The sequence below is a fragment of the Coprobacter fastidiosus genome (assembly GCF_030296935.1).
Lineage (GTDB): Bacteria > Bacteroidota > Bacteroidia > Bacteroidales > Coprobacteraceae > Coprobacter > Coprobacter fastidiosus.
This window is the reverse complement of record NZ_AP028032.1, coordinates 1,038,086-1,095,756: the sequence shown is the minus strand read 5'-3', so window position 1 is coordinate 1,095,756 and position 57,671 is coordinate 1,038,086. Positions and strand designations below refer to the sequence as shown.

Below are 57,671 nucleotides of genomic sequence, written 5' to 3'. Positions count from 1 at the left end.
GTCTGGAGCTGCGGCCATCCAATGTTCGGCCAGTTTCATTCGTTCATCTTCCGTCAGCATATAGCCTTCTCCTGAGGAACCGTTGATGAATACACCCTGTAATCCGTTTTTTTTGAGCATTTTTGCATATGCATCGATCGGTTCGTAGTTTACCTCTCCATTTTCATAGAATGGAGTAAACGGAGCATCTATAAGACCTTTAATTTTTTCCATAGTAGTTATGTTTTAATGTATGATTTATTCCATATTATCTGTCTTGGGACGAAGAAAATAAACTTGCAAGAGCAATGCTGCAAGAACGACGATACTGAGTAAGGCAAAACCTATGCCTAAATTCCCTCCATCGGTCCATTTGCCTAATTGTTCTGTTACGGCTGCACCGGCAAATACACCGGTCATATTCATGATACCGTAGGCAGTTCCGCGATATTTTGCGGATATAAATTGACATAAGATAGGCATATTATTGGCATCGAAAATACCGAACCCTATTCCGAAAAGTAACCCTGCACCGACAACAGCCATAAAACTTTCTCCAAAGCCGAGTAACATTAGAGCCGGAATTGTCATCCCTAAACCGATAGCTCCTGTGTAAACCCTTCCGCGAATGTTTTTCTGTACCCAACGATCCGATAAAATACCACCGACAATAACTCCTATAAATGAAGAGACGGCAATGGTAATCGTAGATATAGGACCGGCTTCGGACATGGGAATATTCAGTGTCTCGGAAAATAATGTGGGTAACCAGTTTTTTGTTGCCCATCCGGGAAGACTGGGTGCGGCAAAATAGAAAAGAATGATCCAAAAAGCCCATGTTGAGAAAAGAACAGATAATCCGCTAAACAAAGAGATTTTCTTTTCTGTATTATTAATTGGGATATTTGTCTTTTTAATATTATGAGCCGGATTTTCTCTTAATGCGAACATGAGAATCAGAGAGTAGGCGATACCTATGATTCCGAACCAATGAAAAGTGGAATGCCATGAAAATGTCGCTGCGATTGTAGCTCCGAAACCACCGACTGCCTGTCCTACATATAATCCCGTCATGTGTATGCCTATGGCCAATGATCTGGATTTTCCTTGATGCCAGTCTGCGATAAGCGATAACGCTGATGGAATGTAAAGAGCCTCGCTTATTCCCATTAAAGCTCTTAACCAATATAGCTCCTGAAAACTGTCTGCATATCCCATTAGATAGGTGACTGTTGACCAGACAAACAAGCTTCCGACTATCAGCCATTTTCTGTTCAGACGATCGGCGATCATCCCCGAAATGGGGCTCATAAAGCCGTAAATCCATAAAAAAACGGCCATTAAAGCACCGAAAGCTTCGGCTTTGTTTAGCTCAGAAATGTCGATTTTCATTGCTTCTTGCATGGTGGAGAGCATTTGACGATCCATATAATTGAGTAGGGCAACGACCCATAGCAAACCGACTACCACCCAGGGATACCAATTGTTGTTTTTCATAAGTATTACTGTTTTTTCAAGTATTATAAATAATGAGACAAATATAAATGATTTTTCGTTAATACAAAAAGCTATTTTTTAATAAAAAGCAATAAGTAGCAGAACCTTTATGAATTATTGTATTGGCAGTAAACGAGTAAAATACCTAAAAAAATATACTTTGGGGTAGAATTATCTGTTTGGATATAGATTTTCAGAGTATTTCTGAAAATCTATATCTTGGATTTGAGTTTTTTGATTTATATCTTATTGTCTCCGATATAGGAATCTTTGAAACCTAAGAAATAAAGTACACCATCGAGACCTATTGTTGAGATAGACTGGGAAGCGTTTTCTTTTACTTTCGGTTTGGCATGATAAGCTATTCCCAAGCCAGCTATATTGAGCATGGGCAGGTCATTGGCACCGTCACCGACAGCGATGGTCTGAGCAATATCCACGTTTTCTACTTGTGCGATGAGACGTAATAGTTCAGCTTTACGTTTTCCGTCAACAATATCGCCGATGTGTTTTCCTGTTAACTTACCGTTCTCTATTTCCAATTCGTTTGCATACACATAATCTATTCCGTATTTCTTTTTCAGGTAATTTCCGAAATAGGTGAATCCTCCCGAAAGGATCGCAATTTTGAATCCTGCTGTTTTAAGAACCTGCATCATACGATCTACGCCTTCCGTTATAGGAAGATTTTGAGCAATATCTTCCATTACAGAAACATCGAGTCCCTTTAATAAAGCCACTCTTCGTTCAAAACTTTCGGAAAAATCGATTTCTCCACGCATGGCAGATTCGGTAATTGCTTTTACTTCATCACCGACTCCGGCACGTATTGCCAATTCGTCGATTACTTCTGTTTCGATGAGAGTAGAATCCATATCAAAACATATAAGGCGGCGGCAACGGCGAAACATATCGTCTTGTTGAAAAGATATGTCCATACCTAATTCCGAAGATAATTGCATAAAATTCGATTGCATTGAAGATTTATCTCTCGGAGTTCCTCTGACCGAAAGTTCTATACATGATTTTGGCTTACGGGCCGATTCGTCCAGAGGAATTCTTCCGGTAAGCCGTTGAATGGCATCGATGTTTAATCCCTGTTCTGCGACGACACGAGTCACTTCTCCGATTTGTCGGGCAGTAATTTGTCGGCTTAGGATCGTGATGATATATCGGTTTTTTCCTTGGAGGCTTACCCAACTGTTATATTCACTTTCACTAATCGGAGAAAATTTGATATTTATTTCTAATTCATAAGCCTTGAATAACAGATCTTTCATTATTTCTCCTGAATTATCATCAGTCGTTTTAAAGAGAATACCCAAGGATAAGGTGTGGTGAATGTCTGCTTGTCCGATGTCGAGAATCGTAGCGTTATAACGTGCTAATATTCGTGTTAGAGCTGATGTTACTCCCGGTTTATCACCTCCGGAGATATTGATCAATATGATTTCGGTCTTTTGGCTCATAAAATTGTATCTTATAAATATGGGCTGCAAAGATAATTAAAATACTGTTATGTATTTTTTGTAGCTTAAAAAGATATGCATATTTCAGTAATGAAGAAAATAAAACAATGTTATAATACTATTTTGTTTAGGTTGTATCGTTAAAAAATATAAATATTTTTGGGCTGTTTTTCAGAAAAAATGCATCTTTGCACTCGTTTTCTAAATCTCTGTCGAAGAAAAGGCGTTTTCGAGATAGTAGATTTACCGCTGAAAATCAGTGGGGCTTGCAGAATTCTGACGAGATGTCGCAACTGCAGGTTTAGTATGAATTATAAAACTTCAGTATGAAGAAAGTAAAGTCAATCTTTGCGTTATTTGTATTGTTTTTGATGTTTTCAGCTAGTAATAATCGGTTTCCTAAAACCGGATTGTTTGTCGGAGAAAAAGCTCCGAACTTTCAAATGACTGATTCCACCGCCGGGACTTTCGATTTGAGAGATCTGAAGGGCAAATATGTTGTGCTTAATTTTTGGGCTAGCTATGATGCTTCGTCGCGCATTTCAAATGTAAGAATGCGTCAGGAGATCGAAAAATTGAATCATCAGAATCTTTCGTTTGTTTCGGTTTCGTATGACCCGAGCAGAGTCATTTTTGAAGAAACCGTCAAATTAGACGAGTTGGATAGAAATACGCAATTCTATGACAAGGAAGGGGAGTCTTCAGATGTTTATAAGGCTTTCCGTCTTAAAAAAGGTTTTGGAAATTATCTATTGGATCAAAACGGGGTAATTATAGCCAAAAACTTTAGTCCTGAGAAGTTGACGGAATTGATAGGTCAATAATCCTTTATAAAAGAGATCGGATATTATTATCCGGTCTTTTTTCTTTACTAATCGGTATTTATCCTTTTTTCTGTTCCCTGTATTTGCTTGGTGACATTCCCATGACTTGTGTAAAAATCCGGGTAAAATAGAATGCATCCTCAAATCCGAATTTGTGACATATTTGATTTATTTTCATATCTGTGAAGTCGAGATAGTGACATGCTTCTTGAATACGTAAATGTGTGAAATATCGAAGTGGCGAATATCCGGTCTTTTTTTGGAATATAGATGATAAATGAGAAGATGATAATCCGGCATGAGTTGCTAAGTCTGATAATGTAATCTTTTTTTCTATATTTTCTCTCATATAGTGAATAATATCTTCGATAATGTCCATTTGTTTGTTTTGGGGTTGTGCACTTTCTCTGTATTCTCCCAAAAACTTCATAAATCCGAGAAAATAGAATAAGCTTGTAATTGCATAATAGAAATTATTTTTGCTATATCCTTTGCTTAATGTATAAAATATTTCTTCGAAAAGACGGAGACGCTCTTCAATACGAGAGTCGGAATTGGGAGTGATGTTTGTCGGTTTGTCAAATCCGTTTGCAAAGAATGATGCTTTTTCTCCATTGAAATGTATCCAATAAATAGTCCATGGGTCTTTGGAGTCGCTCCCGTATGAATGTGCTGTATTTTTAGGTAAGATAAAAAATTGGTTCGATTGTACCGAGTATTTATTCCCGTTTATGCTGAACCATCCGTGACCTTCAACACAATAAATCAATATAAATTGTTCCGCTTCTTCTTTTGTGCGTTCACGGTAATGATATGACGCTTGTGGATAATAACCTATGTCGGTAATATGCAGCTCTTTCCCTAAAACATCTTGAGCGATGCTATCGACAACTGCGGAAGGCAGAACTATAGCTCTTTCTCCTTTGAATCCGCTTTTTATTTTAGCCATAAGTTATGTGATTTAAGATACACTTTCGCAAATATATTGATAATTTTAATTTGTAACAAGCATGTATTCATTCTTTTAAGAGCTGTAATGTTATATAGTATATATTCATATAAAATTGATAAACAGAATAAAATTATCCATGTAAATAACATTTTTCTCTATGTTGTAGATAAAAAAAAAGCGTTCTCTTTGTATTGTTGAAATTTAATACTGAAAACCGATGAATGCACACAGTAAATTTTTTCTGTTTTTTATAGCCCTGGCTTCCGCAATGGGAGGATTTCTGTTCGGATATGATTGGGTTGTTATCGGAGGTGCTAAACCTTTTTATGAACAATTTTTCGAGATTGCCGATAATCCGTATATGCAGGGGTGGGCAATGAGCAGTGCCTTGATAGGCTGTCTTGTCGGAGCTTTAATAGCGGGGAAATTTAGTGACCGTTTCGGTCGTAAACCGATTTTGATTTTAGCCGCAGCTCTTTTTATTTGTACTTCTTTGGGTACAGGCTTGTGTAATAGTTTTACTATGTTTAATGTATTCAGGCTTATCGGAGGTTTTGCCATAGGAATTGCGTCCAGCCTTTCTCCTATGTATATAGCAGAAATTTCTCCGTCAGACGTGAGGGGACGTTTTGTATCGATAAATCAGTTGACAATAGTGTTGGGTATATTAGCCTCTCAAGTGGTAAATTGGTTGATTGCCGAACCTGTTGCCGAAGATGCTACGGGTGAAATGATTCGGTTGTCATGGAATGGCCAATGGGGGTGGCGTTGGATGTTTTTAGCCATGATTGTTCCGGCAGCTTTGTTTTTTATAGTTGGGTTCTTTTTACCCGAAAGTCCTCGTTGGTTAGCTACGGTAGGGCGCAGAGATGCAGCTTTACAGGTTTTCGATAGGATTGGAGGGCGAGAGTATGCTCTTGCGGAGATGCGTGAGATAGAACATACTGTACCGGCAGAACCACAGGGCGGATTTAAGACATTGCTGTCTCCGTCTTTACGTAATGTATTGGTAATAGGTATTGTATTGGCTATGTTTCAGCAATGGTGCGGTATAAATGTGATATTTAATTATGCGCAAGAGATATTTATGGCTGCCGGATACGGAGTTTCTGATGTATTGATGAATATCGTAATAACAGGAATAACAAATGTCGTCTTTACCGTTTTAGCCATGTTTGTAGTTGATAAATGGGGACGGAAAAAACTGATGATGCTGGGAGCATTTGCACTGACCGTAATTTATGCGTTTATGGGTGCTGCATACTATTTTCATGTATCTGGACTTCCGCTGCTGATTATCGTTGTGCTGGCAATTGCATGTTATGCAATGACATTAGCTCCCGTTATGTGGGTTATCATTTCTGAAATATTCCCCAACAGAGTGAGAGGTGTTGCTATGTCTGTCGCTACATTCGCTTTATGGGCAGCATGTTTTATTCTTACTTATACATTCCCTATTTTGAATCATAGTTTAGGCGCTTACGGGACATTTTGGTTTTATGGTTTGATTTGTTTGGCTGGAGGAATTTTTGTTACGATAAAACTACCAGAAACAAAAGGCAAAAGTTTAGAAGATATAGAAAAAGAATTGGTTAAAAAATAACACTATAAAGTATGGAAAAAATTACAGAATACCTGACCCGTTGTGAGGTTGGGGAAGGACAGGTACGTGCTTGGGAAGAAGATATTATGCTTCCTACGTATGGTATAGGAAAAGAAGAAAAAAATCCTATTTTTTTAGAAAAAAGAGTATATCAAGGGAGTTGCGGGTCTGTGTATCCATATCCCGTAGTTGAGAAAATAGAGGATGTAAAGTTTGAGAAAAAATACAAGGCTCTATTCCTTGAAAACGAATATATCAAGATGATGGTTTTACCAGAGCTCGGAGGTCGTGTGCAAATGGCCTACGATAAAATCAAGAAACGTCATTTTGTATATTATAATCAGGTTATAAAACCTGCTCTTGTGGGACTTACCGGTCCTTGGATTTCAGGTGGTATAGAATTTAATTGGCCACAACATCATCGTCCTTCGACATTTTTGCCTACAGATTATTCTATCGAAGAAAACCCTGATGGAAGTAAAACCATTTGGTGTAATGAAGTAGAACGGATGTTTCGAACGAAAGGGATGCATGGTTTTACTCTTTATCCCGGAAAGGCATATATCGAAATAAAAGCTAAAGTTTATAATCGGACATCTTTCCCCCAAACATTTCTTTGGTGGGCTAATCCGGCAGTTGTGGTGAATGAACACTATCATTCGGTTTTCCCGCCTGATGTAAACGCTGTTTTCGATCATGGAAAGAGAGCCGTCTCGAGTTTCCCTATTGCTACCGGTGTGTATTATAAACAAGATTATTCTTCTGGTGTAGATATTTCGAAATATAAAAATATTCCGGTTCCGACTTCATATATGGCGATTCGGTCGAAGTTTGACTTTGTCGGAGGATATGAGGAAGATAAAAAAGGAGGATTGCTGCATGTTGCCGATCATCATGTTTCTCCTGGGAAAAAACAATGGACATGGGGAAATGGAGATTTCGGTGTTGCATGGGATCGTAATCTCACAGATGAAGATGGTCCTTATATTGAATTGATGACGGGCGTATATACCGATAATCAGCCTGATTTTACATGGTTGCAACCGTATGAAGAAAAATCTTGGGTTCAATATTTTATGCCTTATGCAGAGGTCGGATATGTCAAGAATGCAACAAAAGATATGATTTTGAATGTTGACGTACAAGGGAATAATACTAAATTGATATTGTATGCTACGGGAAAACAACCGAAAGTGCGTGTTTTGGTGAAGGATGTAAGCGATAAAATATTGTTCGACAATACAGTGAATATATCACCGGCAGAGCCTTTCTGTGTCGAATTTCCGTCAAACGGGGTGCTTGCAGAAAATATGATTACGGATATATACGGTCAGGATGGAAAATTATTGCTTACCTATAAAGCCGATAAGGAAGAAATAAAGCCATTGCCGAATCCGGCAGAGGCAGCAAAAGACCCTAAAGAAATAGCTTCTATCGAGCAACTTTTCTTGACTGGGTTACATTTGGAACAATACCGTCATGCTACCTATAATCCGATGGATTATTATGAAGAAGCGTTAAGTCGGGAACCTGGAGATGTCCGTTGTAATAATGCTATGGGACTTTTATGGATGAGAAAGGGTGAATTTGCTAAAGCCGAAGTTCATTTTCGTACTGCAATAAAAACTCTTACACAACGTAATCCTAATCCGTATGATGGAGAGCCTTATTTCAATTTAGGTTGGAGTTGCCGTATGCAGGGAAAGATAGACGAGGCTTATGATGCGTTTTATAAGGCTGCATGGAATGCCGCATGGCAAGATGCTTCTTACTTTGAAATAGCCCGAATAGAAACCATTCGGGGAGAATATGAGAAAGCTCTCGAATCTGTTGAAAAGTCATTAACACGCAATTGGCATCATCACAAAGCTCGTCAGTTAAAGTGTTCACTTCTCCGTAAGATGAAATACAATGAAAAAGCAGTAGCTTTTGCTGACGCTTCTTTAGAAATCGATTCTTTCAATATGGGATGTCGCTATGAACGTTATTTGGCATCCGGAGAAAATTCTGATTTGGAAAAATTGAAAGAGTTGATGCGAGACTGGTCTCACGGGTACATTGAATATGCTTTGGATTTTGTTGCAGGAGGGTTATATGAGGAGGCTGCAGGTTTACTCGGATTATATCTTCAGGATGTCGAAAAAGTATATCCTATCATTTATTACTTATTGGGTTATATATGCATGAAACAAAGTAATCCTTCTTTGGCACAAGAATATTTTGTTAAAGCAGAAAAATGCGATTCGGCATATTGTTTCCCTAACAGAATAGAAGAAGTCTTGATTTTGCAAGAAGCCGTCCGGCAAAATCCTTCCGATGCAAAATCCTTTTATTATTTAGGAAATTTTTGGTATGCTTCCCGGCGTTATGAGAATGCTGTATCTTGTTGGGAGCAGTCGGCAACAATTGATCCTGAATTTCCGACAGTATGGAGGAATCTTTCGTTAGCATATTATAATAAATGTAATAATCGAGAAAAGGCGGTTGCTGCTTTAGAAAAAGCTTTTGCTTTAGACAATACGGATGCACGTATATTGATGGAACTCGACCAGCTTTATAAGAAACTGGGACGTTCATATGCCGAACGGTTGACTTTCCTTGAGAAACATGTCGCGTTGGTCGAATCCCGTGATGATTTGGCTTTGGAACGCATCACTTTATATAATCAGTTAGGACGTTATTCCGAAGCAAAAGCTTTGCTTGCGGCTCGTAAGTTCCACCCGTGGGAAGGCGGTGAGGGAAAAGTGACAGGACAATATGTTTTGTGTCACGTAGAACTGGCAAAAGAAGCAATTTCTGCAGGACGGTTTGAAGAGGCTTTGGATTTGTTGAATAAAACAGAATCGTATCCGTACAATTTGGGAGAAGGAAAACTCGCCGGAGCAGAGGAAAATGATATCTATTATTATAAAGGATTGTGTTATCGTGAGCTCGGTAAAGAGAGCGAAGCTTTAAGTTGTTTTCATAAGGCGACAGTCGGATCTTCTGAACCTGCACAAGCATTCTTCTATAATGATCAACAACCTGATAAAATATTCTATCAAGGATTGGCATGGCGAGCTTTAGGTGATGAGAAAAAGGCTCGAAGCCGCTTTAATAAGCTGATCAAACATGGTGAGAAGCATCTTTTCGATAATTGTAAGATAGATTATTTTGCTGTTTCATTACCTGATTTGGCAATTTGGGAAGAAGATCTGAATAAGCGAAATCTCCTTCATTGCAACTATGTAATGGGATTAGGACATTTAGGTTTAGGGAACTTGGTGAAAGCAAGATCATTCTTGGAGGAAGTTCGGAAATTAGATGTAAATCACCAAGGAGGACAAATACATTTGAATATGTGCAATAGGTAGAAAGATTGTTTGATAAAATTATATCCTTGTGTTAAAGGTGGAAACAAAAAGATTGATATTATCTTTTTTTGTTTATTTTTCCTCTCAAATATTTGTCTTTATTTGAAGGAGAATCCACCTTTGGCAAGATATAATAGATAGGCGTGTTTTATATAATAAAGTATATTATATTTATAAATACCGGATTTGTACCATTTTAGGCTTATTTTATGAAAAGAAATATTTTGTTTTTGCTTCTGATATTATTCGGGCTTGTTCCGGAGGGTTTTTCTCAGGAATATGTATTGGATTTAAGTGGGACATGGCAATTCGCTATGGACAGTAAGGATGTCGGTGAACAGGAGTGCTGGTTTGAAAGATCTTTGGAAGATGTTATTCTGTTGCCCGGTACGACCGATTTGGCAGGGAAGGGTATTCCGAATGAACTCTCTCCGGCTTTGGAAAAGCCTCAAATGTTACACTTGACTCGTCGTCATTCTTATGTAGGTCCGGCGTGGTATAGCCGGGAGATTGAGATTCCTGCATCGTGGAAAGGTCGGAACGTTTCTCTCTATTTGGAACGTGTTATGTGGCAATCTAAAGTTTGGATAGATGGGGTTGCTTTGGAGGGGGTACAAGAGAGCCTGACTACACCGCATCGTTTCGATTTACCATCAGATATTCGTCCTGGGAAACACCGGTTGACGATCAGGATTGATAATCGCAAACAGTATGATATTTCGGTTAAAGATTTGGCGCATGCTTATACCAATGATACTCAGATTATGTGGAATGGTGTATTGGGACGTCTGGAACTTCGTGCGGAAAATCAAATCTCTGTTGAGGATGTTCAGCTTTATCCGAATGTATCTCAGAAAAAAGTGCGATGTGTGGTAACTGTGTCGAATTTTGGAAAGAAAGAAAAAAAAGGAACTCTTTCATTTAATCCGAAAATATTAACAGATGGAAGAGCATTGTCGTCACAGTTATTGACTACATCTTTTCGTCCCGGAAAAAATACTATAACGTATGATTATGATATGGGCGAAAATACTGTTTTATGGAATGAATTTTCTCCGGTTTGTTATCAGATGGATGTTATTTTGACACAAGGGAAAAAAACTTCTGCTTTTTCAGCCCGGTTCGGAATGCGTAATTTATCGACGTCGGGTTCTGTATTGATGAATAACGGCGACCGCATTTATTTAAGAGGAACATTGGAATGTTGTATTTTCCCTTTAACAGGTACACCTCCTACTGATAAGGAAGGCTGGAACAAAGTATTTAGTGTTGCAAAAGCATACGGTTTGAATCATTTGCGTTTCCATTCGTGGTGTCCTCCTCAGGCAGCGTTTGAGGTAGCAGATGATATGGGATTTTATTTGCAGGTAGAGTTGCCTTTATGGTCTTTGACCGTTGGTAAGGATACGACAACCAACAGATTTCTTTATGAAGAGGCTGATAGAATATTAAAGGAATATGGTAACCATCCTTCGTTTTGTTTAATGAGCGTCGGAAATGAATTGCAACCGGACTTTGACTTTTTGAATAGTTTACGTTCTTATATGAAATCAAAAGACAATCGCCACTTATATACGACTACTACGTTTACTTTTGAAAAAGGTCATGGTGATTGGCCGGAAACCGGTGATGATTTTTTTGTGACGCAATGGACGAAAAAAGGTTGGGTTAGAGGACAGGGTGTTTTTAACGACGAATCTCCTTGTTTTAATAAAGATTATACTTCTTCCGTTGACGGGATGAATGTTCCTCTTATTTCTCATGAGATAGGACAGTATGCCGTGTATCCTAATTTGAGAGAGATTGAAAAATATAAAGGTGTACTTGACCCTTTGAATTTTAAGGCGGTAAGGGCTGATTTGCAAGAAAAAGGATTGTTGTCTAAAGCCGATGATTATTTGAACGCTTCGGGAAAATTGGCTGCTATATTGTATAAAGAGGAGATTGAACGGGCTCTGAAAACACCCGGATTCTCAGGTTTTCAATTGCTCGATTTGCACGATTTCCCCGGACAAGGAACTGCTTTAGTCGGTTTGTTAGATGCATTTTGGGATTCTAAGGGGATTGTTGCTGCTGAAGATTTTCGTAATTTTTGTTCTCCAGTTGTTCCTTTAACTCGTTTCCCGAAAGCGATTTATACGAATAACGAGTTATTCGAGGCGACAGTGGAAATTGCTAATTATGCTGCTTCAGATATTGAAAATAAAAAAATTTCGTGGAATTTATTTGGTCCGGGTAGAAAATCTGTTGCATCAGGATATTTTGATGCAGCACACATTGAAAAGGGTAAAAATTCTGTTATAGGAAAGATTTCAGCGTCTTTAAATCAGGTTACGGTTGCGACTTGTCTTACTTTGGAAGTGGCTGTAGCGGAAACGCCTTACAAGAATAGCTGGTCGGTATGGGTGTATCCCGAAAATGTAGCTATAAATGCGGGAGATGTTTGCGTGACAGATAATTTGGAAAAAGCTCTTTCAGAGTTGTCAAAGGGTCGGAAAGTGCTGCTTTCACCTCCTGTTGGCGCATTAAAGGGTATAGAAGGCAAGTTTGTTCCGGTTTTTTGGAGTCCGATTCATTTTCCGAAACAAGCGGGAAGTATGGGGATTTTGTGTGATTCCGGACATTCGGCTTTGTCGGATTTTCCAACCGAAAATCATACCGACTGGCAATGGTGGCATTTGCTGAAAAACTCTAAAACGTTAGTCGTCGATTCTATAGCTCCGGTGTCTGCGATAGTAGAACATGTCGATAATTTTGCGAACAACAGGCGATTGGTTTCGGTCTTTGAGGCTACTTGCAATGGCGGTAAGTTGTTGTTTTCTTCTATGGACATTCTTTCGGAAAAAAATCGGAAATATCCGGAAATCCGTCAGTTGCTTTACAGCCTTTTGAATTATATGAATTCAGAAACTTTCAAACCTTGTTCAGAACTTCCTAAAGAAGATCTTAATAAGTTGGTAGATAGTGAAATACATGAAGTGAAATCGAGTAGTGCGACTTCTATATATTGAAAACATTTTTGATAAAACCTGAAGAAATGGATAGACCGAAAATTTGTCCATGTGCTTTGTGAAATTGTCCATTTTTTTATGCTTTTTATAGTCGTATTTTCGTGATGTAAACTTAAAAATCGGTAGTTATTTATCTTTAAATAATCATTGCCGATCTTATCAGATATTTTTTAATTATAAATTTTTGAGCCATGAAACATTGTTATCTAAAACGAAATCTGAAATTTTTTACAGGATGTCTGTGTGCTTGGGCAATGTTCGCCCCTATGACAGCACAAGTTTTGCCGGATGGAATGACCCGTTTGACACCGGAAGGTTTAGAGTTGGGTAGTGTTATGTCTGTTGCCAATCCATTGGGTCCTAAAGAACATGCCGTGAGAACAGAGAATTTTCTCTTTTTTGCCGGCAAGGATGCTGATCATGGCAGCGAGTTGTGGTACACAGACTTGACACCGGAAGGTACGAAGTTATTTATGGATATTATTCCGGGATCTGAGAGTTCCGAACCGAGTGGTTTGAAATGGGTGAACGGAAAATTGTTCTTTACGGCAGAAACTGCTGAATACGGACGGGAACTTTGGGTCTCAGACGGAACAGTAGAGGGGACGAAAATGGTAAAAGATATTTATCCGGGAAATATCGGTTCTCAACCGGGAAATATGGTTATTCTCGGGGATAAAGTTCTTTTTACAGCGAGGGATGAAGAAAGTGAAATGATGCCTGTTGTAGATCCTGAAACTCCTGAGAGTTGGATTTGGATATCCGATGGTACAGAAGAAGGAACAGTGCGTATCGCAAGCATTCCGATGAGGAGTTATTTTGAGGTAATGGGCGATAAGGCTTTTTTCGCAGGAGTTGATCTTGAGCATAACGAAGAATTGTGGATTACCGATGGAACACCTGAAGGAACAAAGTTACTGAAAGATATTAATAACAGACCGAGTGATGATGGTACATTCGGAACCGGTCCGGCAGGGATTGGAGCATTGCGTAATATCAATGATAAGATGGTGGTTTTTCGTGCTGAAACGGTAGCGGAACAAGTCGGTCAGGATTACGGGAGTGAAATTTGGTATAGCGATGGAACTCCTGAGGGGACTAAGTGGTTGGGATTCGATTTCGCCAAGGGAGAAGTTGGAGGTCTACCTGCGGCTACGGAATTTGCTTACCCGATAGCAATTGGTGATACGATTTATTTCCGAGCAAAGGACGGTATTCATGGTTGTGAGCCTTGTTTCTGGGATTTGACCAAGCCTATCGAAGATGGAGTAAATCCTCGTATGATTTATGATATTAATCATTGGGGTGGAAATGTTGCTTTGGATTCTTGGGGGTCGAATGCTGATTTCTTTGTATATCAAGGATATTTGATGATTCAGGCCAACGGAGGATATTATATGCCGGAAGATGTTAACCAATATGCTTCGGGATATAGTTTGTGGTTGGCTCCTACCGCTACTTTGGATACTTGTATTTATCAGCGTCAGTTCTGGGGTACAGAGATTGCTGCCGGAAGTTTGGCTGATAATTGCTCAAACTTCAGAGAAGTAAGCGGCAAACTGTTTTTTAAAGCACAAGATGAGAACAACAATAATGAATTATGGGTGATCGACGGTATTGAAAATGCCCCTGTTAAAGTTGTCGATTTACCGGATAACGGTTCTCCTACGGGATTTTATAATATTAATAATAATCTGTATTTCGGCTCTTCATCGACAAAAGCTCTTTACAAATATGATTTGGGAGGAACCAGTGCTATAGAAGATCCTGCAACGGTGGCTGTTAAGGTGACGGTTTACCCTAATCCTGCAACCGAAAGAATTTTCATCACGACACATCAGGATATAAAAACCGTACAAATTTATGATCTTTCGGGTGCACAGGTGTTGGAGACGGCAGCCGATAATATTGATGTTTCGGCTCTTAACGGAATCTATTTTGTAAAAATTGTATTAGCTGACGGACATCAAGTTGTTGAAAAGATTGTAGTTAAATAAATTATAAGATATGGGACTATGGTTCTTTACATAGTCCCATGTTTCTTAAAATAAGATTAGAAAAAGGTTTTCGAAAGGTACAAATGATTATTTGATGTGAAAAACCTGTTTCTACAGGTTTTTCTTTAGACCATTTTATTTTATAACTTAAATAGTTTTAACCATGCTAAGCCATAGAAAAATAAAGGCTTTGTTGTTATTGTTCATGATTATGCTTGTTATGCCTGTTTATTCTCAGGTGATTACGGGTAAAGTGATAGATGCGAACAACAAAGAGCCGATTATCGGCGCTTCGATACAGGTGAAAGGAACAAGTATCGGAACAATGAGTGATCTGGACGGTCAATTTAAAATTACCGTGAAGGATAAAAATGCTTCTTTGCAGGTCTCTTATGTTGGGTATAAGACCGTTGTACAGCCTTTGAACGGGAAGACTTCTATTACGATTACTTTACAGGAATCGACTCAAGAGTTGGATCAGGTCGTGGTTATCGGTTATGGAGTACAGAAAAAAAGCGATTTGACAGGGGCTATTGCTTCTGTGGACGCAGATGAGATAGCTAAATTACCGGCAACGAATGTCATGCATGCTATTCAGGGAAAGGCTGCAGGAGTTGAGATTGTACAGAATTCCGGAGCTCCGGGTGCCAGTTCTACGGTTCGTATTCGAGGTATGGGTACGATCAATAATTCCGACCCTTTATATGTGGTTGACGGAATACCGATGGATAATATCGATTATTTGTCTCCGGATGATATAGAATCTATCGAAATTTTAAAAGATGCATCTTCTGCGGCTATTTACGGTTCTCGTGCTGCGAACGGTGTAGTGCTCGTTGTTACTAAATCGGGTAAAAACAGCCAGAAAATCTTAAATGTGAATTTTAATGCTTATCTGGGATGGCAGGAGTCATGGAAAGATCCCGGACTAATGGACAAACAGGATTTTGCTTATTATTCCGACTTTGTGAATAATCTGAATATTGTTACGGATTATGATGCGGCTACAGGCCAGATGAAGGTAAAGCCGGAAACTCAAGAGTTGATAGATAAAGGGGTTGATTGGTGGGATGAATTGTCTCGTAGTGCATTAATGCAGAAATACAATATCTCATTGTATGGAGGCAATGATAAATTGAATTATTATGTCAGTGGTAATTTTCAGAATACGGACGGTATTATAAAAGAGTCGAATTATGAACGCAAATCTTTTAACGGAAAGATGAATGCTAAGTTGCTGAAGAATTTGTCTCTTGGTACGAATCTTACTTATGCGCGTGAAGATCGCAGAGTTGTCGGAGAGGGAACTTGGGGTGTAATTAAGACAGCCATTAACTATAATCCGCTCACACCTATTTATGATCAGAATGAAAGTTATAATTGGACTACTCCGATCGAAAATCTTCGTCGTACGACTTATGATACCTATGTTAATACTTTTATCGGGCAAATAACATTGGATTGGGATATTGTGAAAGGATTAAAATATTCAACTCGTGCCAGTTATTCGAATTATGCTTCCGATCAAGAACAGTTTAACCGTTATAACGTAAATCCTGAAATTGTAGGAACTATAAAATATGATGTAAAACGTTATCCGACGACTACCGATAATATAAGTTGGGACAATATTTTGAATTATACGGCAAAATGGGGCGATCACGATTTTTCTGTGATGGTCGGTCAAACGCTGGAAACCTCGACAATGAAGCGTACATGGGCACAAGGTACAGGATATGGAGGGTATGATGATGAATTTAATGCATTGAACTTTGCTCAATTTTCTCAATCGACGTCTGGATATACAACTTCTTGGACTGCTTTAGGTCTTTTGGGACGTATTAGTTATGACTATAAAGACCGTTATTTATTACAAGCGAATTTCCGTGCGGACGCTTCATCCAGATTTTCGAAAAAAAATCGTTGGGGATATTTTCCGAGTGTATCTGCCGGATGGAAGATTAATTCGGAGTCATTTATGCAGAATGTAGATTGGATAAGTCTTTTGAAATTGCGTGCCGGTTGGGGACAGTTGGGTAATAATCGTATTGGAAATAATGCTTATGCAACTTATGTCGGACAGCAATCGGCTACTTATATATATGGAGTGGGAATGCCTACAATTCAACCGGGTATGAGTATATCTTCATACGGAAATTCCGATATTCTTTGGGAACGTACTCAATCGACCAGTGTCGGACTTGATTTTAATGTTTTGGATAATCGTATCTCTACATCGGTCGATTATTTTATTAAGGATACACACGATATGTTGGTTGCTGTCCCTATTGTCTATTCGTCAGGGTACACTTCTACTCCGATGCAGAATGCCGGAAGCGTGAGAAATAAAGGGTGGGAAGTTCAGCTTTCTTATAAAGATCGTATAGGAGATTTTAATTTTGAATTGTCGGGAAATTTTACGAAAGTAAAAAATGAAGTGACTGCTTTAGGCGGAAATAATGATGCCATATATGGTGGAAATTTAGGCAGTCCTAATAATTTGGGTTATGTAAATAAAACGGTAGTCGGAGCTCCTATTGCTTGTTTTTATGGTTGGAAAACAGCCGGAATCATGACCGAAGCAGATTTCAATGAAGACGGTTCTCCTAAAGTTCCGGTATTTTCTTCTGGATCAACTTATACACCCGGAGATATGAAATTTGTAGATGTAAACGGCGATGGTGTAATCGATGACAGCGATCGTACATTCATCGGGAATCCTAATCCGGATTTTTATTACGGATTTAATATCAACATGGAATATAAGGGATTTGATTTGTCGATGTTTTTCCAAGGTGTTGCCGGAAATGAGATTTATGATGTGACAAAATATTTCCGTTATTCAAATGTGGCTTACAATGGAGTATGGGAAAACTTAAATTATTTGAGTTATTCAAATGTGGCGAAAGATTATTTCGATAAAGTTTGGAGGCCAGTTCCCGATCCTGCTAATCCTTCTTATCGGGATCATTGGGGTGCTAATTTGAATGGGACAGTGCCGTTACCCAGTTCGGACGGAACTAAAAATGAAATGAATTTCAGAAATTCTGATTTTTATATACAAGACGGTTCATATTTGAGGTTAAAGAATATTCAATTAGGATATACTTTCCCTAAAAAATGGGTAAATAAATTGTCTGTGAGTAATTTAAGAGTTTATGCTTCTGCTACGAACCTATTTACTATCACTAGTTATGATGGTTTGGATCCGGAGGTCGGTAAAACTTCAGGTCAAGAAAGTAATAATCTTTATTTGGGTATCGATCAAGGAGTATATCCTCAAGCGCGCTCTTATATGTTTGGCGTAATTATTGATTTTTAAATAATTTCGAATATGAAAAAGTTGATATATATTCTTTTAGCAATGTACCCGTTGTTTTTTTCGTCGTGTGAGGACTATTTTGAGCCTGAACAGACCGGATTGGTAGAAGGGGACGTTTTTTATAAAGATTTGAATAATCTGCGTATCGGATTAAATTCGGTTTATAATCTGATGCAATCGCAACAGTATCAGTTGAGTGAAATTATTTTCGGTGAGGCCATGAGCGATAATTCTTGGAATAAGCAAGATGTCGAAATTAATGAAATGGGGCAATTGGTTAATTTCCAGTTTAATACAGAAAATACGTATATCTTGCAACGTTATCAAATAAATTATCAGGGTATCAATAAAGCTAATCAGGTAATCAGATCGGCTCCCTATGTCGATTATCGGGCAAATGGTACGAGCGAAAAAGAGATACGTGAAGTTTTGGGACAGGCCAAATTGTTGAGAGCCCTTTTTTATTTTAATTTGGTGAAAACTTATGGCGGTGTATCGATACAGCCTGAAGATGTAGATTTGGGAAATATGGTAGTGCCCCGATCTTCTTTAGATGAGGTGTATGCTTATATCGAAAAGGATTTGCGTGAAGCAATTCTGATTTTGCGTAGAGGTCGTTATCAGTTAACTGAGGCCGGACAGATTGGAGTCGGCGGAGCTTTAGGATTGCTGATGAAAGTATTGGTATATGAAGCATCGCCGGGCGTAAAGTTGACATTGGTGGATAAGGAGCAAAAATGGCAAGAGGCACGGGAGATTGGAGAATTTTTTATTGAAGGTAAAAATTTGACTTATAATCAAATACTGAAATTCGATGAAAATTATCCTAATGAGTCGTGGGAGTCTTTGGCAAAACGTTTGGTATTAGATCCTTCGGCTACCAAAGAGACTGTTTTTGCAGGACAAGATGTAGTAAGTATTCATCAATTGGATGAGTTCGATAAAATATTCCGGCTTGAGGGTGAGTTTTCTCCTGAATCGTTGATAGAAATAAATCATTATGATTATTCCGGCTCGGGAGTTTCGACAAATGAAAGTTGGCCGTGTGGAGGTTCTTTGATAAATTCGTTAGGAGGAACTTCTTCAACAATAGCTATTACACCGACAAATGATTTGAATAATCAATTTCAGAATGATCCTCGGAAATTGTTTACCATTACAGGACGTACGATCAGTGAATATTATAAACAAGAGGAGACATCTCCTCAAATCGGATGGTTTAATTATGGAGATGGGATGATTTTTGTTAAATATTATATATTCCGTAGCGAGGGTTCTACAAACGGACGAAATTATCGTGTAATGCGTTATCCGGAAGCATTATTGTTATTTGCCGAAGCATTAAATGAGACCGGCGATTCTCGTAAAGCGGTCGATTATGTGAATAAAATTCGTCAACGTGCTCGTAAATTGTTAGATCCGGATAATCCTAATTCTCAATATATATCGATTCCGGCAGCTAATTTTCAAGATGTCGCTTATGCTCCTTATGATGTTACGCAGGATGCTATCTTAAAAGAAAAACGAATAGAGATGGCAGGAGAATTTGACCGTTGGTTTGAAATTGCACGTTTGGGTATTTTAAGCGAGAGAATGGCGTCTGTATATAAAAATGCTCCGGTAGAACAACCGTCTGGAAAAATCAGAGAGCGAGGAAAATATTTCAGAAAAGGAGTAAACGAAATATTTCCTATTCCTCAGGAAGAAATATCTATTTCCAATGGGGTAATCGAACAGAATTTTGGATATTAAAATGGAGAGTAGTGTTATGAAAAAGATAAGAGTTTTATTATATAGCTTATTGGCTGTTCTGATGCTCGTTTCGTGCGATGAAAACGGTTATCTCCGGGATTTATATGTAGCGCCTAAGGCTGCTTTTGAAATAGAAAAAGATACTTATGATGTCTTTGAATCGGTTCATTTTGTGAATAAGGGTTCCGGACAGTATTATGTCGTTTATCCGGGAGATGCAAATCATGTATATGGAAAGGAGGGAGATACCGGTTTTGCCGCAGCTTCGGATGGTACGTTTTCTTATTCTTATCAAGAGCCGGGAACTTTTAATGCTGTATGGGTCGCTTCTTCGATTAATGAAAATGGAGAGCGGGAATTTCAGGTTGACTCGGTAACTGTTAAAGTAGTTGCCTTAGACGGGGGATTGGATAATTTGAGAATAAATAATATATACCGAATGTCGGAATATGCAGGAACGGTATATTATAGTTCGTATGGAGAATTTATCTCTTCGGATTCGTTGATCTGTCCGATATTGTTCGATGCGTGGAGAGATGCGACGTTTAATTCGATTAAGGCAAAACAATTGGTTAATTTTGAGTTATCGTCGAGCTTGGCGGAAATGTATTGGATTGATCCTGTAGGGGAAGAAAAGAAAATCGTTTCTGGTTCTACAGCTTCGCGAATTGTAGAATTTGTTCAGGATGGTAAACTGAAAATACAAAATTTTAGAGTTATTACGGCATCCGGAGTCATTTCTAATTATTATGTAGCTCCGGTTATGATTCCTAAAATGACGAAATTTTCTATTAATGGGGTAGAGGGGACTGTAACTCGTGATATTGCATATTATGACCGGTATAATATTACATTGCAATTAGCCGATGATATTGATTTAAGTAATGTGATTCCGGTTTTTGAGACGATGAACAATGATCCGAATTTGTTGGATGGAACAAATTGCCGTGTTACGATCGATGGTGTTGAACAAATATCGGGAGTTACTCCGGTCGATTTTTCGCAAGGAGACGTTACTTATACGATCGATTATAATTTTATGGGGAATAGTAATCCCAAGCTGACTCAACAAGCTCTGGTGACTGTTTCTGTTTCGCATTAAATGATATTGTTGAGAAATAATGTCTTCGTTGTCTTCTGATAGAAGCTCGGAGACATTATTGTTTAATCTTAATATTAAAAAAAAGAGCCATGAGAAGAATGTCTTTATTTGTTTGTCTATGTTTTCTTTTGCCTATATATGCATGGTCGGTTAGCGATAATAAAGCAAAACAGATTGCAGATATAAATTTTGAGGACGGTACAGCATCGGATAATTTAGGAAATGTTATTGCCGAAACATTAAATGGGGCTTCTGTAATATCTGATGATATACGGCAGGGAAAAGTGCTGAGTTTTGATGCTGATTTGAAAGGCTGCTTACAGTTGAAAGGGGATATATTATCGGATGAAATGACCATCTCTTTTTTTGGTAAAAGAGAAGATATCGATCCCAATGCAAATTGGCGGATGTTTTTAGCACTGTATGCCGATGACGGAAGCAATATCTATTTAACTCCTAAAACATCATGGGGGGACGATAGTTATATCGTTATCGATAATAAGCCTTATTCAACTTATCGTTCGATCGCAGGAGAACCTTTAGAAAATAACCAGTGGTATCATTTTGCTCTTGTTTTCAAAGGAATTCAAGTAAAATATTATGTAAATGGAAAGTTGTCGGGAGAGCTTGAAACGTTGCTGAATCTTTCAGATTTTAATATTTCAAAAATCTTTTTAGGATGTAATCCCGAGACAAGTTATTCGATGAGTGGGCGTATCGATAATATAAAAATATATCATACGGCTCTTGCCGTTAACCAGATTGCAGCACTTGCTGAAGATAAAGAGTTGCCAGAGCCTTCTGTTTCTGAGGACGGGGAAATAGCTTATGCGCGGTTTTCTTTTGAAACAGGATTGGAAGATGACATGAAGAATATTGAAAGTTCGTCTTTAAACGTGGAACGAACAAAAAATAATGTAAGAGGATATGTAGCCGACATTAAAAGTGATAGCCGAATGTCTTTGCAAATTGGCGATTTAATGAAAGAAGAGTTATCTTTTAGTTTTGTATATTTTAAAGATTTGTTTAAAGAGGAGGATGTCGGTAAGGTGTTAGTCCGTTTCCAAGGTCAAAATAATGATGAAGCTTTATTGCTTGTTTCACAAATTACTTCGGGGCAAGCCGTGTTTGAATTTAAGATTAGAGAAGACGGGATTGTCCGAACTACTGGGAAAATGGCAACTGTTCCATTATATTCCGGCAAATGGAACAGCATATCTTTGGTACAGGTTTTTAGTGCAGGAGGTAGTCCTTATTACCGAATATATTTGAATGGGGCTCTGGGAAAACAGATCGCAGGATATACGAATAAAGAAAACCCTTTTTCTCAGATCGATTTTGGTTGTGGAGAAAATACGTGTACCGGTCTTTTTGATGAGATAACTTTAGAAAAAAGTTCTCTTACTTCGGACGAAATTCGGGACTGGGATGCTGAATTCTGTGATTTTTCAGAATTTACGGTTTGTGTAGATCAGAAAAAGCAAACTATACGCAATTTTGGGGCATCAGATGGTTGGAGTACTCAATTTATAGGAAAATATTTTCCGGAAAATAAAAAAGAGCATTTAGCGGAGTTATTATTCAGTTGTGATACTTTATCGAATGGTACGCCTAAAGGTATAGGATTGTCTGCGTGGCGTTTTAATATAGGGGCAGGGACATCTGAGCAAGGAGCAGCCAGCCGTATTTCGGATGAAACACGTCGTACCGAATGTTTCTTGAATCCGGATATGACTACATATGATTGGACAAAACAAGCCGGACAGCAGTGGTTTTTGGAGAAAGCGGTAAAAACGTATAATGTGCCGGATATTATAGGTTGGCAAAATTCTCCCCCTGTCTATTATACAGTGAGAGGTTTGGGATTTCGGGAATACGGTGATGCGAAATCGACTATTTTGAAGAGAGAGCATTTCAATGATTTCGGGAAATTTTTAGCCGATGTTGTCTCCCATTTTAAAGAACAAGGAATTAATTTTAAATATATTAGTCCTTTGAATGAACCTCAATGGGAGTGGAATGCAACTTCTGACGGAGGAGTCGTATCGCAAGAGGGAACTCCTTGGACAAATCAAGAAGTTTCGGATGTAGTTAAAGCGATCGATGCAGAATTTGTAAAAAGGGGTATTGATACCAAGTTGTTTATTACAGAAGCTGGCTCTATAAATTATTTATTGAAAGAAAGTACGGGAGATTATGCAAATCAATTATATAATTTTTGGGATGATCGGTCTGATCTTAAGATAAAAGATCTTCCTTCGGTTTCATCTTATGTATCTTCTCATAGTTATTGGACAGATGCTTCTGCTACGGATATTGTAGAGAAGAGAAATGCGTTGCGAGATCAAATAGAAGAGACCGATCCTGAATTAGAGTATTGGCAAACTGAATATTCGTTGTTGGGAAATGGCTATAAGGCCATTCATAGCGGAGGCTCTTCCCGTACGTTATCTCCGATGGAATGCGGAATATCATTGGCTCGGATTATTCATAATGATTTAGTAGAGGCTGATTGTTCCGGTTGGCAATGGTGGACGACATTCGAAAAAGATGCAAGTAGTGGCAATGAAGAACGTTTTGCTCTAATTCGATATATTTTGAATAACCAGCAAACAGATGGTGTATACCGTCCTACAAAATTACTTTATGCTTTGGGAAATTTTTCTCGGTTTATCCGTCCGGGCATGAAACGGGTCGATGTAATGCGGTTGGATGGTCTCTCTGCCGCAGATGCAATTGCAAACCAAATGGTTTCGGCATATATCGATGAAATCAACCAGGAACTTGTAATTGTTGTGATAAATGCTTCGACACAATCCCGTTCGATACGTATGAATATATCCGGATTAAGTAATAATATGGGAATAACACACTTTACTCCCTATATTACGACTAATAATCTGAATGATGCTTTAAGACGAGGATCGGATATTGCTGTTACAGAGAATTATACGATGCCGGCGACATCAATTGTTACTTTTGTCGGTAAAATAAAGGATCTTTCCGATACCGGCATAATTGAATCTGTTAGCGATTCTCGGATTACTGTATATCCGAATCCTGCAAAAGATCAGGTTACCATCCGTTCAGAAGTTCCGGTCAATAAAATATCTTTAATTGATTTAAATGGTAAAATAATCTATTCTTCAAATCCGGATTCTGAGATAGCGGTATTACCATTAAATGGATTATATAAAGGTGTTTATGTATTGAAATTAAATACTGGAGAAGAAACTGAAATTCAAAAATTGATTGTCAAATAAATCGTAAGATACTCTATTTCGTTTGGATAATTGTCCATTCTATTTGAGGAAGGGTATTTTTATTTTTGCTGATAACAAAAAGAAGAATTTTGTTTATGAAAAAGGTGCTGTATTTAATTTGCTTTTTGGTTTATTGTTTTGGACTTGAAGCCCACCAAATGAAAGTTGCTTCATATAATATTCGGTTTGCGAATCGTAATGATTCGATTAATGGCAATGGGTGGGGGCAGCGCTGTCCTGTTATTGCCGATTTAATCCGTTATCACGATTTTGATATATTCGGGACGCAAGAAGGAAAGTTTCATCAGGTAGAAGAGCTGAAAAACAAGTTGCGGGGGTATGATTATATTGGAGTAGGACGTGATGACGGAATGAAAAGGGGAGAGTTTACTGCTATTTATTATAAGACAGATCGCTTTGAACTTTTAGATGAAGGAAATTTTTGGCTTTCTTCTACTCCTGATTATCCCAGTTTGGGATGGGATGCCGATCAAGTGCGTTTGTGTACTTGGGGAAAGTTCAAGGATAAGCAGACAGGTTTTGTTTTTATGTTTTTTAATTTACACGCCGATCATGTCGGAGTAAAATCCAGAGATGAAAGCGCTTCTTTAGTATTGCAGAAAATTAAGAAATCGGGAGGTAAATTGCCTGTTATCTTAACCGGTGATTTTAATGCGGATCAAAATAGTAGATGTTATATGACGATTGTGAATTCAAAAGTGTTATCGGATGCGTATGAATGTGCTGGTATACGTTATGCTGTAACGGGAACTTTTAATGCTTTTGATCCTAATAGAAAGACTACAACCCGTATCGATCATATATTTCTTACATCGCATTTTAGTGTTGATCGGTATGGAATATTGACTGATACTTATCGAATTCCTGTGAAAAACATGGAAAATGCATTTCAGGCACGTAATCCGTCAGATCATTTTCCTGTAGTTGCAATTATTGAATATAAATAGTAAGGTAAATTGATATACCTTGAAAATACACTCTTATGAAACGTTTAGTTTTTTTTCTTCCTTTTTTTCTGGTCGGACTTGCATTTCAGATGCAAGCCCAACCGGGATGTCATACAATTTCTTTAGATGGAATATGGTCATTTAAAGCAGATCCTCTCGGGATGGGTCTTCAGAGTAATGGATTGCAGATGTTTCCATCTCTTACCGAAACAATTACATTACCCGGTTCTACTGATGAGGCGGGTAAAGGGATTCGTACACAAGGACTCTCTTCTATACGACTAACAAGAATGTTTGAATATAAAGGTCCGGCATGGTATGAAAAAAAGGTCTTCATTCCGGAAGATTGGGCAGGGAAAGAGATTTCATTATTTCTTGAAAGAGTCCATTGGGAAACTAAATTATGGGTTAATGGAGCTTATGTCGGACGGGAAGAAAGTCTGTCTGTTCCCCATATTTATACATTAGGAAAATTTTTGAAACCCGGAGAGGTAAATACAATACGTTTACGTGTAAATAATGACCTGATTTATAATATTGAATATAGCCATGCCATTAGTGCCGAAACACAAACTAATTGGAACGGCATTATAGGAAAAATAGAACTAAGAGCTACGGACAAAGTATATATATCGGATGTGCAGGTCTATCCCGATATTAAGGGCAAAAAGGCTCGTTTGGAGGTGACTTTCAATAATAGCGATAAGTTATCGTTGAAAGGTGATTTGGAAATTATGGGAAAAACTGCGGATAATCTTTTTGATATTCCAAAGAAAAAAATTCCTGTGACCGGAAATGATTCGCTTATCTTTATGGAAATAGATTTACCTCTTGGAGATCAGATCAGGACATGGGATGAGTTTGATCCGAATCTTTATCTGTTAAATCTTTTTCTGAATGTTAAAGCAGATAAAGAATCTTATTTCGATACGAAACAGGTCAAATTCGGAATGCGTGAGGTGGGAGTGAAAGGTTCTCATTTTACGATGAACGGACGTGAAATATTTATACGGGGAACTGTTAACAGTGCCGAATTTCCATTGACCGGATATCCGGTTATGGATGAATCGGGATGGTTACATATCCTAAAGACCTGTAAAGATTACGGATTGAATTGTGTTCGTTTTCATTCATGGTGTCCTCCTGAAGCAGCATTCAAGGTTGCTGATAGTTTAGGAATTTATTTGCAAATAGAGAACTCTGATTGGCGGTTTACGGTAGGAGAAGATAAAACTGTTAATGATTTTTTACGTCGTGAGGCAGACCGGATATTCAAAGAATACGGAAACCATCCTTCTTTTGTCTTTTTCTGTGAGGGAAATGAACTTTGCGGTTCGGGAGTAAAAGAATTTCTTTCAGAATCGGTAACTCATTGGAAACGAGATCCCAGACATCTTTATACAGGAAGTGCTGCATATCCTTATGTCCCTGAAAATCAATATAACGTTTTATATGGAGCACGCCCTCATAGATGGAAAGAGGGTTTAAAGAGTCGTTTTAATGTTGCTCCCTTGAATACTTTGTATGATTATTCGGAGTATGTAAAAAAATATCCGATACCGATGATTACACATGAAATAGGTCAATGGTGTGTTTATCCTAATTATGACGAGATAAAAAAATATACGGGAGTTCTTAAACCATATAATTATCAGATATTCAGGGAATCGTTGCGGGATCATCATATGCTGGATTTAGCTGAGGAGTTTACACGTGCATCCGGTAAATTTCATTTAATACAAAAAAAAGAAGAATTCGAATCTTATTATCGTACACCGGGTATGGCTGGATACCATTTGTTGCAATTGAATGATTTTCCGGGTCAAGGAACTTCTCCTGTAGGTGTGGTCGATGTTTTTTGGGATCCGAAACCTTATGTTACTGCAGATGAATTTAAAAGCATGGTTTCCCCTTGTCTTCCGTTATTGTTGACTTCTTCGTTTGTTTGGACAAATGATTCGATTTTTACCGGTGAGGCACGTATTGCGAATTTCGGAAAATCGGATATAAAGAAGGCTGTACTGAAATGGACGTTGAAATATCCTGATGGCAAGATATATGCTCAAGGAAAGCTCCCGGCAAAAGATATACCGATCGGTAGTCCGCATTCATTAGGTAAAATAAAAATTTCTCTGAAAGGAATCAAAAAAGCGGAACAGATGAAACTCATTTTTGATATTTCAGGAACTTCATATCGGAATCAATGGGATATATGGGTATATCCCTCTGTATTGCCGGAGGTGAATGTCCCTTCTGAGATAAAAATCGTAAATTCATGGAATACAGAAGTGAAAGAGTACTTGAAACAAGGAGGAAAAGTACTTTTACTTGCAGATACTGCAGATGTCCGAACTACGGTTTCATCGTGTTTCTCCGGGATTTCATGGAATGCAGTCTGGTCTGGTATGCCTCCTGAATTATTAGGTATTTTGTGTAATCCTTCGCACCCGTTATATGCATATTTCCCAACAGAGTTTCATTCTAATTGGCAGTGGTGGGATTTGGTTATTCCTTCTAAATTGATGAATCTTGATCATACACCTTCGACTTATAGGCCGTTGTTGCAGATGATTCCCGATTGGAATAAAAATAATAAGCTGGGGTTAGTCGCTGAAGCCAAAGTCGGGAAAGGAGAATTGTTGATCTGTACGATCGATTTGCTCCGGAATATGGATAAAAGACCAGTCGCACGGCAATTTTTATATAGTTTGAAGAAGTATGTAAGCAGTCCTGATTTTCATCCGGAAGAAGAACTGTCCGAACAGGCTGTCGATGTATTGTTTAATTAAATAGATCTCTTTATGCTTATCAAAAGATTCGTATCGGTAGTATTTGGTGTCTGTATAGTTTGTGTTGTAAATGCCCAATCGGCAACAGGAAGCTATGCTAATAAATTGAGAAATGAGTTAGTAAAGACATGGCCGCATAACCGGACGATAAATATTGTATTTCATGGTCATAGTGTTCCGTCCGGTTATGCCAATACTCCTGTGGTGAATACTTTAGGTGCTTATCCGCATTTGACCCTTCATGCAATAAAAGAGCATTATCCTTATGCCGTAGTGAACGTGATTACGACTTCTATCGGGGGAGAACAATCGGAACAAGGTGAAAAACGATTTAAAAAAGAGGTATTGACTCACCGTCCGGATTTGTTATTTATTGATTATGCATTGAATGACAGGAGTATAGGGTTAGAACGATCATTAAAGGCTTGGGAAAAGATGATTAAACAGGCTTTGAAACAAGACATAAAGATTGTTCTGATGACCCCGACTCCGGATCTTACTGAAAATATTTTAGATGAGAATACTCCATTAGCCAAGCATGCCCGGCAAATACGTGATTTGGCATCGAAATATCATTTGGGGTTGGTCGATAGTTATGCTATGTTCAAAGATTTGGCTAAGGAAGGGAAAGATCTTCGGGAATACATGAGTCAGTCGAATCACCCTAATGCAGAAGGGCATAAGGTCGTATTAAAGGCAATTGAGAAATGGTTTGTTTCACGGTAGGAAAAGAAATATATGAGAATAGGAAATTATATTAAAATAGGAACTTTTATTATTATCGGAATATTTGTTTTCCCATACGTTTTGTGTGCACAGAACGGTTACTATTTTTTTTCGGATTCGGATAAGGTTGCCATTCGAAATTCTGCAAATACTTTATGGGGCAGTGTAATTGTAGAATCGATGAAAGAAAAAGTAAAAGAACGCCGTTCTCATAAAATGGAAGTTCCTTTGTTAGAAGGGGGGCATCTTCATGATTATTTTTGCCCGGTACATAATCTTTCTTTTAGTTTTGAATGGGATAAACCGAATGAACATTATTGCTCTGCATGTAAGAAATATTGGAAAGGAAACAAGCGCTATGATTGGGCATGGATAAATAAGGTCCACGCGGAGAATCTACAATATCTGGAGAACTGTACTTATTTGTATTTGGCGACGGGAGATACGGTCTATGCAATTTATATCCGTGATATGTTACTTGATTATGCATACAAATATCCCACTTATTTCGAGCATAATATAAATCGTGTGGCAACCGGCTTAAATAGTGGCAAACTGTTCGGACAAAGTCTCGATGAGTCAGTTTGGGCGAGTGATGCTGCCCGGGCTTATTCGGTTGCAAAGGAGATAATGTCCTCCGGTGAGATAAAGAAAATAGAAACCGGCTATCTGAGACCTTGTGCCGAGTTGTTGCTTAAACGTCGGGGTGGAGGAAATTGGCAGGTATGGCATAATAGCGGATTGATTGCTTTAGGAGTTGCTTTGGAAGATGATAAAATAGTCGATATTGCACTGAATGACAAACAATGCGGATATCATGCCTTAATGGAAAAACATGTACATGATGATGGCTGGTGGAATGAAGGTTCTCCGACATATCATTATTACCCTTTAAGAGCTATGATGCTATCTGCCGAAGCGTTGCGTTGTCGAAATATAAATTTGTATGATCGTAAGTTGTTGGATATGTTGGCTTCTCCGGCGCAAGGTGTATATGCCGATCTTTCTTTTCCGGCGCATAATGACGGTTGGTACGGAGAATCTCTTTTGGCGCAGACTAAATTGTATGAATTGGCTTATGCAAGGTCTCATAATCCGTTATTCCGTAATATATTGGAGCGTTGTTATTGTTTTGTCAACCGAACTTCCGCTGAGGCTTTATTCAATCCGGTATCGATGGAGCAAAAAGGAAAACCCGAATATGGAAAGAGTACCTATTTTAAGGATCTCGGGGTCGGTGTTTTAAGATATCAAGATAAAACAGTCGTTTTAAAATATGGACCGTATGGTGGTGGACATGGACATCCGGATAAGCTATCCATATCTATTCACAACGGGAAACGTGAAATTTTACCCGATTTGGGAACGTCGGCTTATGGCGTACCTGATTTTACAACTTGGTATCGGAAATCTTTAGCGCATAATACGGTTACGGTCGATGGTAAAGATCAAGCTCCGGTTACAGGGAAATTGGTTCGTTTTTTACCGTCTTCATCCGGAGGTACAATTGAAGCAGAAGTGGATAGTGCGTATAATGGTGTAAAGATGAGACGTTGTGTGACGCTTAAAAAAAATCGGTTGTCGGATGATTTTGTTTGCGAGTCGTCGAGATCTCATGTTTATGATTATGTATTGTTGTTTACAGAACCTTTGGACCTTCCTCAGGTAGGGAAAGAAATAGCCATAACAGATGCTCCTGTATATGAAAAAATCCAGAATATGAAACGGTGTATTGTCCGAGGAAAATTTACTATACAGACATCTGATGCAGAGATACGAATCGAGCCTGGTTGTGATGAAATAGAACTTTATACCGGGGTAGCACCCGGAATACCCCCCACGAATCCCGGAGTTATAACGAAAAATCATAGTGAGCAACGAGAAACACAACCTTGCTATCCTTTAATTATCAGAGTAAAAGGTGAGAAAATGAATATACAAACAATTTGGAATTTAAAATAGAAAAGTATGAAAAACATAATTATAAAATATAGTATCGTCTTTTTTAGCTTTTTATTTCTTATATCGGGAAGTCTTTTTGCTCGTGAGGAGATGTCTCTTTGCGGAGTATGGAAATTTGCATTAGAACGAGATTATAAATCTTATGATTCTTGGACAGAAGGTTTTGAATTCGGTCGGGATGTAACAGTCCCTCATACGTGGAATGTAGAAGATAAAACGGAACGTATATTCGGAAAAGCTTGGTATGAAAAGCGAACGATTGTTCCGGAGAATTGGAAGGGTAAACATGTCCGCCTTTGTTTTGATGCGGTATATAGAGATGTTGTTGTTTGGGTCAATGGAAAACAAGTGGGTACACATTCGGGATCAGGATTTACGGAATTTTCTTTTGACATATCTCGTTTACTAAAATATGGGAAAGAAAATCGAATAACAGTGTCTGTCGATAACTCTTTTTCTGAACATGCTCTGCCTTATAAAGCCAAATTCGATTGGCCGAATGATGGGGGCATTATTCGGCCGGTAAAACTTTTAGCTTTGGAAAAACCTGCAGTACGCTCTGCGTTTGTTCGTTACGATATAGATTTTAGTAATAGTTCCGCAGATATGGATATAGAGGTGAGAAGTTGGAATCCTGAGATAAAGGAGCTTTCTTATGACGTAATTATCAAAGAATGGAAATCGCAGAATACTATTTTTGAAAAGACATTTGAGGCCAGTATAAAAAATGGCATATCCCGATTGAATTTTAGATTGGATAGTGTTAAATTGTGGCATTTCGATACTCCTCATTTATATACACTGGAGATAAAAAGCGTGCAGAAAGGTAGAGTATCAGATTCATATACAACACGTTTCGGAATAAGAAAAGTCGAGATTAAGGGAGATACGCTTCTTTTGAATAACGAACCTGTTCGGCTTCCGGGAATAGAATATATGCCCGGCAGTTATCCTGAGTTCGGTATGGCAGAACCGTTGTGGGTTATGGAAAAGGCTGTGGAACAAATAAAGGACTTGAATTGTGTCCTTACCCGTTGTCATTGGCAATATGATAAACGCTATTTCGATTTGTTGGATGAAAAGGGAATATTGGTCCAGGAAGAAATTCCCTGGTGGCAGGCTCCGGGGAATTTGACTCCGGAATTAGAAGATTTAGCAAAAAAACAGATCGACGAAATGATAGAGCGGGATTTTAATCATCCGTCGATAATTTCATGGGGAGTAAGTAACGAAGTATTTTATAATACGGATAAAGATATTTACCGGAGGTTGATTCGCCATGCCAAGGATTATAATTCGGGACGGTTTGTGACGGTGGTTTCAAATGAGATATTTGATCGCCTTGAGAATGACGAGTCTCTTTTAGGTGATATTCCTACATGGAATGATTATACGGGGACTTGGCATGGTAAGAGCAGGGAGGAGACTCCCGATAAATTGGCATTGATTAACAATCGTGCTTTAAAAGGACGTCCGTTATTGATTACAGAACACGGATTGTGTGAGCCGCGTTTTGTGGGGGCAGATGCTCGTCGTGTCGTAGAAATGACTTATCATTATGACCAATGGGCTAAAAATAAGTTTATTATCGGAGTGATTTATTTTTCATTAAACGATTATCGCACTCATGTCGGAGAAGCCGGTTTCGGACGATATAAATCGCGGGTACATGGACTGTCTTCGATGTGGTTTGATAAAAAGCCTTCATTTCAAGTCTATAAAGGATTAGCAGCCCCTATATATGTAGAAAATTTGCATATACGAGCTTCTGGGAAAGAGGCCCAGGTTGTTTTAAAAGTAAAAGACGATCTGCCTTCCTATACTTTAAGAAAATATACAGTATGCTGGAAGACCGTTACTGGTATGAAAAAATTGGAGTTACCCGATCTGAAACCGGGAGAACGATATACTTTCGAGATTGACGGGCTAGATCCTTTATCTCGTCCCGATGTGAAAATTTTCAGACCGACAGGGTATTTAGTTACGGAGTATTAAAATGTAGGTAGTATGAAAAGGTCGTTGTTATTTATTCTTCTTTGCAGTTTGTTCACATTTGCTTTTTCAAAAGAGAATACTGTTGTCGTATTCCCTAATGAAGTGCATCAGACAATTCACAGTTTCGGTGCTTCTGATTGCTGGCGTACCCAATATATCGGGAAAAATTGGCCTTTAGAAAAAAGAAATGCCATTGCCGATTATCTGTTCAGTTCCGATTTTGATGACAAAGGAAATCCCCGTGGGATAGGATTAACGCTTTGGCGTTTTAATATAGGTTCGGGAAGCCATGAGGCTGGAGAGAGAGGTGGCGTAGCGTCGGAATGGCGTAGAACCGAATGTTTTTTAGATTCTTTGGGAAATTGGGACTGGTCAAAACAAGAAGGACAGAGATGGTTTTTGCAAGCTGCCCGGGAGAGAAAAGTTCCTTATACCTTAGGTTTTTCTATTTCGGCACCTGTATTTATGTCGAAAAATGGAATGGCGCGGGCTAGTGAGCCTACACCTTATGCTAATTTGAGACCTGATAAATATGTCGATTATGCTCATTTTATGGCTGTCGTTTGCGAAAAATTGGGACTTGACTATTTGAGTCCTATTAATGAACCTCAATGGAATTGGATTCATGCAGGTCAGGAAGGTATGCAAATGACTAATGAAGAGTGTTGCCGTTTGATCCGGTGTCTGGATAAAGAATTGAAAAAAATAAATGGGAATACTCGTGTAGTTTTTGGAGAAGCAGGTTGTATTAATTATTTATATGAACGGGTGAAAGATAATCCGTTGAGAAGTAATCAAATAGAAGAAATATTTGCTACCGATGGAAAATATAGCATATCTGGACTGCAAAATGTCGCTCCTATTGTTTCGGGACATTCTTATTGGTCAACATGGTCGTTGGATTCCTTAATCAGTTGGAGAAAACGATTGAATCGTAAAATAAAAACGGATTTACCCGGTACAGCTTATTGGCAGACCGAATATTGCCCTATGGAGAAAAATGATGATAATCCGTATGGCGGTGGAAAACGAGATATAGGGATGAATACGGCCTTATATGTAGCGCGTGTTATTCATAGTGATCTAGTTTATGCGAATGCGGCTTCTTGGCAGTTTTGGACTGCTTTTTCGGAATGGGATTATAAAGACGGTCTGATTTATATCGATGATGGAAGGTCGCCTCAAGGAGCTAATTCGCTTGATAATCCGTTAGTAGAATCTTGTAAATATGACGGAGTGTACAGAACGTCAAAACTAATGTGGGCTTTAGGAAATTACAGTCTGTTTGTTCGTCCCGGTATGCAGAGAATTTCTGCGAATTTGCAAGGAGTTTCGGATGAAGAATCGGTGCGATCGCTGATGGTGTCTGCTTATAAAGATCCGATTTCTGGTAAAATGGTTTTGGTTTTTATCAATTTCGCTCAGGATGAAAATATTGTGAATATTCAGTTCAAAGGAAATAAGAAGGTTGCTTCAGTAAAATATAAACAGTATATTACTTCTGAAGAGTGTGATTTATCATATAAAGGTAATGTCGGAAATAAGGTCGTTATTCCTGCTCGATCGTTAGTGACTTTAGTATCCGAAATGAAATAAGTTATATTATGAATAGGTTAAGTGCTTGTATTGTAATGAGCATAGGTTTGTTCTTTTGGGGAATAAACAGCGTGTCGCATGCTCAAATGAAGAGTGTGAAAGAGTCTTGTATCGCATCGTTTCGGATGCCGTTACCCCCTCCCGGTTTTAAACCGAAACTGGAGGATTTGAATGGTGACGGGAAGCCGGAGGCTATCTATTCTATGACAGGTGATAGTGTTCCTATTCTTTGGATCGATGATGACCGAGATATGAAATGGACGGACATCGAAGGCGATATGGATAATGACTGTTTATTGATAGACCGAAATAAAGATGGCATATATGGCGGTGACGGAGATTTGGTAATCGATTGGGTTGATAGCGATAATGATGGAAAAGCCGATCTGCAGATTGTGATGGATTATCCGGCCGTGCATGCTACAGAAGTATGGCCGAATGGGCATGTGATGATTTTGTTAGATACGGATAAAGACAATATTTTTAATTATATTGATTGGAATACTTATCAAATAAAAAGCTGGAATAAAAGCGGACGAGCAGCGTTCTATACGGATTATAGCGGACAATCTGCATTTACCAAAATGCATGTGGCTACCTATAATATGGGGGATTTAAGACTTAATTGGGAGAATCCATTTTTGTTTTATGATCCGGATAAAGATGGCCTTTCGGAGATTGCCGTTCGTTTGTTGGATTCCCCGAGTACTAAGGATGAGAAAGCGTCTTGGAATGATTATGTAAATATGCAGTTGGAAGGAGTAATCGATTGGGTGTCCATTTCTGTAGATTTGGATAATGATAATGCTCCGGGAAATGATTTCGATTTCGATTTTACTTTAGGTCTTCGAGGAGGCGGATTTGATTATATGGATCAGGTTCATGTATTTAAGAATATGAGAGGTTTGCCCGAAGCTGATAAATTTTTTATGGATCCGCGTTGGCGTCAAATGGATGAATTGATTTATCCTGATCATAAAAATGCATTCGATCTGATTTTCAATAGAGGAAAATGGGAAAGCGCTCATTTCGTTTATGATGAAGATGATGATTGTCATCGTTGGGAGCGTGTTGAGTTTTATGAAGCCCGTGATCCTTTCAAGGTAGGGGCGGGAAATGGAGGATTAGACCATAATACACAGGCTGATGCGGCCGGAGACCGAGGGGAATGGGATATGGACTGTTCGGGAAAAGGTAATTTATATATTAGTCCTTTAGATGGTCGTTTACATTTATATGGAGCTGAATGGGGGTGCTGGCGTGTAGATCAGAATACGGAATATTATCAAGGTTGGGATCGTCTTTGGATCAATAAAAATCCTAAAAAGTTCGCAACGGTAAAATATACAGATAAAAACGGTAATGGATTTCTGGATTATGTAGAATACGATATGGATGGTGACGGGAAGTTCGAGACTGTATTTGATTTGAAAGCTTTAGGAATTGATGATAGAGCTAAACTGATCGATGTTTCGTCGTTTACATACAGAGATTATACTAAAATGATGAAACGTATGTCGGACGGAATATGGGAACGTGCACAAACAGCCGTACGTGTAGCACACAAATACGGGTTGAATACCTCTTGGTATGCATGGTGGATAGAAGCACTTTCGATGCGTGAAAAATATCATCGCGGATATTGGCTGCAATATTATCTGTTTCAAGATTTGATGAATTACGGTCTTCGCACAGGAGATAAAGACCTGCAACAAAAATTGGTTGTTGCTTATTGTAGCGGGAATTGGAAAAGTTTGCTTTAAAAATCTGGTTTTATGAAATATCCGGTTTCTTCTTCTGCGTTATTTCCGGTGGCGGGATTGTTATTTTTTCCGCTTACGGCTCAAACCCAGACTCGTCCGAATGTCGTGTTCATAGTTGTGGATGATTATGGATGGGCAGATGTCGGGTACAATGGAAGCCGTTTTTATGAAACTCCCAATATAGACAAACTTGCTGCAGACGGAGTGATTTTTACGGACGGATATGCCGCAGCTCCGGTAAGTTCTCCTGCAAGGGTAAGTATAATGACAGGTAAGAATCCCGCACGAACGGGGATCACCGATTGGATTCCGGGTTATCAATATGGCCTGGATAAACAGAAACTGAGCAAATATAAAATGTTGTCTCCTGAGATGCCGTTGAATATGCCGCTTGAGGAAGTTACTATCGGAGAAGCATTAAGGGAACAAGGGTATAAAACATTTTATGTCGGGAAATGGCATTGTGCTGAAGATTCTTTATTCTATCCTCAATATCAAGGTTTTGATGTGAATATCGGGGGATGGTTAATGGGAAAACCTAACGGGGATGTCCGGAAGAAAGGAGGACGGGGAGCATATTTCTCTCCCTATCATAATCCGATGTTATCGGACGGTCCGGATGGAGAGTACCTTACGGATCGTTTAGGAGATGAATGTTTGAAACTAATGGATTCGGCAGGAAGATCACCTTTCTTTCTTTTCTTGTCGTTTTATGCAGTGCATACTCCGATAGAGGCGAAACCTGAGGTTACGAAATATTTCGAGAAGAAGGCTCGGAAAATGGGTTTGGATACGATCTCACCTTTTACGACAAATAAAGATTGGATACGGAATACTCCATATAGAGCTTGGCATTGGAAAGAACGTACGATACAGAGTGATGCCGAATATGCTGCATTGATATGGAGTATGGATGAAAATGTGGGGAAAGTTTTAGATTATTTAAAAAAAGAGGGCTTATATGATAATATGGTCGTTTGCTTAGTTTCTGACAATGGTGGTTTATCTACAGCTGAAGGTTCTCCTACTTCTAATTTCCCGTTACGGGGAGGAAAAGGCTGGCTGTATGAAGGCGGGATACGGGTCCCCTATATTATTAAGACTCCTTATATGAAAGGTTCGGCTGGGATTTGTAAAACTCCAGTTTCTTCTACGGATTTTTATCCTACTATACTGGAGCTTACCGGAGCGACTTTGAAACCCTACCAGCATAAAGATGGAGTAAGTCTTGTACCTTTATTGAAAGGGAATACGGTCTTTGACCGGGGAGCTATTTATTTTCATTATCCTCATTATGGAGGTAAAGGTGATTCTCCGGCAGGAGCTATACGTAAAGGAGATTATAAGTTAATATGGTTTTATGAGGATGATCATATAGAATTATATAATCTTAAAATGGATATTTCTGAAAAGGAAAATTTGGCGGAAACTCAAAAGGAAAGAGCTTTGTCTTTACAGAAAGAACTGCAGGAATGGTTGTGCTCATGTGCTGCAAAAATGCCTGTATATAATCCGGATTATAAGGAAATAAAATATTGAAATGAAATATAATTGAGTTATGAGACTGAGATATGTATGCTTATTATTCTGCATCTTTTTTGTAGGGTATATGAAAGCTGGAAATACGAAAATTTCTCCCGATTCATTAATGAGTGTAATGAAACGTGTTGCCGATTGGCAAATAGCGGATTATCCTCGACATTTACATAAATGGACGCATACTCCTGTAATGTGGACTAACGGAGTAATGTATATCGGAATGGCGGAATGGGCTTCATTGTGGAAAGACGACTCTTATTTTGAATGGTTGAAGAAAATTGCTGCAAAAGAACGGTGGCATCCGGCAAAGGGTATGTATTTTGCTGATGATATTTGTGTGTCGCAGCTTTATTGTCAGTTATATGAAAAATATAAAGATCCGGTAATGCTTCAACCTACAGAAGCCCGTTTGGAGTGGGTAATGAATCATCCTTCAAAGGCAAAACTGACTTATGAGGCTCCGCATTCCCATGATCGTTGGTGCTGGTGTGATGCTTTGTTTATGGCTCCTACCGTATATGCACGTATGGGAAAGATTACGGGTGACATACGGTATTGGAATTTTATGGAAAAAGAGTTTTGGGAAACCGTAGAGCTTCTATATGACCGCAAAGAGAATCTTTTTTATAGAGATACCCGTTATTTGTCAATGCGTGAAAAGAATGGAGCTCCAGTTTTTTGGGGACGAGGTAATGGTTGGGTAGCGGGGGCTCTGGCCGTAATTATAGACCAATTACCGGAAAATTATCCGACACGATTAAAGTATATAACTTTATATCAGCAGCTTATGAAACGTGTTGCCGGATTACAGGATGATGAAGGATATTGGCATGCCAGTATGCTTGATACAGAAACATACCGAATGCCTGAAACAAGTTCTACGGCCTTTTTTGTATATGGTTTGGCTTGGGGAATTCGTCGTGGATATCTGCCTGAAAAGAAATATTTTCCTATAATGGAAAAAGGGTGGAGTGCCCTTGTGCGGGCAGTACATCCGGATGGGAAATTAGGTTGGGTGCAGGCCATCGGATCTGATCCTCAAAGAGTATCGGCAGATATGACAGAAGTATATGGCACGGGGGCTTTTCTATTGGCTGGTACTGAAATTTATAGAATGCTTATGGAGAAATGAGACGATATTTAATTTTTTTATTGTTCGTTGCTGGAATTTCCGGAATATTTGCTCAGACTGTAATTCGAATAGATAGGGGAAGTTCCGGATTGGAATTTGAAGGTATTGGTGCTGTAAGTGCTGGTGCTTCGTCACGTCTACTTATTGATTATCCAGAACCGTACAGGTCTGATATATTGGATTTTTTATTTAAACCTCATTTTGGAGCTTCGTTACAACATTTTAAATTTGAGCTTGGAGGAGATATAAATTCTACTTGTGGAACAGAACCTTCTCATGCACGTACGAGGCAGGAGATGCAGAATCCGGTCCGGTTTTATTTTGAAAGAGGCTACGAATGGTGGTTGGCACGGGAGGCTTTGAAAAGAAACCGAAATATAATTTTCGATATATTGCAGTGGGGGGCTCCGGGGTGGTTTGACGGAGGTTTTTATTCTATGGACAATGCAGAGTATTTAGCATCGTATATAAAGGGAATGAAGCGTTATCATAATATCGATATAGCTTATTGCGGATTGTGGAATGAAAAACATATACCTGATTTATCCCGCAATTATGCCGTAAATATTTTACGTCCGGTTTTAGATAAAAACGGGTTGAAAAAAGTAAAAATAGTCGGTAATGATATGTATTGCTCTTCACCTGAACATCATGAGCCGTGGAGTTATGCGAGAGAGTTATTGAATGATTCGATTCTGAAAGAAAATATAGATATCCTGGGGTATCATTATTTGAATGTCGATGCTACACAGGACGTGAAATCATTAGATATGCCTGTTTGGGAAAGTGAGGCATCTATTTTGTCTGGAAACTGGAAAGATGCTCTTACTTTTGCGCGAAATACGAATCGCAATTATATCCGGAGTCGTGCGGTCAAAACATTGATATGGTGTCCTGTAGATGCATATTTCCCTAATGTGAGTTGGAATGGGGTAGGAGCTATGGAAGCCCGTATGCCGTGGTGCGGTTATTATGATGTGCGTCCGGCTATTTGGGCGATAGCTCATACGACGCAGTTTGCAGATCCGGGATGGCGTTATTTAGATGATGCTTGTGGTGAAACCGATACGGGATTGTCATATGTTACTTTAAAGCATCCGAGAAAAGAATTGTATAGTATGATTATCGTAACCGGAAATAGACCGGATACTCTTGTTCTGGATGTTTCTCTTATTGGTTCAACAGAATTTTGTTTATGGAAAAGTGATGAAAAAGATCAGTTTATCCGACAGACATCTGTCCCTGTCAAGGACGGGCGTTTAATTTTGACCCTTGCACCGGATGCTATTTATTCGTTAACAAATACGGTAGGGCAAAAGAAAGGAAAGGCTATTCATCCTATTCCTGCAAAGTCAGAATTTCCTGCATATTATACAGAGAATTTTGAGTCGTATGAGAAAAATCGTATTACTCCGCGCTGGTTATCTGATCAGGGAGGAGCTTTTGAGGTTGTGAAGTTGCCGGATGGCAACCGAGTATTGCAACAGCAAATAACAGAATCGTTGATTTGTTGGGATCCTTGGGGAAAGAATAATCCGGAACCATATACGCAGGCCGGATCGTCGAACAGTAGTGATTATGTTGTATCTGCCGATTTTAAAATCGGAGAACAAGGGTGTGCTCGGATTTTCGGAGTAGTGTCATGGTTCGAAAGCAATACAGCTCCGCACGGCGTTGGATTAGAGATAACACATAGCGGGGAGTGGAAATTATCTATAAATCAAAAAGTTATAAAAGAGGGAGTTATAGAAATTGATCCTTCTGCATGGAATCATTTTGTTTTGGAATGTGGAATCTCTGAAGTCAGAGCCATAGTCAATAATTGTATATTGGCCGATATCCCGGCTGATCGTAATTATGTAAAAGGTTTTTTTGGAGTCGGATCTGATTGGAATAGAGTATGTTTTGATAATTTGCAGGTAAGGCCATTAAATGTGAATTGAATTTATTTATATGAGAAGGTCAAATTATGATAAATTCCCGGTAACAAATATAACGGGAGAGATATGGGTAGGAATAGAGGATATAATTTCGCAATTGCAGCGTGAAATTGTAAAAAAGGATTTTATATTAGTTGTGGATTGTTATGTCGGGGTTTCCTTGGATAAGTTGTATGAATGTTTAATAAATCTGCATCCTGATTTGTGTATAAATACGGAATGTCTGATGAAACCGGAAAATGAAGTTCGCGATATGACTTATCCGTATGTGACTGATGACGAATTGTTCGGATATAGAACAAGATTAAATATTTCCGATTTTTTTGATCATGAAAAAGTTTCGGCTTTCCGTAAACGGATTTCTTCTGAAAAAGGCATAAAAATTATTCTGGGGTGTGGAGCTTCTTGGATTTGCCCTGATGCTGATTTGTTGGTATATGGAGATATTGCACGTTGGGAGTTGCAACAGCGTTTTCGTCGTCATGAAATAAAAGCGTTAGGTGTGGATGTCCGAAACGAATCACCAGCCCGGCAATACAAGCGAGGGTATTTTTGTGATTGGCAGGTGTGTGATACTCTTAAAAAAAGTATATATGAGAAAGTCTGCTATTGGTTGGATATGAATATTCCACTGACTCCTAAGATGATAAGTAAAGATACTTTTATGCGGGGACTTGCCAAGACGATTGAGGGACCTTTCAGAGTTGTTCCGTTTTTTGATCCGGCCCCTTGGGGAGGTCAGTGGATGAAGGATGTTTGTGATTTAGATAAAAATGCCGATAATTTCGGTTGGTGTTTCGATTGTGTCCCGGAGGAGAATAGCTTGATGTTGCGAGTAAATGGTGCCGATTTTGAAATGCCTTCGGTGAATTTAGTTTATTTGAAAACCTCCGAATTGCTTGGAGAACCGGTTGAAGCTCGTTTCGGACAGGATTTTCCGATACGGTTTGATTTCTTAGATACTATAGGTGGAGGGAATCTCAGTTTACAAGTGCATCCAACAACTCAATATATACGAGATAGATTTAATATTCCTTACACTCAGGATGAAAGCTATTATTTGCTTGATGCCGAAGAGGGGGCATCTGTTTTTTTAGGAGTAAAAACGAATGTCAATAAAGAAAGCATGTTAGCTGATTTAAGAAGCGCCCAATCTGGAGAAATGATTTTTGACCCGCAACCCTATATCAATTGTTTTCCGGCATTCAAACACGATCATTTTTTGATACCGGGAGGGACAGTACATTGTTCCGGAGCTGGAGCAATGGTTTTGGAGATAAGTTCTACCCCGAGTATATTTACTTTTAAACTGTGGGATTGGAAACGGTTAGGTTTGGATGGTAAACCTCGGCCGATAAATGTGGAACATGGTAGTCATGTAATAAATTGGAAAAGAGACACGGAGTATGCTTTGAAATATCTGGTGAATTGTGTGGAGGTTGTTGCGGAGGGTGACGGATGGATAGAGGAAAAGACCGGACTGCATCCAAATGAATTTATTGAAACCCGTCGGCATTGGTTTGAAAGAACGGTAACACATTATACAAGGAATAGTGTCAACGTTTTGAATTTGGTGGAAGGAGATGAGGTTATTATAGAGAGTCCTGATGAACGATTTGAACCGTTTGTGCTTCATTATGCAGAAACGGTCATTGTCCCGGCTTCGGTCGGAACATACATGATAACGCCTTATGGTACAGCTTCGGGAAAACGTTGTGCTACTATAAAAGCTTTTGTTCGGTTAAATGCTTAAATGAAACGGTATGGGATATGTAAATGATAATAGAATAGTAATGACATTGGATGCCGGCGGAACGAATTTTGTTTTTTCGGCGATACAGGCCGGTGAGGAAATAATAGAACCTTTTTCTGTTTCGTCTTGTAGTTATGACCTGAAGTCATGCTTGAACAGTCTGTTAGGCGGTTTCCGAAAAGTATGCTCTTTGTTGCCTCAAGATCCGGTTGCAATCAGTTTTGCTTTTCCCGGTCCTGCGGATTATGAAAATGGGGTAATCGGAGATTTGCCGAATTTCCCTTCTTTCAGGGGTGGTATAGCCCTAAAAGCTTTTCTTGAAGAAAAGTTTTGTATACCGGTGTATATTAACAACGATGGAAATTTGTTTGCATATGGAGAAGCGCTTGCCGGAGCATTGCCTTATGTAAATAGTTGTTTGGAGTCTGTGGGGAGTAACCGGCGTTATAAAAATTTATTAGGTATTACTTTCGGTACGGGGTTTGGAGCAGGAGTTGTGATAGATAAGGTCTTGTTATCGGGAGATAACGGTTGCGGTGGTGATGTATGGCTTGTTCGTAATGGTTGTTATCCGAATATGATAGCGGAGGAGAGTGTCAGTATTCGTGCTGTAAAACGAGTGTATGAGCGGTTTGCCGGATTAGAGGGTTCAGATTTGACTCCAAAAGATATTTTTGAAATAGCGGATGGAAAGATGGGTGGTAATAAAAATGCCGCAGTGAAAAGTTTTCAGGAATTTGGCAAAGTTGCAGGAATGACTATTGCCGGAGCTTTGAATATAGTGGACGGAATTGTCGTTTTGGGAGGAGGAATTACAGGGGCGGCAAAGTATTTTATGCCATCTTTGTTGGAGGAGTTGCGAGGAAATCTTTTCTCTTTTTCCGGAGATAGTTTTCCTGTTTTGCAAATGGATATTTTTGATCTTTCGAACAAGCGAGAATTCGATTCTTTTTTATCGGATGAAGATGAACTTATAAAAGTTCCTGATTCGGATAGATATATTCCATATCGCAAAGTTAAGAAAACAGGGATACTTGTGTCATCCTTAGGGACTAGTAAAGCTATTGCATTAGGAGCATATACATTTGCTCTGACACAACTTGACAAGAGTTAATATATCTGTTTGCATAATTTAGTAGGATATAAAGAGTTTCTTTGGGAATAGTTTCTATCTTTACAAATAGGAAGTAGTAATGAACTTTTATATAATTATATCCTATGTCCTCAATCGTTTTTTTCGGGGCAAAGCCCTATGATATAGCATCATTTGATGCAGCGAATAAGAATTTCGGGTTCGAAATTAAATATTATAAGGGAAACCTTAACATGGATAACCTGATATTGGCGAGGGGAGTCGATGTCGTTTGTATTTTTGTGAATGATAATGCTGATGCAGGAGTGGTCAAGGCTTTATCTGAAAACGGAACTAAATTATTAGCCTTGCGATGTGCGGGATATAATAATGTCGATTTAAAAGCTGCTCGGGAATATGGAATGAAGGTTGTAAGAGTTCCGGCTTATTCACCTCATGCCGTAGCTGAATATACATTAGCTTTAATGCTCACTTTGAATAGAAAGATACATCGGGCTTCGTGGCGTACCCGTGACGGTAATTTTTCTTTGCACGGATTGATGGGATTCGATATGTATAATAAGACTGCCGGAATTATCGGAACCGGAAAAATCGCTAAAATTTTGATTCGCATTTTGAGGGGATTCGGTATGAATGTTTTAGGATACGATCTGTATCCGGACAAAAAGTTTGCCGATGAGGTAGGAATGACCTATACTTCGTTGAATGAGCTGTATGCTGATTCGGATATAATCTCATTACATTGTCCGCTTACACCGGAAACAGATCACATGATTGATAAAAACGCCATATCTAAGATGAAAAAGGGGGTTATGGTTATTAATACTGGACGAGGCCGCTTGATCGATACGAACGATTTGATAGACGGGTTGAAAGAAAAAATTATTGGTTCTGCCGCATTGGATGTATATGAGGAAGAAAGCAATTATTTTTATATGGATCGTTCGGATTATATTATTGATGATGATGTGCTTGCCCGGTTGCTTTCATTTAATAATGTCATCGTAACTTCTCATCAAGCTTTTTTTACTCAAGAAGCTATGGCAAATATTGCAAACACGACGCTGCAGAATATTCGTGATTTTCGGACTGGATCAGAGTTACAAAATGAAGTTAAGACCGAGTTTTGATATTCGATTTTAATTGCATATCAGAATATAAAGATTTAAATAAGTTGCATAAGTTACCCACAGTATATACGGAATGAATAAAATTGAGCTGATTTTATTTATTCCGTAACTTTTTACACTATACACAATTATTAAGAATTCGAGCAGAATAATATTTATGAATCCGAGCAACGGATTTTGCATATAGAAGAAAAAAATACTCCATGTGAAATTAAAAATTAATTGCAGTATAAAGAGTCGTATCAGTGATTTTCGTCCGTAATGGGAGGAATTGAGTATAAGACCTAAAGAGATACCCATGCAGAGATAAAGTATAGCCCATGCGATCGGAAAGACCATATTAGGAGGTGTCAGGCTTGGTTTATTTAAGTAGGGATACCAGTTTAAAATAGAACTTTCTTGAATCTGTCCGGCTATAAATCCAATTAAGAAACAACACAGAATGGGTATAATAAATTTGTAAGCTTTTTTCATATATCGATAGATTTTGTTGATATAATAACACTTGTCCGTATTCTTTTGTTGAATCAAATTGAAACTAAGAACCTGTATAGATTTTGCATGGATCAGTTTTGAGAGTCTTTTTCGAGAATGTTTTTCTGTTTTTGTTCATCGGATATTTCGTTGTTTCCTTTGTAAAATAAGAAAATATACTCAAAAGTTTTCTGGAAATATCAAAGGTCGGATATGATCTAAAAAACTACCATTCGATTTCTGATATTCCTTTACTCTTAAAATATTGATTAGCTTTACTGAAATGTTTGCATCCGAAAAATCCTCGGTCTGCAGACAAAGGAGAGGGATGTGCGGCTGTTAAAACACAGTGTCGGTTACGGTCGATAAATGCACCTTTTCTCTGGGCATAAGAGCCCCAAAGCATAAAAACGATGTTTTCTTTCTCATCGTTTAGTATTTTAATGACAGCGTCGGTAAATTCTTCCCACCCCTTTCCTCTATGTGATCCGGCTTGATGAGCCCTGACCGTAAGAATAGCATTGATGAGTAATACTCCTTGATCAGCCCACCGTTCTAAACGCCCGGATTTAGGCATAGGTTTACCCAAGTCGTTTTCGATTTCTTTGAATATGTTAAGAAGAGAGGGTGGAAAAGGTACTCCATCGAGTACGGAAAAGCAAAGTCCATAATATTGCCCTGGTTAATGATATGGATCTTGGCCGATAATGACTACCTTTACCTTGTCGAAAGGGCAGGTGTTAAATGCGTGAAAGATAAATTTCCCAGGAGGATAAATCGTATGTTTAGAATATTCTTCTTTTACAAAATTTGTCAGATTATAGAAATATGGTTTGTCAAATTCTGGTTGTAGTCGTCTTTTCCAACTGTCTTCTATATTTACTTCCATGTATTCGATATTTTTGAAATCAGGTTTTAAATATAGTCAAATTCGATATATATTTTAAATTTATTATACGAAAACTTGTTCTAATTAAATGTGTCTTATAATTGAGAAAGTTTCAGGTTAACTATTAAAAGGGTTAATGGGGCAGTCCTTTACGGAAGTGCCCCATTGTTTTATAATTAGCCTTTTATTTGAACTGTAGATTTTCGATAGGCTGTTTAAGTGTTTGGTCTAATGGATGTGATTGGTAAGAAATTGTATTGAAATTTATATCTTTAAGATCGATACAGCGAATATTGTTATTGTAAGCGGTTTTGTAATATACTTTCTTTTGTGTTAGGTCGATGGCGGAAGTCCATTGTGTTGCACTGGGAATATTCGGAGCTTTTCCTGGTGCAAATTCAACACCGATAGGAATATCGAAGTTATTAAGGATGTGAAAACATTGTAGTATCGTTTCGTCTGATGTATTTTGCTGGGGAGCTGTAGCTTTGTAAAAGGCTATCCTGACGAAACGGGAAGGAGGGGTAATGTCTCCAGGTATACCCAAGAAACCGGAGCCCGCACCGAACGGAAATATCGTGACATTTCCGATCTTTTGAACAGGAGCATTGCCAGGGAAAAGGTTGACGTAATTATTCAGATTGGTAACCTGCCATTTAAAGTCAGGGGAGTTTGTCAATACACCTACTTGGTTTTCGTAAAAACAAGGTTTCCCGTTTTCAAATTCAAGCACGACTTGTCTGCCGGAAGCTTCTCCTATACGCCAATGTACAGTTGAAGATGCCCCCTCTTTATCTAAGGAAACGATCCGTACTTGTTCAATGGCTTTTTTTACTTCATCGATAGTCGAAAAATTGGATAATATCCATGAGACGAATTGTAAATCGGATAATGTACGGCTGTTTTGTTTCTGGTCATATTCTGGATACTTTCCGTAATGAGGGAAATAAAATAGTCCGGCTGATAAGCCGGCTTCATTTAGACCTTCGGCAATAAATTCTTTTTGGATGATTGCAAGTCCGACTACGCCATATTTGGATTTAAATTTTAACCCGTTTATACCCGTTGGAGTATATGATGTCTGATTTAGATTACGGGGTATAATTACATATTCACTTGGTAGGAAACTATCTCCCCACTCGATAGTTCGGGCTTGTACATATCCACCGTCTTTGGCAAAAAAGGAAATTCCTGTACAGGCAAGAGCAGATGAAAGCCCGCTGAAGAATAATGCGAAAGTTAAATAAAGTATTTTCATAATTCTTATGTGTTTATATATTAAAACAGTTATTTTGATGATATGTTTTGGGAAAATTGAAAAAAATAAAGATAAAATATTTTGAGTTTTATTGTATTTCTATTGTTTTGAAAATTTATTTAGAGGGTGTTGCAGAATCTTTTGAAGAAATTTAATAAAAGGAGCTCTCTCGCAGTGAAGTGCACCCCAAAAGTTAGACTCAAAACTTTTGGGGTGTTTTTTATGAAGTACAGTTACGAACAGAGGCTCATTATTGTTAACCGTGTAAAACAAGGAGAAGCATTTATTAATTTTGACGTAAAATCTGTTCCTTCAATAATCCAATTGATGTAAACCTTAAAATGGTAAGTATAATACCTCCAATAATGCAGAAGATGCCACTACATAAACTTAAAATCATTATTATATATTCTCGTTTTTATAGTTGTAAGTCCAAAGGCTGTATTAGCTATTTTAGGGTCAATATCCACAGTGCAACTGTGTAAACAAAGAAAGGCTAAAATAGAGATTATGAGTATATATATAGTTCTATTCTTTTTATTTTGACTGTGAAGCACCATATCCTTTAGAAATATTCAAATCCCTAATTTTAGTATATAAATCAAACATTGTTCCTTTGTTTGAAATCCATTCAGTGATAATGTTAACAAGCTCATTTATATCTGAAATATAGGACATTCTTCCGTCTGCTCCTCTTATACCTTGTGCATCTTTTCTGTGTCCACGAGTTAAAAATGTATTCTTTTCTTCATAAATCAAATCTCTTGCATCTTTATATGTATCGCCTTTTGGAAGATATTTTCTTAATAAACAATTGACAACATTATAATATAAATTATATTTAGCTTCAGGGTCATCGATTTGTTCTAAAACCATATCTGCCAACTCATTTTTGAGTTCGATTTGACCGTTTACATCAAAATCAAATGTTTCTTCTTTGATTTCATCAGCTTTCATTAAAATTGCTGTACGTTCTAAATCTTGTTCTTGCTTTTTTTGGAGTTCTTCTAATTCCTCCTGAGATTTTTTTTTCTTTTTTTCTTCCATAATTAATTGTATAAAAATTCTTTGATTTGTTGTACTGATTCCATTAATGTTTCTTTTTCAAATGGGTGAGTATTTATAAGCTCTAAGGCTTCATTCATTTTAGGTATATATTTATTATAAAAAGCCCATTCGTTGGTTTTATAACAATACATTACATATATAATAGAGGAGTGTACTCCCCATTCTTTAGCTAGTTTTTCAATATTATAATGTGATGTAATATACCCTGATGCAAATTTTAATCGGGATTCATTTAATAAATATTCGCAAGCAAAATTATCTGCTTGTTCTTCATTCATTAAAAATAAGTCTCCCTCATTATTGCTAATATGATACGTCTGTTTTTTGATTTCATCAAAATCAAAAAGTACATGATGTAGTTCATGTAAAAGAGTAAACCATAATGTAGGATAATTATTTTGTAAATTAGAAAGTACAATACATGGTTTATCATTTATTATCATGGTAGCTCCTCTAACTTGTATTTTTTCTAAACTTGGTTGATATATAACTGTGATCCCAGTACGAAATAGTGCTTTCAGAACTCTAATTAGACCATTTTTTATATCTCTTGTGTATGGTCTAATTTTGGGTATTAGTTCAACTAATTCTTTTCTTATGTATGGATTGGGATTTGCAATAGATTTAAATTGGATGAACGCAGATTGTATCCAAAAATTACGCATTAAATCATTCGAATTTCTTTTAGAGCGACTAAAAACGGGAAGCAAAGAATTTTCCGAGTAACTGTAAATATTATCAATGTCAAAAAAACGTTTGATTTTATCACTCATATCTTTAGATGAAGCATTGGAATTAAAAAACTTCATCTTAATAAGGATAGATACATCAAAATTTTCAACGATATATCCTGCTTCTTTTGCTCGTTGGATTTCTCCTATTTGTTTAGGAGCTAATTCTGGTACGTAAACTTTTATTAGGTCATTAACAGACAGACCTAAAAAATGAGCCAATTTTACTACATTTATGAAATTGATTTGTTTAGCAGTTCCATTTAATATAGGATTTATAGTTTTAGAATCCATTCCTAAAATTTTCTGAATCTGTCTATCTGATAAGTTTAGTGAATTTTTCTTTTCTTTATATAAATCCTTTAGAGATGCAACCTGACCTATATCAATTGAAGATTGAACAGCTGCATCAATTACTTTACTAAGTTCTATGTCTATATTGTCCATATTTGCAGAAAATTTTCTGCAAATATAAAGAAATAGACTAATGCTCTCTAAAATTATGAGGAAAATTTTCCTCATAATTTTAGAGAGCATTAGTTCTATAAGTATGTATTAAGTAATCTTTTATTATACAGATAGTTGTTGCTCAACGGCTTGTATATCCCTTAGTATCGTTTGGTCTAATACTTTCGCATAATGCTGCGTCATTCGGGTGGATGAATGCCCAGCATTCTCTTTTTCCTGCGACCAAAGTGGGACTTTTACGCTCCGCTTTAGTTGAAGTTCCACGTATAGGCGGTCATAAGTGACACGCACACGCACGGGTGCTTCCCCGTTTTTTAACAGTTTGCTACGCTTGATGAAGAACAACACGCTGAATCTTTTTCTTTCCATACGGCTCAATTTTTAATGATACAAAGTTAGGAAATCGAACCGAGAACCCTGTTATGTAAAATAGCGCAACAGACTGTAAAAGAATGAAGTAAATACTTCGAAGTGGAACATTTCGGGCTTTTAAAACCACTCCCTTGAATAAGGACGTATAGTTTGCTCTAATCCCACTGATTTTGCCTATTCTTGGAAAAGAAAAATCCCCGAACTTCTTTGAAATTCAGGGATTTACATCGTTTTTCTTTCTTAAAAAGTGGTGCCACCAGGAATCGAACCGGGGACACAAGGATTTTCAGTCCTTTGCTCTACCAACTGAGCTATGGCACCATCATTTTTGCGTGTGCAAAGATATAAATAATTTTATATTTGCACAACATTTTGTCGGCGATATTTTAATTTTCTTCATTGAGAGAGTTCCAGCCTTGAGCTTTTAATTCTATCTCAGCACCGTCTCTGGTAATCATATAAGCCCCAAGGGAAGGAGCTGTAATATGACCTATAATACGAATACCCGGAAGAGCTGAAATGTCATCATGTTTAGCCAGCGGTACGGTAAATAGCAGTTCATAATCCTCTCCACCATTAAGAGCAGCAGTGATAAGGCTCATATTGAATTCTTCCGCCATAACAGCCGTTTGGTAATCTATGGGGATTCGTTCCTCATAAATGCGACATCCGGTATGACTTTGTTTGCATATATGCAGTAATTCGGAAGAGAGTCCGTCCGAAATATCCATCATTGCTGTTGGCACAATATTCCGTTTTGCCAGTTCTTTGATAATATCTTTACGAGCTTCCGGTTTTAATTGTCTCTCGAGGAGATACTCTCTACCTTCAAAAGCAGGTTGAAAATTTTTTTCTCCAGCAAAAACCTTTTTTTCACGTTCGAGCAATTGTAACCCCATATAAGCAGCACCCAGATCTCCACTTACGCAGATCAAGTCATTTTCTTTAGCTCCATTCCTATATACAATCTTTTCTTTATTTGCTTCACCTATGCAAGTAATGCTGATTGCCAACCCGGTGAGAGAAGCGGAAGTATCTCCTCCGATCAGATCTACATGGTAAACATCACAAGCAAGTTGAATACCGGCATATAGTTGTTCTAAATCTTCGACCGAGAAACGTTTTGAAATGCCTAAGGAAACAGTAATTTGTTTCGGCTGTCCATTCATTGCATAAATGTCTGAAAAATTAACAACGGCTGACTTATATCCTAAATGTTTTAAAGGAACATAAGTTAAGTCGAAGTGGATACCTTCAAGTAGCAGATCGGTTGTTACTAATACTTGTTTTTCTTTATAGTCGAGTACGGCAGCGTCATCCCCGATACCTTTTAGTGTAGAGTTGTTTTTTACTTCTACATGTTTGGTTAAATGGTCGATAAGTCCAAATTCACCAAGAGATGCTATTTCTGTACGTTTAAATTCTTCCATTTTATTTAATTGGGTTAGCAAAATGCGGAGTACTTTACAGATAAAGACTCCGCATTTTGTCAAATATATCTTTTAGAACTGTTCTACGAGTTCTTTCATTATTAATGTCATTTTAGGTTGAGCCAGGGCTGCGGCTTTTTGAACTTCTTCGTGAGAAGCTTTTTCCACAATACCTTCGACTCCGAGGTCGGTGATGACTGATATTGCAAATACTTCCATATCACTATGACGGGCAACGATTACTTCAGGGACAGTAGACATTCCAACGGCATCACCACCTATGATTTTGAAATACTTGTATTCTGCAGGAGTTTCGAAGGTAGGCCCTTGTGTCCCTACATATACGCCCTGTTGTAAGTATATGTTGTTTTTTTCTGCGATCTCAAAAGCTTTTTTAATGAGTCGTTTAGAATAAGCTTCACTCATATCTGGGAATCGAGGACCGAGCTCATTATAATTTTTCCCATGCAACGGATGTTCCGGGAATAAGTTAATATGATCACGTATCACCATTAGGTCTCCTACTTTAAAAGTGGGATTCATTCCTCCGGCAGCATTTGAAACAAATAGAGTTTTTACACCTAATTGTTTCATGACGCGTACCGGGAAAGTTACTTGTTTCATATCGTAGCCTTCATAAAAATGGAATCGGCCTTGCATAGCCATGATGTCTTTAGTGCCCAGTTTCCCGAAAATGAGTTTTCCGCTATGTCCTTCTACTGTAGAGATTGGGAAATTAGGAATATCTTTATATGCCAGTTCTTTCTGGTTGGTGATATGGTTTACCAGTTCGCCTAATCCTGTACCTAATATAATGGCTGTTTCAGGGATAATCGGGAAACGTTCTTTAATAAATGCCGCAGTTTCTTTAATTTTTTCAATCATAGCTAATTCGGTTTTTTAGATAATTATTTGATAACAAATATAGCGAAAAACTTTGAATAAGAATTCTTATTTTTTTTCAAACGATGCTATTAGCTCTTTTTGATTAAGAAGTTTTTATAGTTTTGGGAATATAATTTTTCCTGTTTTTGGTTATAACATCTTTTATTTGTGCATCAAAAGCTGTGCCTTGATCTTGTAAAAAGCATATTTTGAGTGGCAAATAATATAGATTTTGTTTTATTTCATTCGTTAAATGAGGGTTATGGATTAGTCTGGCTGCATCTTTTTCTGTCACAATTATATGGGGCAAAGTGTTGCTATTCTTCATTTTTAATGCTCTGTTCCGGATTTTTTCTATGTCTTTCGCACTGAAACTATGATGATCCGGAAAACATAAACTCTCTGTCTTAGATACAAAGTTTTGAATATATTGTATAAACGGTTGGGGTGAAGCAATCCCAGAGATCAGTAAAGCTTTATCTTTTTTTATATTTGTTATGGATATAGGATTGTGAATTTCATTCGGAAATAAAGGAATTAATTCATCGTAACATAATCCGGTAAAATATAATCGTTGATATGGATATAATTGCAGACGTTTCGAAATAATTCTGAAATCTATAGGTTTTATATCTTTAGGACATTTAGTTACAATAACGATCTGTGCACGAGATTTTTCTCCTATCGGTTCTCTTAATCTACCATATGGGAGAAGTTTATCTTCATAAATCATCCGATTGAAATCGGATAGTAAGATAGATGTAGATGGTGCCACATATCTATGCTGGAAAGCGTCATCTAATAAAATGACATCGATTTCGGGCGTGAGTCGCATTAGCTTTTCTATACCTCTTCGACGGTTACTATCTACGGCCACTACGATTTCCGGAAATTTATGTTTTATTTGAAAAGGTTCATCTCCGATTTCTCTGGCTGTAGAAGAATGGGTTGCTAGAACAAATCCTCTGGTTTTTCTTTTATACCCTCGGCTCAAAATGGCAATCCGATATGAAGAAGCCAATAATCGTATTAAATATTCGATATGGGGCGTTTTCCCTGTGCCTCCCACTGTGATATTACCTACAGATAGGATAGGTATATCATAACTTTTGCTACGTAAAATATCCCAATCGAAAAGTTTATTTCTCAATCTTACTCCTAATCCGTAAATGAGGGAAAACGGAGATAACCACTTATATAGCTTTACATTTTCCTCCTCCAGCATTCTTTATGAGCTTTAGTATTATTTGTTATTCTAGTTCTATATTTTCCATTTGAGCTTGAATCGGGTCGATCTGCTTTATTTGGTCTAAAATTTTTTTATACTGATATTCATTACCCAAAAATAATCGCATAAAAGATTGTGACACTCCATTTCTAAGTTCATTCATCAGTTCTTCGTAAAAACTTTTTTTCTTTGGATATTCAATAACTTCATAATCTGTTATGTCACATTTTTTTGCAATCCATTCGGTTGCTTTCTGCATATCACCAAGTTCGTCTATTAATCCGATTTTTAAAGCATCTTTACCACTCCATACTCGTCCTTCTGCAATATTTTTTATTTGATCGACCGACATTTTTCGTCCTTGGGCACAACGTTTTATAAAGAGATCATACCCACGATTTATGTATGTTTGCATTTTCTGTTTTTCATCATTTGTCATAGGGCGTTCTATGGTAGGGAAAGCTCCGTATTTGTTTGTTTTTACCTCGTCAAATGATAATCCGATTTTCTCTGAAAGTAACTTTTGCGCATTTGGTACGAGTCCAAATATCCCTATTGAACCGGTTAGTGTTGCGGGATTTGCAAAAATACGATTTGCTCCGCAAGATAGATAATAGCCTCCAGAAGCGGCATAATCACCCATTGATACGGCAACAGGCTTTGTTCGTTTCAACTGTTCTACCGCATGCCAGATCTGTTCAGATCCGAAAGCACTTCCTCCGGGAGAATTTACTCTAAGTACAACACCTTTTACAGACTCGTCGTCTTGAACTTCTTTTAGAGTTCGTACCAGTTTGTCAGATATAATGCCGTTCGAAGATATTCCGTCTATGCTACCTACTGCATATACTATGGCAATTCGATCTTTTGATTTGATTTTTTTAGCTGTAGATACAATATCTGTTGGTGATGCCCAATTGATATCATTAATATTTTCGACACCGCAAAGCTGCGTTAAAAAGGATTCTACTTCCGGACGGTATAATAAAGAATCCACAAGTTTGGTTTTCTGTACCCATTGAGGCTCTTGTAAAGAAACTAATGAGTCGGCATAATCATTCAGTATGTGTTTCTCTATTTGACGTTCTTCTGCGATGTCAGAGATAATAGTTTCCCATATCGAGTTTAAGTATGATGCGGTTTGTTTTCGATTTGCTTCACTCATCTGAGTAGTTATATAAGGCTCTACGGCAGATTTGTAAGTCCCTACGCGAAATACTTGCATTTCAACCCCTATTTTATCTAATGTATTTTTATAAAAAGTGGGAGTCGTGCTTAATCCTCTAAAATCCAGCATTCCAATAGTATTCATGAACACCCAGTCGGCTGCAGTTGCCAAATAATATTCTCTTTGGGTGTACATGTCGGCATACGCCACAATAAATTTACCACTTTTTTTGAAATCGGATAGAGCATTACGTATTTCTTCAATAGAGGCATAACCTCCAGTAAAATTTGAAATATCCAAATAAATACCAGTGATATTATTGTCCCATTTGGCGATCTGAATAGCTTTTAATATTTCGTCTAATCCTGCTTTCGGAATATATTCTCCTGAATTTAAAATATTTAATGGGTCATCTTTTGCTCGTTCGGTAAGTTCTCCTTCTAATTTCAATATTAAGATGGTGTTTTCTTTAGAGGTGTAACTCGGAGTTGTCGAAAAAGTTGCGAGACTTATAACTGAGCCGATGAAGAGCCAGAATAGTAATATCCCGGCAATAAAAACACCTAATACACAGGCAAATGTCGTTTTGAAAAAACTTTTCATATTAAATATCTATTTGTAATAGCAAGAAATATAAGATTTCCAAGCAAATATAAGGCTTTTTTTGTTAAAAGAATGTTTTCTGTTATTGAAAAGGGGTATATCAGTCCTTAATCTTTTATATATTACAATGAATTATCTTCTATTTCTTGGAAATATTATATAGAACAAACATTTCTTTTCGGTTGTTCTAAGTGTAGTATAAATCATAATATATAATTGATATGAAAACATCTTATTTATTTCTTTCCAATGGTTTTGAGGAAATTGAAGCAGTTACGATTATTGATATTTTACGTCGGGCAAAAATAGATTTAAAAATAGTTTCGATGGGAGAGGAGCGTGCTGTAATTGGTGAACATGGCATTACGTTAATGGCGGATGTCCTGTATTCTAAAACAAAATGGGATAACTCTGAATTTTTTATTTTGCCCGGAGGAATTGGTAGTACGAAGGATCTTTTTATGAATGATTCTTTGAAAATGGATATTTTGGAACATTATAATCAGGGACGCTACATTGCAGCTATCGGAGAATCTCCTGCCATATTAGGAGAGTTAGGCATTTTAAATGAAAAGAATGCAACAGCTCTTCCTGCATACATGAATTTTTTACAGGGTGCTACTTATACAGGGCTGCCGATAGAAATTCAAGATAATGTTATTACCGGGCGTGGAGCAGCCGATTCTTTGAAATTTGCTATCGGTATAGTTTCTATGTTAAAAGGTAAAGATGTTGCCGATGATGTTTCGAAAGAGTTGCTGCTGATTGTCGGATAGCTATTTGTTACTTGTTAGAGTTTCTTTTTGACTTTTTCTTTTGTTTTACATGTCATGTAATTATAATGTTTCTAAACAGAGTCAGCGAATAGGCTAGAAGTTATTTTAAAATGAAAGAAAGCTCAACATCCCTATCACGTAGCTTTTTATTCGAAAAAAAGTTTTGTATATAATAGAGTTATTTGCAGGCAGTTATAGAAATATTTATTGTAGGTATATAAAAAAGGCCAAAAAAAATTTGGAGGTAAGAGTTAAAGTTCTTACTTTTGCACACGCTTTTCGGGAGAGAGGGGCAGTAATAGAAAAAAGAGGGATTTTTTTTGGAGAATAAGAATGAAACCCTTAGATTTGCAGTCCGTTTCTGAATGAGAAAAGCAAGCGATCCTTGAAGAAATTACAATAGACAAAAAAAGTAGTACGAGACGAGTAAAAGTCTCCGTCACGAGCCAGCAGGTTGTGAAAAAGAAGTAAAAAGAAATCATACAACGAAGAGTTTGATCCTGGCTCAGGATGAACGCTAGCGACAGGCCTAACACATGCAAGTCGAGGGGCAACATGGTATCAGCTTGCTGATACCGATGGCGACCGGCGCACGGGTGAGTAACGCGTATGTAATCTACCTGTAACAGAGGGATAACCCGGAGAAATCCGGACTAATACCTCATAGCACATATTATTCGCATGAATTTTATGTTAAAGAGACTCGGTTACAGATGAACATGCGTTCCATTAGCTAGTTGGCGGGGTCACGGCCCACCAAGGCAACGATGGATAGGGGTTCTGAGAGGAAGGTCCCCCACACTGGTACTGAGACACGGACCAGACTCCTACGGGAGGCAGCAGTGAGGAATATTGGTCAATGGGCGGAAGCCTGAACCAGCCAAGTCGCGTGGAGGAAGACGGCCCTACGGGTTGTAAACTCCTTTTACCTGGGAATAACGGGCGCTACGTGTAGCGCTGTGCATGTACCGGGAGAATAAGCATCGGCTAATTCCGTGCCAGCAGCCGCGGTAATACGGAAGATGCGAGCGTTATCCGGATTTATTGGGTTTAAAGGGTGCGTAGGCGGAAGAATAAGTCAGCGGTGAAATGCTTCAGCTCAACTGGAGAATTGCCGATGAAACTGTTTTTCTAGAGTATAAAAGAGGTATGCGGAATGCGTGGTGTAGCGGTGAAATGCATAGATATCACGCAGAACCCCGATTGCGAAGGCAGCATACTGGGCTATAACTGACGCTGAAGCACGAAAGCGTGGGTATCGAACAGGATTAGATACCCTGGTAGTCCACGCCGTAAACGATGAATACTAACTGTTTGCGATATAATGTAAGCGGTACAGCGAAAGCGTTAAGTATTCCACCTGGGGAGTACGCCGGCAACGGTGAAACTCAAAGGAATTGACGGGGGCCCGCACAAGCGGAGGAACATGTGGTTTAATTCGATGATACGCGAGGAACCTTACCCGGGCTCAAACGACAGGGGAATAATCCCGAAAAGGATTAGCCAGCAATGGTCGCTGTCGAGGTGCTGCATGGTTGTCGTCAGCTCGTGCCGTGAGGTGTCGGCTTAAGTGCCATAACGAGCGCAACCCTTACCGGTAGTTACTAACAGGTCAAGCTGAGGACTCTACCGGGACTGCCAGCGCAAGCTGTGAGGAAGGTGGGGATGACGTCAAATCAGCACGGCCCTTACGTCCGGGGCGACACACGTGTTACAATGGCAGGTACAAAGAGTCGCGACGTAGCAATACGTAGCCAATCCCAAAAACCTGTCTCAGTTCGGATCGGAGTCTGCAACTCGACTCCGTGAAG

The 57,671-nt window shown here is 38.2% G+C and carries 36 protein-coding genes, 1 tRNA gene, 1 rRNA gene and 1 pseudogene (2 of these 39 running past the window's edge); 24 read left to right on the top strand and 15 right to left on the bottom strand.

What is annotated here, in order from left to right; translation table 11 throughout:
• From QUE35_RS04435 to serB, 3 genes are all read right to left on the bottom strand, one after another.
• On the bottom strand, positions 1-213 hold the beginning of the coding sequence (locus QUE35_RS04435) for a dihydrodipicolinate synthase family protein (protein ID WP_022602895.1). It extends 705 nt beyond the left edge of the window; only the first 213 of its 918 coding nucleotides appear in the window; its start codon is at positions 211-213; the stop codon falls past the left edge of the window.
• A 24-nt stretch (positions 214-237) separates the two neighbouring features.
• Positions 238-1,476 carry an MFS transporter gene (locus QUE35_RS04430; protein WP_022390970.1) on the bottom strand — a complete coding sequence of 413 codons (1,239 nt, stop codon included), beginning with the start codon at positions 1,474-1,476 and terminating at the stop codon, positions 238-240.
• 239 nt (positions 1,477-1,715) lie between these two features.
• On the bottom strand, positions 1,716-2,945 hold the full coding sequence (gene serB / locus QUE35_RS04425) for a phosphoserine phosphatase SerB (RefSeq protein WP_022390750.1): 1,230 nt from the start codon (positions 2,943-2,945) through the stop codon (positions 1,716-1,718).
• A gap of 326 nt (positions 2,946-3,271) precedes the next feature.
• Here serB and QUE35_RS04420 point away from each other — a divergent pair, with 326 nt between their 5' ends.
• Positions 3,272-3,769, top strand: a complete 498-nt coding sequence (locus QUE35_RS04420; protein WP_031258931.1) for a peroxiredoxin family protein — start codon at positions 3,272-3,274, stop codon at positions 3,767-3,769.
• 58 nt (positions 3,770-3,827) lie between these two features.
• Here QUE35_RS04420 and QUE35_RS04415 read toward each other — a convergent pair whose 3' ends face one another.
• Positions 3,828-4,718 (bottom strand): AraC family transcriptional regulator, encoded by an 891-nt coding sequence (locus QUE35_RS04415; RefSeq protein ID WP_286262670.1) that lies wholly within the window; start codon positions 4,716-4,718, stop codon positions 3,828-3,830.
• A gap of 220 nt (positions 4,719-4,938) precedes the next feature.
• Between QUE35_RS04415 and QUE35_RS04410 the strand changes: the two genes are divergently transcribed.
• From QUE35_RS04410 to QUE35_RS04310, 21 genes are all read left to right on the top strand, one after another.
• Positions 4,939-6,324: a sugar porter family MFS transporter gene (locus tag QUE35_RS04410; protein WP_022390747.1), complete on the top strand. Its 1,386-nt coding sequence runs from the start codon at positions 4,939-4,941 to the stop codon at positions 6,322-6,324.
• Positions 6,325-6,335: 11 nt separating this feature from the next.
• Complete coding sequence (locus QUE35_RS04405; protein ID WP_022602902.1) at positions 6,336-9,677, top strand: DUF5107 domain-containing protein; 3,342 nt, start codon at positions 6,336-6,338, stop codon at positions 9,675-9,677.
• Positions 9,678-9,886: 209 nt separating this feature from the next.
• Entirely contained in the window at positions 9,887-12,688 is a 2,802-nt protein-coding gene (locus QUE35_RS04400) for a DUF8487 domain-containing protein (RefSeq protein ID WP_022602904.1), read from the top strand.
• Between the two features lie 191 nt (positions 12,689-12,879).
• On the top strand, positions 12,880-14,685 hold the full coding sequence (locus QUE35_RS04395) for an ELWxxDGT repeat protein (RefSeq protein ID WP_022602906.1): 1,806 nt from the start codon (positions 12,880-12,882) through the stop codon (positions 14,683-14,685).
• 163 nt (positions 14,686-14,848) lie between these two features.
• Complete coding sequence (locus QUE35_RS04390; RefSeq protein WP_031258932.1) at positions 14,849-18,007, top strand: SusC/RagA family TonB-linked outer membrane protein; 3,159 nt, start codon at positions 14,849-14,851, stop codon at positions 18,005-18,007.
• A gap of 12 nt (positions 18,008-18,019) precedes the next feature.
• Positions 18,020-19,759: a RagB/SusD family nutrient uptake outer membrane protein gene (locus QUE35_RS04385; protein ID WP_022602910.1), complete on the top strand. Its 1,740-nt coding sequence runs from the start codon at positions 18,020-18,022 to the stop codon at positions 19,757-19,759.
• 16 nt (positions 19,760-19,775) lie between these two features.
• Positions 19,776-20,861 carry a hypothetical protein gene (locus QUE35_RS04380; RefSeq protein WP_022602912.1) on the top strand — a complete coding sequence of 362 codons (1,086 nt, stop codon included), beginning with the start codon at positions 19,776-19,778 and terminating at the stop codon, positions 20,859-20,861.
• 89 nt (positions 20,862-20,950) lie between these two features.
• Entirely contained in the window at positions 20,951-24,124 is a 3,174-nt protein-coding gene (locus QUE35_RS04375; RefSeq protein WP_122329742.1) for a glycoside hydrolase, read from the top strand.
• 95 nt (positions 24,125-24,219) lie between these two features.
• The gene (locus QUE35_RS04370) at positions 24,220-25,092 is read left to right on the top strand and encodes an endonuclease/exonuclease/phosphatase family protein (RefSeq protein ID WP_022601290.1); all 873 of its coding nucleotides are present in this window, start codon (positions 24,220-24,222) and stop codon (positions 25,090-25,092) included.
• A gap of 35 nt (positions 25,093-25,127) precedes the next feature.
• Entirely contained in the window at positions 25,128-27,881 is a 2,754-nt protein-coding gene (locus tag QUE35_RS04365) for a DUF8487 domain-containing protein (RefSeq protein WP_022601291.1), read from the top strand.
• A gap of 12 nt (positions 27,882-27,893) precedes the next feature.
• Positions 27,894-28,607, top strand: a complete 714-nt coding sequence (locus tag QUE35_RS04360) for an SGNH/GDSL hydrolase family protein (protein WP_022601292.1) — start codon at positions 27,894-27,896, stop codon at positions 28,605-28,607.
• A gap of 12 nt (positions 28,608-28,619) precedes the next feature.
• A complete protein-coding gene (locus tag QUE35_RS04355) occupies positions 28,620-30,569 on the top strand; it encodes a heparinase II/III domain-containing protein (protein ID WP_022601293.1) in 1,950 nt (649 codons plus the stop codon).
• Between the two features lie 6 nt (positions 30,570-30,575).
• Positions 30,576-32,564, top strand: coding sequence for a glycoside hydrolase family 2 protein (locus QUE35_RS04350; RefSeq protein WP_022601294.1), 1,989 nt, complete (start codon positions 30,576-30,578; stop codon positions 32,562-32,564).
• A gap of 12 nt (positions 32,565-32,576) precedes the next feature.
• Entirely contained in the window at positions 32,577-34,160 is a 1,584-nt protein-coding gene (locus QUE35_RS04345; protein WP_031258630.1) for a glycoside hydrolase, read from the top strand.
• Between the two features lie 8 nt (positions 34,161-34,168).
• Positions 34,169-35,923, top strand: a complete 1,755-nt coding sequence (locus QUE35_RS04340; protein ID WP_031258632.1) for a hypothetical protein — start codon at positions 34,169-34,171, stop codon at positions 35,921-35,923.
• 12 nt (positions 35,924-35,935) lie between these two features.
• Positions 35,936-37,462, top strand: a complete 1,527-nt coding sequence (locus QUE35_RS04335; RefSeq protein ID WP_022601297.1) for a sulfatase — start codon at positions 35,936-35,938, stop codon at positions 37,460-37,462.
• Between the two features lie 19 nt (positions 37,463-37,481).
• Positions 37,482-38,594 (top strand): glycoside hydrolase family 88/105 protein, encoded by a 1,113-nt coding sequence (locus QUE35_RS04330; RefSeq protein WP_009316687.1) that lies wholly within the window; start codon positions 37,482-37,484, stop codon positions 38,592-38,594.
• Positions 38,591-40,537, top strand: coding sequence for a glycoside hydrolase family 30 protein (locus QUE35_RS04325; RefSeq protein ID WP_009316688.1), 1,947 nt, complete (start codon positions 38,591-38,593; stop codon positions 40,535-40,537). The genes QUE35_RS04330 and QUE35_RS04325 overlap by 4 nt, the downstream gene beginning before the upstream one ends.
• A gap of 10 nt (positions 40,538-40,547) precedes the next feature.
• Positions 40,548-42,287 carry a class I mannose-6-phosphate isomerase gene (locus QUE35_RS04320; RefSeq protein WP_009316689.1) on the top strand — a complete coding sequence of 580 codons (1,740 nt, stop codon included), beginning with the start codon at positions 40,548-40,550 and terminating at the stop codon, positions 42,285-42,287.
• A 10-nt stretch (positions 42,288-42,297) separates the two neighbouring features.
• Complete coding sequence (locus QUE35_RS04315; RefSeq protein ID WP_022390739.1) at positions 42,298-43,401, top strand: ROK family protein; 1,104 nt, start codon at positions 42,298-42,300, stop codon at positions 43,399-43,401.
• A 104-nt stretch (positions 43,402-43,505) separates the two neighbouring features.
• Positions 43,506-44,510: a 2-hydroxyacid dehydrogenase gene (locus tag QUE35_RS04310; protein ID WP_022601299.1), complete on the top strand. Its 1,005-nt coding sequence runs from the start codon at positions 43,506-43,508 to the stop codon at positions 44,508-44,510.
• A gap of 9 nt (positions 44,511-44,519) precedes the next feature.
• On the opposite strand, the gene QUE35_RS04305 is transcribed toward QUE35_RS04310, so the two are convergent.
• From QUE35_RS04305 to sppA, 11 genes and pseudogenes are all read right to left on the bottom strand, one after another.
• A complete protein-coding gene (locus QUE35_RS04305; RefSeq protein WP_009316692.1) occupies positions 44,520-44,984 on the bottom strand; it encodes a TspO/MBR family protein in 465 nt (154 codons plus the stop codon).
• A 226-nt stretch (positions 44,985-45,210) separates the two neighbouring features.
• Positions 45,211-45,873, bottom strand: a pseudogene (ung, locus tag QUE35_RS04300) (uracil-DNA glycosylase).
• A 184-nt stretch (positions 45,874-46,057) separates the two neighbouring features.
• Positions 46,058-47,131, bottom strand: coding sequence for a linear amide C-N hydrolase (locus tag QUE35_RS04295; protein WP_022390737.1), 1,074 nt, complete (start codon positions 47,129-47,131; stop codon positions 46,058-46,060).
• Between the two features lie 537 nt (positions 47,132-47,668).
• Complete coding sequence (locus QUE35_RS04290; protein WP_022601305.1) at positions 47,669-48,178, bottom strand: hypothetical protein; 510 nt, start codon at positions 48,176-48,178, stop codon at positions 47,669-47,671.
• A 2-nt stretch (positions 48,179-48,180) separates the two neighbouring features.
• Positions 48,181-49,377, bottom strand: coding sequence for an ImmA/IrrE family metallo-endopeptidase (locus QUE35_RS04285; RefSeq protein ID WP_022601306.1), 1,197 nt, complete (start codon positions 49,375-49,377; stop codon positions 48,181-48,183).
• Positions 49,378-49,500: 123 nt separating this feature from the next.
• Positions 49,501-49,767 (bottom strand): Arm DNA-binding domain-containing protein, encoded by a 267-nt coding sequence (locus tag QUE35_RS04280; protein WP_022601308.1) that lies wholly within the window; start codon positions 49,765-49,767, stop codon positions 49,501-49,503.
• 251 nt (positions 49,768-50,018) lie between these two features.
• Positions 50,019-50,091 (bottom strand) — tRNA-Phe (locus QUE35_RS04275).
• A gap of 65 nt (positions 50,092-50,156) precedes the next feature.
• Entirely contained in the window at positions 50,157-51,200 is a 1,044-nt protein-coding gene (gene thiL / locus QUE35_RS04270; protein WP_022601310.1) for a thiamine-phosphate kinase, read from the bottom strand.
• A 72-nt stretch (positions 51,201-51,272) separates the two neighbouring features.
• Positions 51,273-52,085: a purine-nucleoside phosphorylase gene (locus tag QUE35_RS04265; RefSeq protein WP_022601312.1), complete on the bottom strand. Its 813-nt coding sequence runs from the start codon at positions 52,083-52,085 to the stop codon at positions 51,273-51,275.
• A gap of 103 nt (positions 52,086-52,188) precedes the next feature.
• Positions 52,189-53,307, bottom strand: a complete 1,119-nt coding sequence (gene lpxK, locus QUE35_RS04260) for a tetraacyldisaccharide 4'-kinase (protein WP_031258634.1) — start codon at positions 53,305-53,307, stop codon at positions 52,189-52,191.
• Positions 53,308-53,335: 28 nt separating this feature from the next.
• Positions 53,336-55,084, bottom strand: a complete 1,749-nt coding sequence (gene sppA / locus QUE35_RS04255) for a signal peptide peptidase SppA (protein WP_022601315.1) — start codon at positions 55,082-55,084, stop codon at positions 53,336-53,338.
• A gap of 221 nt (positions 55,085-55,305) precedes the next feature.
• Here sppA and QUE35_RS04250 point away from each other — a divergent pair, with 221 nt between their 5' ends.
• Together QUE35_RS04250 and QUE35_RS04245 are read left to right on the top strand one after the other, a co-directional pair.
• Positions 55,306-55,860, top strand: coding sequence for a DJ-1/PfpI family protein (locus QUE35_RS04250; RefSeq protein ID WP_009319701.1), 555 nt, complete (start codon positions 55,306-55,308; stop codon positions 55,858-55,860).
• 482 nt (positions 55,861-56,342) lie between these two features.
• Positions 56,343-57,671, top strand: a 16S ribosomal RNA gene (locus tag QUE35_RS04245) (it continues 200 nt past the right edge of the window).

Bases quoted from the DNA above. Each gene is read 5' to 3' on its own strand.
- QUE35_RS04365 (WP_022601291.1), top strand. From the start codon at position 25,128: ATGAAACGTTTAGTTTTTTTTCTTCCTTTTTTTCTGGTCGGACTTGCA.
- QUE35_RS04250 (WP_009319701.1), top strand. From the start codon at position 55,306: ATGAAAACATCTTATTTATTTCTTTCCAATGGTTTTGAGGAAATTGAA.
- QUE35_RS04285 (WP_022601306.1), bottom strand. From the start codon at position 49,377: ATGGACAATATAGACATAGAACTTAGTAAAGTAATTGATGCAGCTGTT.
- QUE35_RS04295 (WP_022390737.1), bottom strand. From the start codon at position 47,131: ATGAAAATACTTTATTTAACTTTCGCATTATTCTTCAGCGGGCTTTCA.
- QUE35_RS04385 (WP_022602910.1), top strand. From the start codon at position 18,020: ATGAAAAAGTTGATATATATTCTTTTAGCAATGTACCCGTTGTTTTTT.
- thiL (WP_022601310.1), bottom strand. From the start codon at position 51,200: ATGGAAGAATTTAAACGTACAGAAATAGCATCTCTTGGTGAATTTGGA.
- QUE35_RS04430 (WP_022390970.1), bottom strand. From the start codon at position 1,476: ATGAAAAACAACAATTGGTATCCCTGGGTGGTAGTCGGTTTGCTATGG.
- QUE35_RS04345 (WP_031258630.1), top strand. From the start codon at position 32,577: ATGAAAAGGTCGTTGTTATTTATTCTTCTTTGCAGTTTGTTCACATTT.
- QUE35_RS04380 (WP_022602912.1), top strand. From the start codon at position 19,776: ATGAAAAAGATAAGAGTTTTATTATATAGCTTATTGGCTGTTCTGATG.
- QUE35_RS04320 (WP_009316689.1), top strand. From the start codon at position 40,548: ATGAGAAGGTCAAATTATGATAAATTCCCGGTAACAAATATAACGGGA.
- QUE35_RS04350 (WP_022601294.1), top strand. From the start codon at position 30,576: ATGAAAAACATAATTATAAAATATAGTATCGTCTTTTTTAGCTTTTTA.
- QUE35_RS04375 (WP_122329742.1), top strand. From the start codon at position 20,951: ATGAGAAGAATGTCTTTATTTGTTTGTCTATGTTTTCTTTTGCCTATA.
- QUE35_RS04290 (WP_022601305.1), bottom strand. From the start codon at position 48,178: ATGGAAGAAAAAAAGAAAAAAAAATCTCAGGAGGAATTAGAAGAACTC.
- QUE35_RS04265 (WP_022601312.1), bottom strand. From the start codon at position 52,085: ATGATTGAAAAAATTAAAGAAACTGCGGCATTTATTAAAGAACGTTTC.
- QUE35_RS04390 (WP_031258932.1), top strand. From the start codon at position 14,849: ATGCTAAGCCATAGAAAAATAAAGGCTTTGTTGTTATTGTTCATGATT.
- QUE35_RS04360 (WP_022601292.1), top strand. From the start codon at position 27,894: ATGCTTATCAAAAGATTCGTATCGGTAGTATTTGGTGTCTGTATAGTT.
- QUE35_RS04395 (WP_022602906.1), top strand. From the start codon at position 12,880: ATGAAACATTGTTATCTAAAACGAAATCTGAAATTTTTTACAGGATGT.
- QUE35_RS04370 (WP_022601290.1), top strand. From the start codon at position 24,220: ATGAAAAAGGTGCTGTATTTAATTTGCTTTTTGGTTTATTGTTTTGGA.
- QUE35_RS04335 (WP_022601297.1), top strand. From the start codon at position 35,936: ATGAAATATCCGGTTTCTTCTTCTGCGTTATTTCCGGTGGCGGGATTG.
- QUE35_RS04280 (WP_022601308.1), bottom strand. From the start codon at position 49,767: ATGGAAAGAAAAAGATTCAGCGTGTTGTTCTTCATCAAGCGTAGCAAA.
- QUE35_RS04305 (WP_009316692.1), bottom strand. From the start codon at position 44,984: ATGAAAAAAGCTTACAAATTTATTATACCCATTCTGTGTTGTTTCTTA.
- QUE35_RS04415 (WP_286262670.1), bottom strand. From the start codon at position 4,718: ATGGCTAAAATAAAAAGCGGATTCAAAGGAGAAAGAGCTATAGTTCTG.
- QUE35_RS04315 (WP_022390739.1), top strand. From the start codon at position 42,298: ATGGGATATGTAAATGATAATAGAATAGTAATGACATTGGATGCCGGC.
- QUE35_RS04330 (WP_009316687.1), top strand. From the start codon at position 37,482: ATGAGACTGAGATATGTATGCTTATTATTCTGCATCTTTTTTGTAGGG.
- QUE35_RS04310 (WP_022601299.1), top strand. From the start codon at position 43,506: ATGTCCTCAATCGTTTTTTTCGGGGCAAAGCCCTATGATATAGCATCA.
- QUE35_RS04355 (WP_022601293.1), top strand. From the start codon at position 28,620: ATGAGAATAGGAAATTATATTAAAATAGGAACTTTTATTATTATCGGA.
- QUE35_RS04420 (WP_031258931.1), top strand. From the start codon at position 3,272: ATGAAGAAAGTAAAGTCAATCTTTGCGTTATTTGTATTGTTTTTGATG.
- sppA (WP_022601315.1), bottom strand. From the start codon at position 55,084: ATGAAAAGTTTTTTCAAAACGACATTTGCCTGTGTATTAGGTGTTTTT.
- QUE35_RS04325 (WP_009316688.1), top strand. From the start codon at position 38,591: ATGAGACGATATTTAATTTTTTTATTGTTCGTTGCTGGAATTTCCGGA.
- QUE35_RS04405 (WP_022602902.1), top strand. From the start codon at position 6,336: ATGGAAAAAATTACAGAATACCTGACCCGTTGTGAGGTTGGGGAAGGA.
- QUE35_RS04410 (WP_022390747.1), top strand. From the start codon at position 4,939: ATGAATGCACACAGTAAATTTTTTCTGTTTTTTATAGCCCTGGCTTCC.
- serB (WP_022390750.1), bottom strand. From the start codon at position 2,945: ATGAGCCAAAAGACCGAAATCATATTGATCAATATCTCCGGAGGTGAT.
- QUE35_RS04400 (WP_022602904.1), top strand. From the start codon at position 9,887: ATGAAAAGAAATATTTTGTTTTTGCTTCTGATATTATTCGGGCTTGTT.
- QUE35_RS04340 (WP_031258632.1), top strand. From the start codon at position 34,169: ATGAATAGGTTAAGTGCTTGTATTGTAATGAGCATAGGTTTGTTCTTT.